Here is a 48,414-nt window from a genome sequence, read left to right as displayed (position 1 = left end):
CCGGGTTGCTGTTTAAAGACTACTCGCCTCACTTAAAATGTCTATGATGGCTCTAATTTACTTCAATTAAGGGTTTTATCAAAATAAAAAAGAAGGCGTCCTTTACTTTTTGGACACCTTCTTTTTTTTTTGCTTTATGCGAACATAATCGTCGCACATTACTATTTGTCAAAAAAAATTTAATAATGTTTTTACCAACTAACAGTTTTTTAAGAACCTCGCATAAGCAAGTAATCCAAGTATAAATTTGTCCAACAACAATAAAATGATTTCATCCGTAAAACCCACAGCCGCAGTAGTACTCGAAGACGGCACTGTATTTTTTGGTCGTTCTGTCGGAATTGAAGGTGAAACTTCAGGAGAACTCTGTTTTAATACCGGAATGACCGGCTATCAAGAAATCTTTACAGATCCCTCTTATTACGGTCAGCTCATGGTAATGGCCTCAGTTCATATAGGAAACTACGGGGTAAGGGAAGAAGAAAGTGAGTCGGATAGTTTGAAGATCAACGGACTAATCTGTCGAAATTTCACAAATCGAGGATCACGCCCGGCGATGGATCAAGAGCTAAAAGAGTTCTTTAAGAAGCACAAAACTATTGCAATAGCTGGCGTCGATACACGCGCATTAGTACAGCACATTCGCGACTTTGGAGCTCAAAATGCAGTGGTTTCTACTGACATTTCCAATCTCGAAGAATTAAAAAAGAAGGCTATGTCAGTGCCATCGATGGCCGGCTTAGAACTTTCTTCAAAGGTAACCTGTTCAGATCCCTATTATTACGGTAATCCGGCAGCAACTTACAAAGTAGCTGCCTTAGATATGGGAATAAAGCAAAACATTCTCAGATGCTTGGCAGAAAGAGATGTGTATGTAAAAGTCTATCCACTTAATACCTCTTTTGAAGAATTTGCTTCTTGGCCTTGTGACGGGTACTTCTTCTCCAACGGTCCTGGAGATCCAGCTGCCATGCCACATACAGCGGAGTTGGTAAAAAAAGTCATTGACTTAGGCAAACCTGTCTTTGGCATTTGCTTAGGTCATCAAATCATCGGATTATCACAGGGCCTTGAGACTTTTAAAATGCATCACGGGCATCGAGGCATCAATCATCCAGTGATAAACAATTCAACGGGTAAGGGTGAAATTACATCACAAAACCATGGATTTGCTGTAAAAAGTCAGTCTTTACCCACTGATGGCTCGATACTTTTGACACATAATCACCTCAATGATAACACGGTGGCAGGCATCAAATTCAAAGACAAACCTGTTTTTTCGGTGCAATATCACCCAGAATCGGCGCCTGGTCCGCATGACAGCCGCTATCTTTTTGATGAATTTGTTAATCTTTTAAAACAATACAAATCATGAGTATCATCACCGCAATTAATGGGCGTCAAATACTCGACTCCAGAGGTAATCCGACCGTAGAGGCCGAAGTTTGGCTAGAGACGGGTGAAATGGGAAGAGCAGCTGTTCCTTCTGGCGCATCTACTGGAATACACGAAGCTGTAGAACTACGCGATGGAGATAAAAAATACTACCTTGGTAAAGGGGTTACGAAAGCAGTAGAAAACATTGAAAAAATCGCAGAGGCTTTAGTAGGGATGGATGTACTTGATCAAACAGCCCTCGACCAGGCCATGATCGACCTCGATGGTACGGAAAATAAAAGCAATCTGGGAGCTAACTCTATTTTGGCAGTTTCGTTGGCTGCTGCTAAGGCAGCTGCTGAGTTTACTGGATTGCCTTTACATCAATACATCGGTGGAGTATCAGCTCGCACTCTGCCCGTACCGATGATGAATATTCTGAATGGAGGAGCACATGCGGACAATTCCATTGATTTTCAAGAGTTTATGATTATGCCGGTTGGGGCTCCCACATTCTCTGAAGGATTGAGAATGGGTGTAGAAGTGTTTCATCACCTCAAATCCGTTTTAAAGAAAAAGGGATACTCCACCAATGTGGGCGACGAGGGAGGCTTCGCCCCCAACATACAAAGCAACGAAGAAGCCATCGAAACTGTACTGCAAGCCATAGAAGTTGCCGGATATCGCCCCGGAGAGGACATATTTATCGCTATGGACGCAGCGGCCTCAGAGCTCTACGACGAATCCACAGGAATGTATGTATTCAAAAAATCGTCAAAACAGAAAATGACGGCAGCAGAAATGGTCGAATATTGGAAAAAATGGATTCAAAAATATCCTATAATCTCTCTTGAAGATGCTTTGGCTGAAGACGATTGGGATGGATGGAAGCTACTCACTCAAGAACTTGGGCACCAAGTTCAGCTAGTAGGCGACGACCTTTTCGTTACCAACGTAAAAAGATTGTCGAAAGGCATCGAACAAAACATCGCCAATTCCATTTTAATAAAAGTCAATCAAATAGGAACACTTACCGAAACCATTGCAGCTGTCGATATGGCACACAGAGCCGGATATACCAGCGTAATCAGCCACCGCAGTGGTGAAACCGAAGATTCCACTATAGCCGATTTGGCAGTTGCCCTAAACTCTGGTCAAATAAAAACCGGCTCAGCATCGAGAAGTGATCGCATCGCCAAGTACAACCAACTTCTTCGCATCGAAGAATATTTGGGCGATACAGCATATTATCCTGGCAAAAAGGCTTTTAAATTTTAATAACCCCCTTAATTCACTAACCAAATGATTACTGATAAACTCAAAGAGCACTTTCGAAGCAAAATCGAGCCATACAACAAGAAGGTAAAAGATTTTGTGGCTCAATATGGCGACCAAAAAATGGGTGAATACACCATAGCTCAGGTATACCAAGGCATGAGGGGTATCACCGGATTGATATACGAAACTTCAAAGCTCGATCCAGAGGAGGGAATTCGATTCAGAGGGTACTCCATCCCCGAAATTCAAGAAAAATTGCCAAAGTATCCGGGTGGCAAGCAGCCACTGCCTGAAGGACTTTTCTACCTGCTGTTGATGGACGAGCTACCTGATGATGACGCTGTGCGCCGAATGAGCAACAACTGGGTTCGTCGGGCTCAGGTGCCTCCACATGTCTTTAAGGTAATTGACTCTTTGCCTCAGCATGCGCACCCAATGACGCAATTTATTGCTGGTATTACGGCTCTTCGCACTGAGTCAGAATTTCAAAAAGCCTATCGCCAAGGCATCAGCAAAAAGGACTACTGGGATCCCGTGTATGAGGATGCAATGAACCTCATCGCTCGCTTGCCACGCGTAGCTGCTTACATCTACCGCCGTACCTATCGCAATGGCGATCATATCGAACCAGATCCGCGCTTAGACTACTCAGCCAACTTCGCGCACATGCTGGGTTTTGACAATCCTGAATTCTACGAGCTGATGCGCTTGTACCTCACCATTCACGCTGATCACGAAGGTGGTAATGTGTCAGCACACGCTATTCGCCTGGTGGGTTCAGCTCTGAGCGATCCCTATCTTGCCTTTGCTGCAGGTATGGCTGGTTTAGCAGGTCCCCTGCACGGCTTAGCAAATCAGGAAGTGATCCGCTGGGTGCTCGATATGAAGAAGGAATTAGGTGGTGGCCTCCCATCAAAAGAGGAAATCGCCGAATACGTTAAGAAGACGCTTACCGAAGGCAAGGTAGTTCCGGGCTTTGGCCACGCAGTACTGCGCAAAACTGACCCACGCTACATGGCTCAGCGTGAATTCGCTTTGGAACATATGCCACACGACCCAATGTTCTTGTTGATTTCTCGCATTTATGAGGTAGTACCTGAAATCCTCGAGGCTACTGGCAAGGTTAAAAACCCATGGCCTAATGTAGATGCACACTCAGGACAGCTGCTCATGTATTACGGCCTGGTAGAATATGATTTCTACACAGTACTCTTCGGTGTATCAAGAGCACTCGGCACTATGGCAAGCCTCATTTGGGACAGAGCTCTCGGCTTTCCCATTGAGCGCCCAGGCTCCACCACTACTGACATTCTCATGCAGAAATATGCCAAATAATCGAATTGTAATTGTTAAAATCCCACAGCGCGCTGTGGGATTTTTTTTGTCTAAATTTTTAGAATTTTAGAATAATTATTTGGTTTATATGCGAATTGCCTAACTTGCAGCCAAAAGAATTTAAGAAAACTATGAGTACCTCGTCTCACCAAAGCAAAATACTGGTTCCCATCGGATTTTCAGAGCAAAGCCTGTTAGCCCTTCAGCAGGCCATCATTTTTGGTAAGGCAATGAATGCCAGACTTTATTTACTCAGCGTTATTGAAGAGTCAAGCCTGTTGAGCCGACTTTTGGGCGATGGCAGCGAATCAGATGAAAAAGTTCGCGCCACAGTAGAGGAAAAACTTCAGCAGCTCGCTATCGAAACGCGCAACAATTCAGGCCTCGAAGTTGAGTACTTGATTGCCAAAGGCACAGTATATGAAGAAATAGCCAAAACCACTGAACTGATCGATGCTGATCTCGTGGTGATGGGAACCAATGGGCGACCTTCCAATTTTAAAAAGAAATTTATTGGTTCAAATGCCTATCGCACGGTAACAGCTGTTAAACCACCAGTATTAGTAGTAAAAGGGGTTAACAACCCAGAAACGGTAAAAAAAATCATCTTTCCCGTTTATACCGATATCAAGTCAAGAGAAAAAACGCCGACAGTCATTCACTTTGCACGCTTATTTGATGCCACCGTGGCTCTTATCGGATTTTTTGTAAACGATGAAGAAAAAGCGCGTCTGCTCGCTATTCTCAAACAGCTCGATCAGGTATTTACTGACGCAGGCATCAAGCACGAAATCCACTTTAAAGCGGTGGATTCTGAAAGTAAAAAAATCGATGAGCTTTTTGAATTTACCTACAAAAACGGAGGAGATATTCTCGCCATAACGGAGGAGGGAGAAGAACCCGACATTGCCACTGTATTACTCGGCACTGAAGTTCAAAAAGTACTTTATTATTCTGAAATACCCGTATTGGCTATTACGCCCAGAAGAGACATTTACGGCGGCATAATAGGTTCTTAATTGCTGTAAACTGCTATCAGATTTGAAACATCTGATCGTAATCGGTGGGCCAACTGCCTCAGGCAAAACTAAATTTGCCATACAGCTGGCCCAGTTTTTTCAAACCGAAATCCTTTCTTACGATTCAAGACAGTTTTACAAAGAAATTCCCATAGCCACAGCCCAGCCAACCGAGCAAGAATTAGCTCAAGCACAACATCATTTTATAGGCTTCAGAAGTATTCATCAGCCACTTAATGCTTCTGATTTTTCAGACCTGGCTGAAGTTAGGCTTCACGATATTTTTCAAAAATCTGATTTTTGCATAGCAGTGGGCGGTAGCGGATTATATGCAAAAGCTTGGCTTGAAGGCTTTGATGATGTACCACATGTACCCGTTGAGGTTAGAAATCAGATTAATAGCATTTACGAAAAAGGTGGTATTGAGGCATTACAATCGCTGCTAAAAGAAGTTGATCCCTTGTATTACGAAAAAGTTGACTTATCAAACCCAAGGAGGCTTACAAGGGCATTAGAAGTATATTATCACACTGGTATGCCCTTTTCGTTTTATTTAAATAAGAAAGTTAAGACCCAGAAAAACTATAGAATATTCTATCTGGGCCTCAATCCAGATAGAGCAGAATTACACAAAGCCATCGAATGGCGCGTGGGTGAAATGGTTAAAAACGGCCTATTTGAAGAGGTTGAACCTCTACATCCTTACAAGAACTTGCAAGCGCTGCAAACTGTTGGCTGCCGGGAAGTTTTTGATATGCTCGACGGCAAATACACTCGCGACCAGTGCATTGAGCAAATTATCATTCACACCCGGCAATATGCCCGCAGGCAAATCACCTGGTACAACAGGGTGCATGGAATGCATTGGTTTTCAAAAATTCCCCGAGAAAATGAGGTGCTTGAGGCGTTAGACTTAGATGCTACTGGAGGGCAGCGATCTTTTTGAGTAATGATTAGTAAAGTTTTTTAATGATATCGTCAGTGCTGAGACCTTCGGCTTCGGCTTGGTAGTTGCGTACTATGCGATGACGAAGCACCGGCAAGGCCATTTTCTGCACATCATCTACATCAGGGGTGAATTTTCCATGAATGAACGCGTAAGCCTTTGCAGCCATCACCAGATACTGCGAGGCTCTTGGACCGGCACCCCAATTGAGAAATTTTCGTGTGATTTCGGGAGCCTTGCTATCGCTAGGTCGCGTTCTGCGCACTAAGTCGATGGCGTATTCGTAAATCACATCCGTTACGGGTAATTGACGAATGATGCTTGAGGCCTTCCAGATATTGTCTTCCGTAAAAACCACATTCACTTCGGGCGATACATCTGACGTTGTGCGTTTTACGATTTCGATTTCTTCCTTTCTACTCGGGTAGTCAAGCACGATGTTAAACATAAAGCGGTCTAATTGCGCTTCTGGCAGAGGATAGGTTCCTTCTTGTTCAATCGGATTTTGTGTGGCCAACACAAAAAATGGCAAAGGCAACTTATATCGATGTCCTGCTGCGGTTACAGCCTTCTCTTGCATAGCTTCGAGTAGGGCAGCTTGTGTTTTGGGAGGGGTACGGTTGATTTCGTCGGCCAAAATCACATTGGCGAATATCGGCCCAGGAATGAATTTAAACTTTCTGTTTTCATCAAGTATTTCTGCGCCAATGATGTCAGAGGGCATCAGGTCGGGAGTAAATTGTATTCTGTTGAATTGAAGGCCGAGGCTCTTAGCCAGTGTATTGATGAGTAAGGTCTTAGCCAAACCAGGAACGCCTACCAGCAGAGAGTGGCCTTGACTCATGATGCTGATGAGCAGCTGTTCGACCACCTCATCTTGACCTATTATAATTTTTGAAATTTCTTTCTTGAGATCTTTAAATTTTTCGATTAGAGCTTTTGCTTCTTGAATTTCCCTGGGTTCACTCATTCTGGGCCAAGTTTTTAATCCAACTATTCGTAAAAGTGCAATTGTAGTAATTGTGATTTAGCCTTACGTAAGTACTTTGGAGTTTTTTCTCAATCCAATTTCTCAACACTTTGTTTTGCTTGTCCATTAGCGCAAGCTGCTTAATCTTGTTATAATCGTCTTGAAGGTTGATTTTATGAGCCTCTGTGCGCTTATTCAAGCGAATGATGCGAAATCCCTCCTTTCCATCGGGCTTGCGAAAGAATACAGGTTCAGAAATCTGACCAGGTTTTAAATTTTGAATTACAGTGAATACGTCGCGTTCAAGGTTTCCAATTTCCCAAGCGGGGTCAAGGGTATAAGGATTTACCACCAGGCCGCGGTTGTAGCGTGTGTTATCATCCATACTAAAGCGCTCGGCGGCTGTTTCAAAGTTGATAACCCCTTCGACGATGAGGGTTCGGATGGAGTCCAATTTCCTACTTGTTTCTTCCAGATCTTCATCGTCGATTTTAGGTTTTATCAAGATGTGGCGCAAGTCGAGTTCTTCACCTCTACGGGCTAGAAGTTGAACGATGTGAAAGCCGTATTCTGTTTCAAACGGATCGGAGATTTCGCCCTTGCGAAGATTAAATGCTACTGCTTCGAATTCCTTTACAAATTGTCCTCTTTTAATACCTCTGTATTCACCGCCATTTTTAGCTGAGCCGGGGTCTTCGGAATAGAGAACAGCCATAGAGGCAAATGAAGAGCCCCGTTCGATACGCTCTTTCAGGCGTTTGAGCTTGTCGATGGCTTCTTGTTTTGCTTCTTTTCTGATTTTAGGATAGAGCACGATCTGCGAAAATTCCACCTCAGCATTCACGATGGGCAGGCTATCGGGGGGTATGGAATTAAAGTATTCAAGAATTTCTGAGGGAGTTACTTCAATTTTTTCAGTGATTTTGCGCTGCATCTTTTCAGCAGTCATTTGGTCTTTGATCAATTCGCTCATCTCTTCTTTAATCTCGATGATCGACTTTTTGTAAAACTCTTCTAGCTTTTGAACTGAGCCGATTTGCTGCACGATCATCTGTATGCGACGTTCGATGTTGGCATCTACCTCTTCATCTGTCACCACTACAGAGTCGATTTCAGCTTGATGGACGAGTAGTTTTTCTAGCAACAGATCTTCAAATACTTTGCACATGTCTTTCAAAGTATTTTCCATTTGACCTTGTCGTACGAGATTTTCGAGGCTTGCCTCAATTTCACTTTTTAAGATGATGCGACTGCCTACAACTGCAGCTACACCATCGATTACCTTCTTATTCTCTTGTGCATACAAGGGCTGTATTAGGCTCAATGCATAAGCGATCGACAGAAATATCTTGATATCCCGTAATTTTTTTAGAAAAATTCTCATTTTTATTCTTTTTGTTTCGATTTTTCTTTAACGTAAATTTCTATATTTTTCTGATCTAATGCTTGTTTCATAAGATTTTCTTCAAGCTGACGGAGTAATTCCAATTTTCTCGTATTCAAAATGGTATTTCTGATGTATTCAGATACGTATTCGAGCGGTGCAGGTGAGTCTTTTGAGCGTATCTGTTTTATATTGAGCAGGTAAAGAAATTTCTCGTCTTCGAATGTGAGTTGTTTTGGGCCTGAGGTTGACAAAAGAGCTTCGGAGGCAAAGGGAATAATTTTCATAATTTCAGAAAAATTATACCAATTTGTATCGCCTCTTGAATATGCTCTTGCATATTTCAATGCCGCCTCTTCTAGAGCTGCTGTCTCTTTTTTTGATTTAGCTTGAAAAAAATTCTTTTTAATTTCTAAAATTTTGGGTGTTGACAAAGGAAAGATGGCGTAATCACATACTACTATATTCTCCCGCAATTGGTAATTGTTCTTGTTGTTTAGATAATATTCTGAAATTTCTGCTGTTGATACATTTGTATCTAGATTTTGGGTGATGTATGCCTGCTCATACGCGTAGATTATTAAATCTCTTCTGTAGTCCTCAATTTGTTTCTCAAACTTTTTGATTTCATCCCCCAGGTTTAATAATGCCTTGTCGATGAGCACCTTGTTTCTTAGCCAATTTTGCGCCATTCGCTGGATGATTTCCAGACTATCGTTTTTATTCTCGGCATTGGCAAGTGATTCTGAAATGTCGCTTAGATACAAATATTGGTCCTTGTAACGAGCTATTGCCTTTTGATTGTTAGTTGACTCATCCTTACTTTCTGGTTTATTAAAATAGGAACAGGCTGTGATGGTTAAGAACATCACAGCCTGTAGAATTCGAATAATAATTTGGTGCCTTTTGTTATACATTAAAGTTCTTTGACGATAGAATCAAAAACCTCTTGATTAAGGGTTACATTGTATTTTTTTCTCAAAAATTCAAGCCACACTTTTTCTAAATGATTTTGGTAATCTGTTATAACTATTCCACGTGTTTCTTCAAAGGTTTTAGGGCCAGCTGGAAGATATTCTTGGACGATAACAAATACGGTACGGTCATCTTCTTTGTTAGCAAGTTTATTCAACCCTTTTTTACCCCAAACATTGTCAATAAGCTGATTAGTTCCTTTTTCGAAAAGTCCTCTTTCGAAGCTTATTTCAAGTGGATTTACTTTATTAAATCGTGCTGCAATTGTGTCCACAGAAATGTTGCGCTTTAGATCCCTTTCTACTTGTTTTGCTACAGCATCGGTAGTTACTTTCACAATGGTGGCACGCATGCGCTCTTTCCACTGATATTTCGATTGATTATTTTTAAAGAATTCATGTAACCCTAAGCTGTCTTTTATAGCTTTTCCCCATACCTCTTTTTCCATAATTTCAAACAGCAGAATTCCATCGCGATATTCATTTACCAGATATCTAAACTCCGGATATTTTTCTTCTAAACGGCTGTCTTCGTAAGAGAATATGTAGGTTTCAACAAATCGGTGAAAATTTTTCCAAACTTCTCTTTCAAGGGTCTCGCTTTTAGCATCTTGTGCCTGGTTTAAAAGCATGAAATCAATGAGGTCTGATTGCTTAAATGTTTTGCCCGCAAAAGTGAAAATTGGCTTTTTCATTTTGCGGTCGTAATTCTCAGGATTCCATTCGTTTTTCAAATAGGCGGGCTTAAGAAACTTGGCAATAGCATTTATGTTTTTGGGATATTCTTGGTAATTGTTTTCCCTTTTCAGCCGCTCGAGTACAGCTTCACGGCTTAGGTTACCTCTTCCATCGCGTTGGATTTTTACTTCTAATTCTTTTCTTGCCTCTTCGAAAGAGGGAATGGGGTACTTTTTAATTAACTGAACAATGTGAAATCCGTACTGCGTTCGGAAGGGCTCGGTATATGACGAAGGTACGTTGAGGCTGAAGGCTTTGTCTTCAAACTCTTTTACCATAACATTGATACCAAAGGGGGGCAATTTTCCTCCGTTTCTGCCTGAAGCTTTGTCGTCGGAATATTGACGAGCCAGCGCTTCAAAAGACTCAAAACTCTTGATTCGCTCGAAAATTTCATAGATTTTCTTCTCGGCCTCGGCTACTTTGGCAGAGTCAGCATTTTGTGGCACACTGATCATAATGTGAGCGACTTCTACTTGACCTCGGGCCGGGCGTTCCTCGTATTTTTTTACGAGGTGGTAGCCAAACTGCGTGCGAATGGGCATAGATATTTGACCAATGGGGGTGTTGTAGGCAGCTGATTCGAAGGGATAGACCATGTTAAACACGGTAAAAAAACCCAAATCGCCCCCTTGGCGTGCGCTGTAGGTGTCTTTAGAATACTTTTGAGCAGCTTCTTCAAAAGAGATTTTACCTGCTAATATATCCTGGCGAAGCTTCATGATTTCGTTGTACACCTTCAGTGTATCAGAAGGTCCGGCGTTTTGGGGGAGTTCGAGCATGATGTGACCAGCTCGCACGTCCTTTTGCATTCGTTGATAGGCCTCTTGTACCAGAGCTTCGTTTACGGTATTATCTACAAAGTACGGCTTGGCCAGAGAAGCTCTGTAGCTGTTGAACTCGTTTCGGTAGTTTTCTGAGGTATCAAGCCCTTGAGCGCGTGCTTCTTTTACTTTGAGTTTGAAGTCGATGTACATCCTGAGGTATTCCTCAGGGCTCTTTGGGTCGAGTTGCTGACCTATATCCCTGTTTTTGCGATAGATGGCTAAAAATTCATCCGCATAAACCGGCTTATTGTCTATTGTAAAGAGAACGTTTGAAGTATTTTTTTGTGAAAGTGCAGAAAATGTGAAACTTACAAACAAGAGTACTGTTGTAAGGTGCTTTTTTGTCATCTTTTTGCTTTTAAGTTTTAGTTTTGGCAAATATAGAACGATGGCTTTCTTATCGGCTGTAGTTGGGAGCTTCGCGGGTAATGATCACATTGTGCGGATGACTCTCTGTGACGCCGGCTTGAGTAATTCGCACAAAGCGGGCGGTTTTTTTCAGAGTGTCGATGTTTTTGGCTCCACAATAGCCCATTCCTGCACGCAGGCCGCCTATAAATTGATAGACTACTTCTGAAACTTCTCCCTTGTAGGGTACTTGACCGACGATGCCTTCAGGTACTAATTTTTTTACGTCGTCTTCTACGTCTTGAAAGTAGCGGTCTTTAGAGCCGGATTGCATGGCTTCGATGGATCCCATGCCCCGGTAGGTTTTATACTTTCTGCCTTCGTAAATGATGGTTTCGCCAGGGGCCTCTTTGGTACCGGCCAGCATGGAGCCAAGCATCACAGAATCAGCCCCTGCTGCCAGAGCTTTTACTATATCGCCTGTATATCGGATGCCACCGTCGGCTATTACGGGCACATCTGTATCAGCAATGCTTTCAGCCACGTACATCACAGCGCTTAGCTGTGGAAATCCCACACCTGCCACGACGCGTGTAGTACAGATTGAACCTGGACCAATGCCCACTTTCACTGCATCAGCGCCTGCATTTACCAAATAGCGGGCCGCTTCAGGGGTTGCAATGTTGCCGACTACCACATCCAGTTCAGGATATTTTGATTTAACTTTTTTCAACGCTTCAACTACGCCTTTCGAATGTCCATGGGCTGTATCGATCACGATGGCATCGACAAAAGAGGCAACTAGCGCGTCTACGCGCTCGAGTATATCGGGAGTAACACCTACAGCTGCGGCTACGCGCAGACGGCCGAGCTTGTCTTTACAAGAGTTGGGTTTAACCTTCAGTTTGTTTACATCGCGGTAGGTGATGAGTCCTACCAACACTCCCTCCTGATTTACAATCGGAAGTTTTTCGATTTTATGGTATTGCAAGATTGATTCGGCTTCTTGCAGGCTAGTGTTTTCGCCGGCGGTTACAAGCCTATCGCGGGTCATCACTTCGCCTACCGTCTTCGAATCGTCGTTTTCAAAGCGAAGATCCCTGTTGGTTAAAATACCAATCAAGTGCTTGTTTTCATCTACGATGGGTATGCCGCCAATTTTGTACTCGCTCATGATTTTTTTAGCCTCGAGCACAGTAGCATCAGGGCGCAGCGTAACCGGATCTACGATCATACCACTCTCGGCTCGCTTCACTTTGCGCACTTCGATGGCTTGCTGCTCTATGGTCATGTTTTTATGCAGCACACCTATACCACCTTCTTGTGCAATTGCAATGGCCATTGATGATTCGGTCACAGTGTCCATAGCGGCACTGATGATCGGTATTTTTAGCTCTATGTTTCGTGTGAATCGCGTTGTGATGTCAACTTCTCTAGGAAGTACTTCTGAATAGGCTGGTACGAGGAGAACGTCGTCGTATGTATAGCCCTCGTACAAGATTTTACCTAAGTCCATAAACTGCAACTGATAAAGTTGCGCACAAATGTACTGTTTTTAAGGCGTTCTTATGGGCACTTGTCTTCGATTAACTTTGTTTTAAATCGTTTGAGACGATTGGTTTTTTAATCTCTTCTAATCAAGAAGTATTCAGGTAAATAACCTACGGATTGGAATGTCCCTTTGAAATATTAAATATGTGAAAATCAGTGTTAAAAAATCTTAATAAACAATTAAGATTGGCCTTCTTCTTTTATCTTATTGTTAATTAATTCAAGTATCTGCCTTTTTATGATGTACTTTGTGGAAAATTTTTTAATATGAAAAAAATTCTGCTTGCGTTCTCTTCACTGGTCACCCTCGGGCTAATAGCTCAGCAACCCACTCCCTTTAACCTAAGTACCGGTAGTTATACCTTCAATCAATGGGCTGCTTCAGCTCCAGTAGGTACCTTTCCAAACAACATGTTGTTCTACTTCAGTACCGATCCTACATCGGCCTCATACGACAGTACGGCTCCAGGAACTGGTGTGTGGAATTGTGCCTACAACCTGACATCTCGTAACCGCATCAATGGCGGTGGCGACAGTGGAATTTTCTTCCAGGCTACTAGCTCACCTCTTTGGGACAATTGCGCAAGTGGCACTGCTTCTAATACACGTTATGTAGGCAGTGCTGTGGCTGCTCTGAATGCTCTGGGCAGAGAAAACATCACCATTACCTTCAAAGCACAAACAGCCACACCTGGTGATGGAAACGGCAATGCCAGCAATCCACGCGTATTCAGATTGAGATTGCAGTATCGCCTCGATACTACTTCTAACTTCATCAATGTACCAGGCAATGCCTTTTATACCACTTCTACTGTAGCAGGCGACTCTGCCATCATCACGGCTACTTTGCCAGCAGCCTGCAACAATCAACCCCTCGTACAGGTGCGCTGGGTGTACTACCAATCAGCTGCAGGAGCAGGTGGTTCTCGTCCGCGCGTCAGATTAGATGACATTACCATCACCAGCACTCCGCAGGCCAGTTCAGGATTGCCTATCTATCCCATTTCAGCCCTCAAAGGTGTAAATGCCAACGGCGTGGCAGATTCACTGAATGTTGCTTGCCGCATCGAAGGCCTCGTTTCAGGTGGCAATTTGAGAACACCTTCACAAGGTGGGGTAGAATTCTGGTTGATAAGCCCAAATAACGATGCAGGTTTACTTGTACGCCAGATTAACTATAACTCCTATACGGTGACAGAAGGCGATTTTCTAAGAATTACTGGTGCTGTAAGTCAATTTAATGGACTGATACAGTTTTCAGTTGATACCATAATCGTATTGTCACAAAACAATCCTCTTCCCAATCCCGCCACGGTAACCAAACCAAACGAAGCTACCGAAGGTCGTTTGATTCGCATCGATAGCCTTCGTCTCGTAACAGGTACTACTTGGAACTCTTCGGGCTCCTTCAACGCCAGCGTGTACAATACCGTAAACGATACATTCATCTTGCGCATCAACGGAAATACTACTGCCTCAGGTACACCACAGCCCACAGGATTTTTCAATGTTATAGGCCACGGCAATCAGTTTGACAATTCCTCTCCCTTTACCGCAGGCTATCAAATTCAACCGCGAAGAGCATCTGATATTACCACCTCTACACCCCCGCCCCCTCCTCCCGCGGTTATTCCTACTTATAATATCGCACAGCTTCGGAGTGTCAACGCGCAAGGTGTACTCGATTCGCTGAACGTGTACTGCCGAATCGAAGGAATCGTTTCAGGTGGAAACCTCCTTAGTCCCACCCAGCAAGGTGCCCAGTTTTGGCTGGTAAACGACAGCAATACTGCAGGCTGCATGGTGCGTAGGGTCGGTCCGACTTTAGGTTCTTTTGTGCCCATTGAAGGTCAGCGGCTTCGTCTCGTCGGTAAGGTTACACAGTTCAGAGGCCTTTTCCAGTTTGAGCCCGACTCACTGACCATCCTATCTACAGGCAATTCACTCCCATCCCCGGCAATTGTCACTCAAGTGGGTGAAAACGAAGAAGGTAGAATCATTGAACTCCAAAACCTAACCCTCGTAGACCCTACCCAGTGGCAAACACCAAGTACTACAGGCCTTAACGTTTTGGTAACCAATGGTACCGACACCTTCCTCCTCCGCATTAACCAGTGGACTACTCTCAACAACGAACCTGCTCCAGTGGGCACCTTCCACCTAAGAGGTCATGGAAGCCAGTTTACAACTTCAACCAATCCACCCTTCGTAGGCGGCTATCAGATTCAGCCCCGCTACAAGGAAGACCTCATTCCGGTTATTAACATTCCACTGCCAAAACTCACCATCAGCGAAGTGATGTTTAACTCCATCAGTACCAACTCTGACCTTAACGCTGACTGGTTCGAAATCAAAAATTACGGCAGCACTCCAGTGTCTCTCGACGGATTCTCTTGGGACGACGACAAGCAGCGCGTAGGTGTCAACGTGTTCCCCAACGGTATCACCATTGCACCCAATGAAGCCATTGTAGTATGGGGAGGTTTGCAAGCAAATAGAAACGCATTTGCCCAAATGTGGAAAATGCCGGCTAATGCTGTGCAGATCCTCTGCCGCGATCAGTTTACAGGCAATGGTGGTTTCCCTGGCCTAGGCACAGCTGCTGATATGGTAGTGCTCTACGACAGCCTCGGCCGCGAAGTCAAAAAAGTAAGCTGGACCAACGGTACCCCCGGTTTCACTTTCAACTTCGATACAGCTGGCGTTAATACTGGTCTTTCCATTAACGGCGTAAACGGTGCTTACACTTCACTCGACGGCGATGTGGGCAGCCCAGGCAACTATCCAGTATCTGTAAAAGAGCTCACCCTCGAAATCGGCCGCATTTATCCTAACCCCGCCTCATCGCTCCTGAACATCGAATTTACTCAGCCCGCTCAGGTAGAGGTAATCAATCTTCAAGGACAGAAGATCACCACCTTATCTGTCAGCGAAAGAGCCTCCCTCAATGTTCAAAGTTGGCCTGCAGGAGTGTATGTCTTCAGAATTACCACAGCATCAGGCACATACACTACACGTGTAGTTAAAAAGTAACTTATACCAAATCTTTCAGAAGCCGTCTTCCCTTTGGGGGCGGCTTTTTTTATTTTTTTGGGCGTGCCCCTCACTTCCTTCGCTTCGCTCAGTCGTTCGGGTCGGGCTCTCCGCTCTTATTCGCTTTGCGAGTGGGCACGGCACTACAGCTTTTCACCACCAGCTCTACTCACTTCCGTCACCGCTTACCACACCGTGCTTTCTATAGCCCACTTCATCTGGGCTGCGTTGTCTGCCCAAAGGGGCAGCCAGCCTCACCCAGGTGCCGATTGCCCACTCGCTTCAGCTCATATCCGCTTCGATCCCTCACGCAGCTGCGGCCTCCAAACGCATCCGATCTCCATCAATCTCTCAAGCATCATCTCACATCATATCAATCAAAGCTCCTCAGCCACACATCTCTGAAAATCGCGAAAAACGCTAAGCTCTACAAAAAAATACATGCGCTTATCCCATTTGCCACTTTTTACAGAAGTACATATACTTTCCTTTGCATGGTAAAGCAGTCATGAGATTCAGTAGTGCAATTGTAATAACCCACTTAGCCACCTCTGCAATGCGGAGGCACACGTCAGCAGCGCTACTTTTGGTAATCACTTGGCTTACGGTTAAAGCTCAAGACCCCATTCTCTCGCAGTTTTACATCAATCGTCTTTATCTCAATCCCGCTTATGCCGGCGTAAATCGCGACCTTACCATCGGCGTGGTCAATCGTCAGCAATGGACCAATTTGCCCGGCCCACATAGCATCACACTTGCTACAGCTGACATTGGTTGCCCTACTACGGGCGTAGGCTTCGGTCTTAGGCTCTTCGACCACATTGTCGGAACGGCAGGTTATCATAAAACCGACTTTGCCACAGCAGTATCTGTAAATATCCCTGGTTTTTTTGGTCGCAACTGGCCCTTTCGACAAATGCGTAAAGCCAAATACCTCATAGGCGCCGGCCTTCAGTACGGCCTAGCCCAGAAGCGCATCGACTGGTCAAAGCTAGTCTTCTCTGATCAAATCGATCCCTTTCAAGGCATTGTATCGCCCAACACTGCGCTCAACATCGGAAACGACGTCTCTAATCTCACCCATGACCTCTCCGCGGGCATCCTCTTTCGTGGTGAAATCACACGCGAGGGTTCTTTTTTCTCACTAGGTTTCTCAGGTTTCCATCTGAATAGACCCCGTGAAACCAAGATAGGCCTCGACCATAGAATCCCTACTCGCTACACTGCCCACTTTTTTACTCATTTTTTGCTCAGTTCACCCTATCGCAATCGAAACCAACATTACCTCTCGTTCGGCTATGTGCGCCATTGGCAAAGCACACTTACCAGCAATGCCGTTCATGTAAGTACCAATTTCGGTGATCACGTGCTTGTGGGCTTAGGCTTACGCTCTGAGCTGTATCCACTCGTCGATCGACGTATCGAGTCCTTAATCTTCAATATTGGATATCAGTTTACAGGCTTTACCCTATCCTACAGCTACGACATTGTGCTCTCAGCGCTCGGCCCGCAGAATACCGCCGGAACACATGAATTTGGACTGGTTTATCGGTTTGAAAATGTGTACTTCTGTCGCGAGCGCAGCATCCGAAAAAGAGCACAAGCCCGTTGCTTGCTCATCGACCGACAAACAAGAGGGGCTTTTGATCTGTTTAATTTTTAAAAAAAGTTTGTTCTTTTTTCACGAAATTTCTGCTTTGTAGTTTTTTACTTTTGTCATGAGGCAATTTTAAATAAAGTAATAAAATGCTTACAGAATCAACCTTTTCATCAGCCGAAGCCATTGAACTCGAAAAAAAATATGGAGCTTACAACTATCATCCCATCCCGGTAGTGCTTGATAGAGGACAAGGTGTGTTTGTATGGGATGTGGAAGGTAAGCGCTACTTTGACTTTTTATCTGCTTATTCTGCTGTAAATCAAGGACATTGTCATCCAAAAATAATTGATGCGCTCATGGCACAAGCCCAAAAACTCACCCTTACCTCTCGTGCTTTTTACAACAGTGTTTTGGGCAGATATGAAAAATACATGTGCGAGCTCTTCGGTTATCAACGTGTGTTGCCGATGAACACTGGCGTCGAAGGTGGTGAAACGGCCATTAAACTCGCCCGAAAGTGGGCATATGAGATAAAAAAAATTCCAGAAAATCAAGCCGTAATTCTCTTTGCCGAAAACAATTTCTGGGGCAGAACCCTTGCAGCCATTAGCTCTTCGACCGATCCGGAGAGCTACACCAACTTTGGTCCATACATGCCTGGTTTTAAAATTATTCCTTACAACGATTTAGAAGCGCTTGAAAAGGAACTGAGCAGCAATCCAAACATCGCTGCTTTTATGGTTGAACCCATTCAAGGCGAGGCTGGGGTAGTGGTACCCGATGAAGGCTATCTGGCAGGCGTTCGCAAGTTATGCACGCATTACAAAGTGCTCTTTATAGCCGATGAAGTGCAAACCGGCATTGGCCGCACGGGTCGAATGCTTGCTACCGATTATGAAAGGGCTAGACCCGACATCTTAGTGCTAGGAAAAGCACTCTCTGGGGGTGTTATGCCTGTTTCTGCGATCCTGGCCGACGATGAGGTGATGCTCACCATACGCCCCGGACAGCATGGCAGCACTTTTGGGGGCAATCCCCTGGCATGTGCCGTCGCTATGGCAGCGCTCAATGTAGTAATCGAAGAAAACTTGCCAGAAAATGCCTATCGAATGGGCCTCATCTTTAGAGAAGAAATGCAAAAGATACAAAACCTCCGTCCTGATCTAATCTCAACTGTACGCGGTAAAGGCCTACTGAATGCAGTCGTTATAAACGATACCCCTCAGAGCAAAACAGCCTGGAATATCTGTTTGGCTCTAAAAGACCACGGACTACTTGCCAAACCTACCCACGGTAATATCATCCGCTTTGCTCCACCCCTTGTTATCACCGAAGAACAAATGAGAGAAGCCTGTGGTATTTTGAGTAAAGTTTTCACCGAATTTCAAAAATGATTCAACTCGAAACCGACAGAAAGCAGTGGATGGCTGCCAAGTTGAAGGCATCCATGTCTTTCGAAGACTACCTCAAGGAAGTGGAACAGCAGGTTAAAGCATCAAAAACTTCGGGATTAAATCAATCAGCCGAGTACGTCGAATACACCAAGATGGGCTACCAACGGATGACCCGATGGCTGAAAACGCTGAATCCTGAACAATTCGCCTTCGACTTTTCGGTTGATAAAAAAATCACTATGCTCACCCTCACCGAGAGCTGGTGTGGCGATGCCGCTCATGTTTCACCAGTACTCCATTACATCTCGTTACAAAATGGCCTGTCTCTTCGCTTTCTCTATCGAGATCAGCACCTTGACTTAATGGACGAATACCTTACAAATGGAGGCCGAAGCATTCCAAAGGTAATTTTTATCGACGAACAGCTCAACGAATTAGCCTCCTGGGGTCCGAGACCGGCACATGCACAGGAACTGTACATTCGCTTAAAAGCGACCGGCGATGTTCAAAAAATCATTCACGGCCTACAGATGTGGTACAATAAAGACAAAGGTGCCTGTACGAAATTGGAAATTGAAACCATTATCAGAAATCTTTTGAAAGCCTAGCGAGATATTGTTCAGGTTTTTCTAATTGTTTCAGATATTCAAAACCTTCTTTTTTCAACACTTTTTGCTTCATTATGCTAGCAACCATCGGTAGTGCTCTGATTAAGAGAAGCCTATGGGCTTTTCCTAAAAAAGGATTTTCAAAAATGCTGAGCCACAAGTTTTTGTAAAACTTTTTAAAGTCTCTCACATACAAAAAATGGATGCGTGCTAAGCTGTAGTGGTAGTTGGCCATGCGAATCTTATCAGAAGTTGTTTTTCTTTTTTGTCCGTAACCCGTAGTAACCGAATAGGGTACGATGCGGTATTTTACCAGTGCTACCGGTATGTTAGCAGCTTTGCCTTTTCGACACAACGCCTTCATTAGTTCATAGTCAGCCAAATATTGGTGCACTTCAGTGCGATAACCTCCTAATTCCACAGCAGCATTTCTACTATAAATCACTGAGCTGTGAGTAAAGAGATTTTTCTGCTCAATCAACTTAGAAATTGTTTGCCAGTCGGTCATTTTGGGTTCGATGTGAAGAAGATTTCCATCCTTGTCGATTATCTGAGCAAACGAACCTACAAGGATATACTCCGGATGCTTTTCAAGAAATTTGAGCTGAATTTCTAACTTCAATGGATGCCATACATCATCAGCATCAATGACAGCAATCCAGCGACCACGAGCTCTTTCAAGTAAGTAATTTTTAGCCTTTGCTACCCCGGAGTTTTGAATTTGAAATGCCCGAATTCGCTTATCAGAAAAGCCCTCGATAACTTCCCAAGAGCCGTCAGTCGAACCATCATCTACGATTAACAACTCAAAATTTTCATAGCTCTGCGCAAGTACACTTTCAATACATTCAGCTAGATACAGCTGAGCATTGTAAACGCTTAGAATTACAGATACTTCAGGATTCACGCTTTAGTCAAATATTGTTTGAAAGCTCGTAAAAGCCACCACCAAGAAAGTAACACATAAAGCATATCCATGATTGATCGGAAACCAGCTCCTCCGATGGCTCCAAAGTGTTTAATTGCGATGTAATTACCTGTAATCGATATAACCATCAATACCACTAGCACTTTAAAGTGCAAATCATCGCGCTTCAGATGTATAAAGGCTTGATAAACAATAAGATTTATAAAAACACCTGCAATCAATGAAGGAATAAAAAGATCAAATAGAGTATGCGCGTGCAAAAAATCTTTGCCAAAAAGTACCTTGAAGACAAATGGCGACATCAGATACAGTAAAACAGATACTAGTGAAGTAGAAAGCAGAATCCATTTTAAATACCGGAAAAATGTCTTTTTGTAAACTTCAAAACCTTCCATCATTTTCTTTGACAGATGGGGTAGAAGTGTCATTTGTACCGGATAAAACATCATGCTTTGTACTACCATGTACAGTTTGTGAGCTGCACTGAAATGGCCGAGTTGAGCAGTCCCCAGCAATGTTCCAGCCCAATACATCCCTGAAAGTGCATAAAATTTATTGGCCATACCTGCTGAGAAAATGTAAAATCCATTTTTAATGTTCCTAATGATCAGCTTGAAGCCCGGAAAATACACTCTAAGCTCGGGTATGAGTCGAAAGGCATACCAGAATGTGACCATGGAAACCAATAAATAGCCGACTGTAGTACTTACAGCTACCAGATAATAATCTGATTCTGCTTTGACGAAAAGGAAAAGAAGTATAGCAAAGATGAGCTTTAATCCCACATTTGCAAGAGCTACAACTCCCAATTTCTGAAGTCCCTGAAAAAACCAATTTTGACTCAAAACAAAAGAAAATGTGATGAAATAGTAGCCTAATAAGGGCCATGCGTATGCTCTAAAAATAGTATTTGTAGCCAGAAGAAGCCCAAAGATTACAGTGCTAAGTGCCCATAAAATCATCTTGCTCCAGAAAACTGTGCTAAAAAGCCTGGAAACCAAAATGGGATTATGGCTGATTACTGCCATTCTACGCGTAGCGGTGATGTCAAAACTGTATTCGACCAGCTGAATGAAATACAATACTACGGAATACGAGAATTCGAGCCAGCCAAATTTTTCTACCCCTACCACTCGGCTGATATAAGGAATGGTAATAAGCGGAATCAAATAATTAGCCGCTTGAGATAGGGTGATATATGAAAAATTGCGAAATAATACGCCCGACATGGGGCCAAAGATACCATGTCGGGCGAGGGAGATTGAGGTTGTTTTAAAAAGCTCAGATCTTGATCAACTTCTGTCTGAGGGTATTGCTTTCAATGTCATGAACTTCAATAAAATATAATCCATTTTTGAGGCTCGAAATATTCAACACATTATCAAAAAATTCTTGAACTTCTATAACAATTTTACCTGAAGCATCTAACAGTCGAAGTGATTGTATTGGACGATTGTGTTGTAAGAAAATTTCAGAATTAGCGGGATTTGGAAAGATGCGCAAGGCTTTCAAGCCGTTTTCATCTAAGGAAAGTCCCGACACAATCCAAGCGTTTTTGTTGTAGGTAAATTGACAATTGCTTTTGTAAAGAATCACCGAGATCTGAATGCTACCTAAAGTATTGGGTATGCTGTAGTTAAAATTGTTCGTTACGGTTGTTTGGGTCAGTATTCCACTTGTGGCATGCGTAATCGTAATACGCATAGAATCAGCTGTGCCAATGGGTATTGCCAGATTTGTAGCAGGTACAAAAGTGTCTTGAACTGAGGTCAAAGGATTCGGCAAAGGCAAGATTTGATTGACCACGATAGAGTCGGTAATCGTACAACTGCCACTCGAGTAAGTCACGGTGTACACTCCCGGTTGAAAGACTGAGATATTTGGTTGATTGGAATAAGGATTTCCATTTAATAACCATTGAACAGCTATACCTGCTGATGGAGATAGATTCACTTGAATGGTATCGTTGCCACACAGGGTAAAGGATGCCCCATTTGTACCTGGTGATGAGGTTAAAAAATTGTATTTAAAGTATTTTGAATTGTTTGAAAGGGATGAGTCAGTAGAAATAATTGATACAAAGAGACTGTCGCCATTTGAAATGTTTATTGGTGCATTAACGAGCGAAAATATATAATGTGATTCTGGGGCCACTGTTTCATACACCGTGCGATGAATAACTCCAGTAGGCGTTTGCAATCGCGATAAAATCGGGTAGTGGTCCACTTTAGTGCTGTTAAAAATTACGCCTTCTGGACTATCTGTAGTAATTGGCAGGCATGTTGAATCATAGTTGATAGATTCAAGACGCACATCGTAAGGGGCATTGATTACTCGTATGTCATCAATCAGCCAGAGTCCATTCACAGCATTTACACCTGAAATGATAAATCGCAATTGAATTCCAGTTTGATTGGGCAGCGGAAGTCTGGCGCTACGCCTGGCTGTGTTTTTTAGTTTTGGTGAAGCTGCTAATGAAACAAATGCATTTCCGTCCATCGGACCATTCGATTGATAAATCGTATTCCATTGGCCGTTTGAAAAAGCTTGGATGTACATGGTCATTGTGCCAGAAAGAGGGGGCTGTACATATTCATTCCATTGCACAAGTGGAAAAATGGCTCCTACTGTGCTTAATGAAGGCGTTGTAAGTATGGCACTATCAGCTCCCGATCCGAAAAAGCCGCTTTGATATGCGGCAAATGGTGGGATAAACTGGCTTGCTACACTTTGGCTAACTGGGAAAGGATTGTCGAATCGCCATACCCTATTTGTAAAAGGCGAAGAGTTAGACCAACCGACTGGTGGTTGAACGCTATCCGTAAATGCACAAAAATTTTCTTGAAAGAGCGTGGGATAATCACCATCATAAGGAATAGTATACACCAAACCCTGGTTACCAGCAATGTAAATCCGATCGCGATATTGATGCACTACCCGCATGGCTTGCGAAGTGTTGAGGTTTATTGCTGTTCCATTTCCGGCTGAATCTGCCTGCAGTGCCGCACCACCGTTTCCTACCATTAAGTAGCGCCAGGGTTTTAAAACCTTGCCGCCATTGTAAAATGTGGTTTGATTTACGTTAATAGTGGTCCAACTTATGCCGCCGTCTGTGGTCTTATAAACGGCACCGTTTTGTCCGCAAATCATGCCATTTAAATTGTCAAAAAAGTCAACGGAAGAGAGCGTGCCAGCAAATGGGCCGGTTACGGCGGTCCAGGTGAGCCCCTTGTCAGTCGAGCGATATACTATGCCCTGAACTCCACATAGCACATACGTATTGTCAGTCACTTTAGCAATGCTAAAAGGTGCTGCCGGTAGATTATTCACTACGGTTGTCCAGGTAAGTCCATAGTTATTAGACCGAATGACCACATTGCCACTGGTGGCACCGCCACCCACTACGATTACGACCGAATCGTCGGCAACAACGTCAAGTAAGCCTGCCGTAGTGCCTGATGTAATGGAGGTCCAGGTATTTCCGTGGTTGGTGCTTCGCAGCATTGTACCACTAACTCCAACGATGATCCCTATACTATCTCCTGTAAATGCGATGGCACGCAGTCCAGAGGTAGTTGGCGAAGTTACCGAGTTCCATTGCGGAGTACAACCCGCATTTCGCTTGATAATGGTCCCGTTGTTCCCAACCATAAAGAGCTCCCCAAAGCTATTTTCTGCAGCTCCCCATAGTCCTTGTGTTGTTGGAGTTGGTTCATTCTGAACTTGTGCTCTGAGTAGTCCTGTGAAAATCAGCAAAAGAGGTAATAGAATCTTTCTCATTTTTATTTAGATTAATTCTAAACAAAGGAAGGTTTTCTTTGTATTTTTAAGGTTAAGCAAATATTAAAAGGGTTTCTTTCTTAATTTATGAGATTTGGAAAATATTTGATATTACACCTTCAGCAGTTCTTCTACTTGGCAGGTTTGGGAGTTGAAGTTGATGCCGATTTTGTGGAAGTGTTTGCCGGAGTTTTTCCAGCGGTCGAGGTAGCCATTTTGTTCAATTTGTCGGAGGACTTCTTCGGCTGAGCCATCGAGCCTAAACTCCTGGCAATACACGCTATCGCCCAGCACTACGATGCTATCGGCTTTGCCTCGACTGGTGTGTACTTCGCTGAAGATGTGCATGCCGGCAAGGGTAAAGATCAAATACACCAGAGCATGAAAAAACTTCTCATTGTTCTTTATCCACAGGTCGTAAGGAATATCGGCAAATACTTGATTTATGGCATCTTTTAGGACTTCTTCTCTTTTGTGTTTCAAAGCTTCGAGCAGTTTGCTCAGTACGGACGTGGCTGATCCTGGTTTACGACCGTAGGTGAAGGCATCGGCTAGCATCTCCACATAGGCTTGTTTTATTTCTAAGTTGGGGAAAGTCAGAATGTTATGGTCTAGTACAGGTTTTTAATAGATGAAACAGTTTAGAATAGTGATGAAGACCAGCTTCAGGTTGGGGTCGGCATTTTTCAACACGGAGTAGAAGCTCTTGAGCACACTGCGGTTTTGGCGTGCACAGGGTAGGCTATCCTTGTCGAGGTAATCGATCAAGGGTTTGTCGTACTCATCGATGAGGACGACCACCTTTTGGCCACTGGCAGTGTGGAGCACTTTTATCAATTCGCCGAACTTTACCGATAGGCTCTGACCAGCAAGTGAGTGACCGTAACTATAGGCGATGCGGTCGAGTTCGTCGTTGAGGGCCGTAGAAAGCGAAATCTCGCGATAGCTAATGCTGGCAAAGGGTATTTTGATGACCGGGATACTCCTGAAAGTCCGATTTGTCGTAGATGAAGAGGCCTTCGAAGAGGTCTCTTCTGCCCCTGAAGAGGTACTCCATGGCACTGACCAGCAACGACTAGCCAAACCTGCACGGACGGGAGAGGAAGTTGTACCCTCCTCAGCTAGCAAGCTGATGAAGAAATTCCGTTTAATCCATATAAACGAAACCTTGCTCCCGGATTTTGGCAAAGTCTTGATGACCGATAGGATAACGGGCGGGGTTCATTTCAGGCGGGTTTTTGGCATAGGTAGATTTATTGATTGCTTAAAGATGTCCCTTACCAAAGTCGTAGTATAAAATTCGTTTAAGAATTTGATTCAAATACATGAATCTTGTTTTGCGAACGATATTTTATGCATGCATAATATTTTTTTGTCTATTTTTGACCAAGACTTAATTGATACTTTTCACAGCATATGAATACTCCAAAAAACCGTTGGATTCGCAAAGTTGCCGTACTTGGTTCAGGTATAATGGGTTCGCGCATTGCCTTGCACCTCGCTAATGCTGGCATTCCATCGCTGTTGCTCGATATAGTACCGAAAGAGCTCACGCCCGACGAAGAGAAAAAAGGATTGACTCTACAAAGCCCAGAAGTTAGAAATCGAATTGTAAATCAAGCGTTAGCCATAGCAGTTAAAAGCAATCCTTCACCAGTGTATTCTCAGCGCTACGTATCAAGAATCACTACGGGCAATTTTGAAGACGATTTTCCAAAAATCAAGGAGTGCGATTGGATTATTGAGGCTGTTGTAGAAAGACTTGACATAAAAAAGAGCATATTTGACCAAGTAGAAAAATACCGTAAACCCGGAAGCATCGTAAGTTCCAATACATCGGGCATTCCCATTCATCTGATGGCCGAAGGAAGAAGTGACGATTTTAAGCGAAATTTTCTCGGAACACATTTTTTCAATCCTCCGCGCTATTTACCTCTTTTAGAAATCATTCCAACTCCTTACACTGACCCTACTATTACAGATTTTTTCCTTTACTGGGGCGATCGTTTTTTAGGTAAAACCACAGTATTGTGCAAGGATACACCTGCTTTTATAGCCAATAGAGTGGGAGTGTTTGGAATTATGGCTATTTTCCATGCCATTCGCGATATGGGCTTAACTGTTGAAGAGGTTGACAAACTTACCGGTCCTGTACTTGGTCGTCCGAAATCAGCTACTTTCCGCACGGCTGATGTAGTGGGCCTCGATACCCTTGTGCATGTTGCCAATGGACTTTATCAGGCTCTGCCTCACGACGAACAGCGCGAGCTCTTCCGCTTGCCCGACTTCATTCAGAAAATGATGGAAAACAACTGGTTAGGCGATAAAACTGGTCAAGGCTTTTATAAAAAAGTAAAGAATGCCGATGGTTCTTCAACAATTCTAAGCCTCGATCTCAATACTTTAGAATACCGCCAACAGAAAAAAGCAAAATTTCCGACGCTGGAGCAAACTAAGACGATTGATAACCTCTCTGATCGCTACAAGGTGCTCATAGCCGGTCAAGACAAAGCTGGTGAGTTTTACCGCAAGTCGTTTGCAGCCTTGTTTTCATATGTAGCTCATCGAATTCCTGAAATATCTGACGAACTTTATCGCATAGATGCTGCCATGCGCGCAGGATTTGGCTGGGAGCATGGACCGTTTGAGATTTGGGATGCCCTTGGCATACGAAAGGGTATTGAGCTCACTGAATCGCAAGGTTACAAAGTGCCTCAGTGGGTAAAAGATCTATCGGAAAAAGGCATTGACAAGTTTTACCAAACCTCAGATGGAACACAGCAGTACTTTGACATACCATCTGCTTCTTTCAAGGTCAGACCTGATCTCTCAGGAATCATCATACTCGACCATCGTCGCCATACATCCACTGTGTGGAGCAATTCCGAATGCTCAGTGATCGACCTCGGCGATGGAATTTTGAACATAGAGTTTCGCTCGAAAATGAATACCCTGGGCTCAGGGGTCTTATCTGGAATTAACAAAGGAATTGAATTGGCTGAGCGCGACTTTAGAGGAGTAGTTATCTCTAACCAAGGTGCAAATTTTTCAGTAGGGGCAAACTTGATGATGGTGTACATGATGGCCATAGAGCAAGAATACGATGAGCTGAATTTTGCCATTAAGTACTTCCAGGATACGGTAATGCGCGTGCGCTATAGTCATGTGCCAGTAGTGGTGGCACCACATGGTATGACGCTCGGCGGAGGCTGTGAACTGGTATTGCATGCCGATGCTGTACAGGCTGCAGCTGAAACCTACATGGGTCTCGTTGAATTCGGAGTTGGGGTTATTCCGGGTGGTGGTGGTACCAAGGAGCTTACTCGAAGAAGTGCCTTGAGATATGTAAAAGACGACATCGAATTGAATGTACTACGCGAATATTTCTACAAGATCGCCACCGCTAAAGTTGCCACTTCAGCTACTGAGGCTTTTGAATTTGGCTTTTTGGTAGAGGGCCGCGATCGAATTTCATTAAACAAAAACAGACTGATTTCTGACGCGAAAAATTTAGCCATCTCATTGGCAGAGAGTGGATATGTGATGCCTACACGCGATAAGTTTAAGGTGTTAGGACGCACAGCTTTGGGAATGTTTGCCGTAGGAATACATCAGATGGTAGAGGGTGGCTATGCCACAGAATACGAAGCGCATATGGCGAATAAACTCGCCTGGGTAATGGCTGGAGGCGACCTCTCTGAACCTGCTCAAGTAAGTGAACAATATCTGCTGGACCTCGAGCGCGAAGCCTTCCTTCACTTGTGTACACAGCGCAAGACCCTTGAGCGCATTCAGCACATGCTCACTACCGGAAAGCCGCTAAGAAATTGATATTTAACAAAATATCATATTTTAGGCCGCAGATTTACTGCGGCTTTTTTATTTGTGTTGACAAGCGTTTTTTAATCGATACACAATATTGTTTAAAGCGAAATTTGTCAAATAATTAGACGCCGAGTTGAATAAATTTCCATTAGATCTTTATCAGAAAATTAAATTCTTCCTGTCATATCACAGCACTTTTTTTATCATTCTAGGTGCTGTAGTAATCTTAGTGATTTTTAATCAATTAAACCAACAGGATCTACCAGGAACAACAACCTACATTGAGGTAAAACAGCTTCCTAAAATATACTTGGCCGATTCGTCTAAACTAAAAGTGGAGATTTTTCACCTAAATACGAAAAACAAAAAAAGTATTCCTCGCATTTTAGCTGTTAATTTTCATTCGTTTAATTTTCATACCCCTTCGAATCGCTGGTATTTGACTAAAAACGATTTTCAAGAATTGCTTCGCGAGCATACCATTGTGCGTATTGTACCTGATACTGTATGGTTTAGCCCGTGGTTTTCAACCGTTAAAAAATTGCCAGTGCGAATTAACTTCGAAGTACCTCAGCCTTTTGAATTGGTGAATGCGCGCATTTATCCGGAATACATTCCCCTTTTACATCGCGAAGCTAATGACTTGCAAGTTAAGGAAATACAGCTGGGAACTCTTAAACTCAGGAGGGATCGAAGACTTCAAGAAGTGGAAATAAAGCTAAAACCTCACTTGCCTGAGGGTACCGTTTCAAATGTGCAGATTATCAAAGTTTTAGCTGAAATCGGACAATGGAAACCTGAAAAAATAACTTTAAAGCGCCGAATCAATGGAACATTCTATGATTTTACATTATCGTTTGAAATTCCTGTTACCGATCAATTAGATCAATTGGACAAATGCATTCAGATTCGCCGAGTTGAAAACGTGGGATTTAAAGCAGAAATTCGCTCTAGCGTGAATTGCCAAAGAATTCGAAATCTGAAAATTGCATCGGTGCATGAAGTCAATTGAGCGACTTCCCTACTGTGTAGGCCTGACCGGCGGAATTGGCAGCGGAAAAACTACTGCTGCCAACTTATTTCGGCACCTGGGGGTACCCGTTTACATAGCCGATGATGAGGCTAAAAAACTCATAGATACAGATCCTAACATCCGCGAAAACATTCTTTTGCACTTTGGGTCGGAGTCATACACATCTCAAGGCCTCAACAGACCCTTTATGGCTCGAGAGGTTTTTTCAAATCCTGAAAAGCTGAAAGTACTGAATTCTCTCACACATCCGGCAGTAAAAGAGCATTTTAAAAATTGGATTACCGCTCAAAAAGCGCTCTTTGTCATCAAAGAAGCTGCAATACTCTTTGAAGCAGGTACGTACAACGATTGTGATTTTGTCATCAGCATTGTAGCACCTGAAAACATACGCATCGAACGCGTGCAAAAGCGCTCAGATTTAAGTGTAGAGGAAATAAAAAGTCGTATTGCACGCCAATGGGCTGACAAGCAACGCATTCAACTATCTGATTATGTGGTTTTGAACGATGGAAAACATTCACTGATAAAACAAATTTTACACATTTATGAAGATATTATCCGCCGAACAAATCCGGGAAGCAGACCAATATACCATTGAAAATGAACCTATTGCTTCTATTGATTTAATGGAAAGGGCTGTACATGAATGGGTAATGGAGTATGTACAATCACCATATTTCGATTACCACAAACCAGTGGTGATACTCTGTGGTCCAGGAAATAATGGTGGAGACGGACTTGGAATCGCTCGGTCGCTGAAAAATTTTCACAAGGTCGCGGTGTATCTGCTTCCTTCAGAAAAATATTCTGAAGATAACCTAATCAATCAACACAGAGCTCGAGAAAAAGGTATTGAAATTATACCCATTCAGAAACCGGAAGACATACGTGTAACTAGCGATACAATAATCGTTGATGCGCTGTATGGCAGCGGTTTGAGTCGCCCGCTTGAGGGATTAGCTGCAGATGTGGTGCGATTTATAAATCATTTGTCAAACAAAAAAATTTCCGTAGATATACCCTCAGGCATGTTTGCTGACGATAATGATCACAACAATATAGAAACGATCGTAGCGGCCGATTTAACCATTACCTTTCAATTCCCAAAACTGTCCTTTTTGATGATGCCCACAGGGCCTCTCGCAGGAGAGCTGAGAATTGCAGATATTAAACTCCATCACGAATTTTTAAGAAGTGTTCAGACAAATCACTATCTACTTGAAAAAAAAGAAGTAGCTAAGGTTTACCAACCCCGAAATACATGGATACATAAGGGGCAAGCCGGTAGAGCACTATTGGTCGGGGGCATTGGCCATACTTCTGGTGCTGCAATTCTATCGGCCACAGCTGCACTAAGGGCAGGAGTAGGGTTGCTCTACGTGGCCTGCGGTTCGCGGGCCACACAGGCATTGCCCTTTGCACGGCCTGAGGCCATTTCTTTTGATTTAAATGAAGTAAATATCAACGACTTAATATCCGCTGTAGAGCCCGATGCTATAGCCATAGGCCCGGGATTAGGTACCAGTTCAGCGGCTGCTGAGTTGCTCGATCAGATGCTGGAATTCGAAATTCCTACTGTACTCGATGCTGATGCACTCAATTTAATCGCCCAACACCACTGGCAAAAACGGCTTGGAAAACAACATCTCATTACACCACATCCAGGTGAAGCCGCTCGATTGTTTGGAAATAGCAAACAGATGGAGTTTCATCGAACCTTGAGGGCTTTTGTGCAATCATCGGGCTGTACAGTTGTTTACAAAGGAAAGTATTCGCGCATATATACTCCTGAAGGTAACGTGTACTTTAACCCCACCGGAAACGCTGGAATGGCTACTGCGGGTTCGGGTGATGTACTCACCGGAATTTTATTGGCGCTCATAGCCGGTGGATATTCATTAGAAAAGGCTGCTAAGCTTGGTGTGTACCTTCATGGGCTATCAGGCGATATAGCGCTAAAGTCGAGAGGTAGTGAAGAGGCTGTGCTCGCCAGTGATCTGTGCGAAAAGCTTGGAAATGCTTTCGAAGAGTTGAAAAAAGATGTTGAATAGTTGCAGTTACATTAACTACTTACATTTTTTCTAGAGATCTATCGCTCCTGGCAAATGCAAGTAACAGGTCCTTTAAATCCTCATAGAAAAATTAATTTTCAATCTAACCTTGTAGATTACAAGGCTTAGCCTATCTTTGCAGCCCGATTGAAAAAGGGTATTTGGCTTCGATAATTGTTAAAAGACACCGATAAATATCTGTACATAAATGAAAAGAACATTTCAACCATCGAACCGCAAGCGTGTAAACAAGCACGGATTTCGCAAGCGCATGAGTACAGCCAACGGTCGTAGAGTATTGGCTGCTCGCAGGGCACGTGGCAGAAAGAAACTCACCGTATCTGACGAACCATATTACAAGGGTTAATGCATAGCATTGATGAAATAACAAAAGGTGTTGCCACACGGTAACACCTTTTTTTTTATCCTTTTCTTTAAAATGATATTATCACCATGCCTAAAGACACCAGCATTAAATCGGTACTCATTATAGGATCGGGACCTATTGTGATCGGACAGGCCTGTGAATTTGATTATAGTGGGTCGCAAGCTGCCCGATCTCTACGCGAAGAGGGCATTGAAGTCACACTGATCAACAGCAATCCGGCCACCATCATGACCGATCCGGTAACGGCCGACCATGTATACCTTTTGCCTCTAACTGTTGAGAGTCTGGAAAAAATTCTGCAAGAGCGAAAAATCGACGCTGTATTGCCCACCATGGGAGGCCAAACTGCCTTAAATCTATGTATTGAAGCTGATAAACAAGGGCTTTGGCAGGAATATGGTGTCAGAATTATCGGTGTAGATATTGAAGCCATTCACATTACAGAAGATCGGGAGCGCTTCCGGCAGTTTCTCGATCAGCAGGGCATACCCTACGCACCTTCGAAGATTGCCACATCCTATCTGAAAGGAAAAGAAATTGCCCAAGAATTTGGATTCCCCCTATGTATCAGGCCTTCGTTTACGCTTGGAGGTTCAGGAGCATCTATCGTGTACCACAAAGAGGACTTTGACAGCTTGCTGAAGCGCGGTTTGGAAGAGAGTCCGATACACGAGGTGCTGATCGACAAGGCTTTGATGGGTTGGAAAGAATTTGAGCTCGAACTGCTGCGCGACAGCAACGACAATGTGGTGATCATCTGCTCGATTGAGAATTTCGACCCGATGGGTATTCACACAGGCGACTCGATCACCGTAGCTCCAGCCATGACGCTGAGTGATCGCACCTATCAGCGCATGCGCGACATGGCCATTAAGATGATGCGAAATCTGGGCAAGTTTGCCGGGGGATGTAATGTGCAGTTTGCAGTAAGTCCGGATGAAAAAGAAGATATTGTAGCTATCGAGATCAACCCGAGGGTGTCGCGCTCATCAGCTTTAGCAAGTAAAGCTACTGGGTATCCAATTGCCAAAATTGCCGCTAAATTGGCCCTTGGATATCATCTGACAGAGCTGCCCAACCCCATAACCGGTGAAACATCGGCGTACTTCGAACCTACGCTCGATTACGTAATCGTAAAAATACCTCGTTGGAACTTCGACAAATTTGAAGGGGCTGATCGCCGACTTGGATTGCAGATGAAGTCTGTAGGCGAGGTAATGGGTATAGGTCGCAGTTTTCAAGAAGCCTTGCACAAGGCGGCTCAATCGCTCGAAATCAAGCGCAATGGATTGGGAGCTGATGGCAAAGGGCTGACCAATCAAGACCTAGTGCTCGAGAAGCTGGCAAATCCGAGCTGGGACAGAATTTTTGTGATTTACGACGCCATACAGTTGGGCATACCGCTTCGCAAAATCCATGAAATCACGAAGATCGATATGTGGTTTTTGCGTGAAATCGAGGATCTGGCCAATACCCAGCGTCGTATTGAAGAGCATACCCTCGAGTCTTTACCACCGGAGTTGTTCTTTGAGGCAAAGCAAAAGGGTTTTGCCGACAGGCAAATTGCCCACATGCTGCGTAGGCTCGAAAGTGAGGTGTTTAACAAACGGATGGAGTATGGCTTCAAACGAGTGTACAAACTCGTTGATACTTGTGCTGCCGAGTTTCCAGCAAAGACTCCGTATTACTATTCCACCTTTGAGATGCCTGTAATGCGACCCGATGGCTCGCTGGAAGTAAAAAACGACAGTAAGGTTTCGGATCGCAAAAAAGTAGTGGTGCTCGGCAGCGGCCCAAACCGCATCGGGCAGGGAATCGAGTTTGACTACTGCTGTGTGCATGGTGTATTGGCTGCTCGCGAGTGTGGCTACGAGACCATTATGATCAATTGCAACCCTGAAACTGTCTCGACCGATTTCAACATATCGGACAAGCTGTACTTCGAACCAGTATTTTGGGAACACATATATGAGATCATTTTGCATGAAAAGCCTATTGGGGTAATCGTGCAGCTGGGCGGGCAGACGGCTCTGAAGTTGGCTGAGAAACTGCATCGCTACGGCATACCTATCATTGGTACCAGCTTCGAGTCGCTTGACTTGGCAGAAGACCGCGGAAAGTTTTCGAATTTACTCAGAGAGCACAACATACCGTATCCGAAATTTGATGTGATCACTGATCCAGATCAGATCTACGAAGTGGCTGAAGAGCTGGGCTTTCCGCTACTTGTGCGTCCGAGTTATGTACTAGGCGGACAGGGCATGAAGATCGTCATCAACATGGAAGAGCTCGAACACCACGTGGTGGAGTTGTTCAAAGACTTTCCGGGCAATAGAGTACTACTTGATCACTATCTGGATGGGGCAATTGAGGCTGAAGCCGATGCCATAGCAGATGGAGAAGATGTGTACATCATTGGCATTATGGAACACATTGAGCCCTGTGGCATTCATTCGGGTGATAGCCATGCTGTACTACCACCCTTTAATCTGGGGCCACTAATTATTGAGCAAATTCGAGAGCATACTATCACCATAGCAAAGGCCTTGAAAGTGAAAGGGCTCATCAATGTGCAGTTTGCCATCAAAAACGATGTGGTGTATGTGATCGAGGCCAATCCGAGGGCAAGCCGTACAGTGCCCTTTATCGCAAAGGCATACGGGGAGCCCTATGTGAACTACGCAACGCGCTTTATGTTGGGTGAAAACAAGGTGAAAGATTTTGAATACAAGCCTCAACTTGACGGATATGCTATTAAAATACCGGTATTTTCATTCAACAAGTTTCCGAACGTAAACAAAGAGCTCGGTCCGCAGATGCGATCGACAGGCGAGGCCATTCACTTTATTAAAAACCTTCGCGATCCAGTATTTAAGAAGGTGTATAGCGAACGAAACTTATATTTGAGCAGATAATTAATTTGCAGATCAATGCGTTTTTTTCTGTCCTTACTTGTTTTAACCTACTTAATCATAGTGGTGTACAAATATTTTGTGGGGCCCTTTATGGAGGGCTACAACAAAAAGTCGTCTTCGAGCTCTACGAATTCATCCTCAGAGAGAATTAAGATCATATACGACCCCAATCAGTTGAGGCAGTCGAATAAAAATGTGGGGGATTATGTGGACTATGAAGAGGTGAAGGATTGAAGGTCGGTGTAAAAACATTTAGAATTCATTGGAAACAATAGCAGCCGAAGGCTGCTGTTGCGTGAGGGATAGTGGCGGATATGAGCCGCAGCAGGTGGGGCTTGTGGTACAAAGGGAGAGGCTGGCTGGCCCGCCAGGGCAGACAACGCAGCCCTTGAGAAGCCGGCTGTAGCTGGGACTAGACAAATAAAATGTACCACCCCCACCTGCAAGGCGAGTATGAGCCACTAGCCCGACCTGAGCAGCTGCCCGCCAGGGCGTGCTGCGAAGGGCACGCCCTAAAAAAAAAAAAAAAAAAAACAGATTCATCGAAAAAATTAAAGGGGGCACTGCAGCCCCCTTTTGATTGCAATGAAGAAGCGCTTTACTGGATTTGAAAACGTACACCGGCCAGTACGCTGAAGGGCATGCCGGTACGCACCCCTTGGGGCAGGTTAGAGACGATGGCTAAGTTATTGAATAAGTTGTTGATCAATGCTGTAAGGGCCACCTTGGGTGTTAGATGGTAGTTGCCTGAGAGGTCGAAAAACCAGTTGCTGCGCACAGCATTCATCTGGCTGAGATCGGTGACCTGATCGGGGAAGATGAGCGCGCCCTGGCCCGGACGTACACGCATGGCAGAGGTATAGCGGGCAATGAGGGTAAAATTCCAGCGATCAAGGCGGTCGAGCCCTAGTGTAGCGGTGAGGATATGGGGATTGATGAAGGGGATCAGATCGCCAGCGTTGATCTGTCCTGTGCCCCAGTCTCCTCCGGCGTTGATGAAAGTCTCGCGGAAGCGCGAGTCGCTGTATGTGTAGGCAATTCGAAGAGGCAGCTGGAAGGATGAATTATATTGGAGGAGATGAAGAAGATCAGACTCAGCGGTAAATTCAAAGCCAAGGGTGGTAGCACGGCCTGCGTTGTACATGTTGCCTGTACCCATACCTCCGGTAGAGGCTGCATCGGATCCCAGAATATTGATGTAGTCGTTGTAAAAAACGGTAGCTACAAACTGAAACTGATCTTTGGAGATGCGGTATCCCAGTTCATAGTTAAAGGCTGTTTCGGCTTCGGCCTGGCGAATGGAGTCTAATCTGGGTGGGCCAGGAGGTGAGAAGCCTTTGTAAATGCCGCCAAAGAGGTGGCTTCCGGAGTGTGTCTGGTAATTAAAGCCCACTCCGGGCAGAAGGACAGTAAGGGAATTGGAGGCAGTTTTGAGATTTGCTCCAGTGCGGGCATTGTCTTGTGTACCGTAGTCGAGTACTTGGAGTGTTACATCTTCAATGCGGACACCTGCAGATAGGAGTAGTCGGCCAAATTCGGCATCGTAGTTTACAAAACCGGAGAGTGCTTCTGCTTTGCGAATTTGATTTTCTGCATTGCCCGAGATGCCAGCCTGGGTGAGGATGAGTTTTCCTTCGGTCATTTGATAGATTGAGCGGGTGTTTCGTCTATCTGATTCATCGATATGATAGCGAATAGCTGCGGAGAAGGTGTTTTTTACTTGTCCGAAATTAAAGAAATACTTGGCCTGTGATTGAATGCCATTGGAAAGGTAGGTGCGGGGAGCACTCTGATACTGAATTTGGCCGTCGGCCAGGCCGGTGAGAATTTGGTAAGGGGTTGTGAAGTTTGATTGATTATTGATGATGTTCAATACCGACTGGCCTCCGGCACTGGCTGCTCTGTTCCAGATACGAAAGGTGTTATTTTGGTAGATTTGAGTTGTGATTATCAGATCTTTATGGGGTTGAATGGCGTAATGCAGTGAGATGTGTTGATGGTTCATATCGAGCTTGTCGAGTTGCGACGATGCATAACGGCGTAAGGGATTTGACTGCCAATCCTGAAAAGTGAGGCCTTGATAGGTTTCATTGCTGTTTTCAGTCATAGCCATAAATTTCAGCATGATCGACTGTTTGATTTTTGCATTTGAAGGAGTTTCATAGCGAATTTTTCCCATGAAATCGCGACGTTCGAAACCGGTGTTGCCACCATTGTCAAGCTGGCGAAACCCATCAGTAGCCCAGCGACCTGCGTCGAAGACATAGGAAAAATTTCCTTTGGTATCACCGGCTGTTATCCGAAGCTGACTAGTATTAAAAGTACCATAAGCTGCTGACAGGCTGGCTTTAAACCGGTCAGGAATGGAGGTTGACAAGAGATTGATAGCACCGCCAATGGTGTAGGGCCCGTATTTGATTTGGCTGCTGCCTTTGAGTACTTCTACTCCTTCCATGCGCATAAAGGTGGGAAAGTAATAAGCTGGTGGATCAGCATATGGAGCAGGAGCTATAAGAATGCCATCTTCCATTAAGGTAATTTTTCGGCTGCGGTCGACGCTGGTGCCTCTCATTCCAATGTTTGGCCTAAGGCCAAATCCTTCTTCATCGCGGATGTTTACTCCAGGTACCAGTCGCAAAACCTTTGTGAAGTCAGGTTGATTGAGCCGTAGCAATCTCTCGGCCGAAATTTGCTCGCCTGATCCAGTAATGCGTTCCATTCGGCTACCGATGATGGTTACTTCGTTGAGGAGGGTGGTATCTGGATCGGCAATCAGATTTAGGCTACAAACCAAAATTCCAAACAAGTAGGTATTTTTCATTCTTATTTTTATTTAGAATAAATTTAGATAAGGCAAATGTATTTAGAGAAATTCTAAATAAGATTGCTAAATGTTATTTTTTGGTTTAATTAAGTATTGTCTTTGAAGTGAAAGTAGCTCCCTAGATCACAGACCTTTTGAAAAGCAGTTCGTATAAGGCGTTCTCTTCAGATGACTTTTGTAAAGCGCTGAATTACTACAGATGATGGGGATGTTTAGCTATCAGGAGGCCAAAAGCAAAAATTTAAGATCGAAGTACCTACGAAAGAGCTTCTATCTGGTCTACATCAGGTATATCGATGTATTCTGTCTGAAATAATGCAGTTTTGCAACTGACAATGACAAAAAAGCCGCGGCATCGTGCCACGGCTTTTTTACTCGTTGCTCCCCCTCCAGGGCTTGAACCTGGGACCCCCTGATTAACAGTCAGGTGCTCTAACCAACTGAGCTAAGGAGGATTGTTTTTTGAATTTTGGGCTGCAAATGTATAGGCGCTGTTTTCAATTAAGCAAGTCTTTTTTGAAAAAAATTTGTTCAAAAAAAATAAAAAGCAGTTTTGATAAAAAGGATATTTCTTTTGAAACTTTAACAACCACATTTGTTCAAAATACTCGAATGGACGTCACTTTGCGGGAGATAACGTTTGGATACAATGCCAGGCAAAAGATTTTTGAAAACTTATCAGCCCATTTTGAAAGCAAGAAGACTCATGTAGTGTTGGGAAAAAGCGGTAGCGGAAAGTCAACCCTCCTGAAGCTGATTGCAGGCGAACTTCTGCCCGAGCAAGGTGCCATTGAAAGCAATGGAGAGGTGTGGAAACAGCTGGAAGAGTCACCTATACCCGGCTTTAGGCATGTGGCATTTTTGAATCAAGAGTTTGACTTGTTGCCTTACAGTACAGTAAAAGAAAACATCCGCCGGCGTTTGCACGGATACGGTCCGCAGGAAGAAGAGGACATCATTCGCGATGTGGCTTTAAAGCTGGACATCTCAGAAATACTCGAGCGCAGAGCGGTTGATATATCAGGCGGACAAAAACAGCGGGTGGCTTTTGCTGCTGCACTGGCCAAGCGACCTCAAGTGCTTTTAATGGATGAGCCGCTGAGCAACCAGGACTTTAAAAATGCTGAAAACATTAAAGACATCATTCAATGGCTTCGCGGGTATAAGACTTTAATCATCTCTACGCACGAGGGTAGTGAGGCACTTCAATTAGCTGATTCCATCAGTGTACTTTACAATGGAAAAATCGTTCAGATAGGCTCGCCGAGAGAAGTGTATGAGTCACCTGCTAATGAATATGTGGCCGGCTTGCTCGGGCATTACAATCTGGTGCCGGTACAGTGGTTAACTAAGAATTTTGGCTATCGAATAGATGCACAAGATTCTGAAAACGTGGTATTAAGACCACATAAACTCATCCTTAGTCGCACACATGGAATACCTTGCAGAGTGATGCGGGCTGAATATTTAGGAATGTATTACATGGTGCTTATCGAGGCTGACGGGTATTTGCTTTATGTCTATTATCCTCACAACCACTTTGCGCCCAAAGAGCGCTGGAAGGTGGCTCTACAGAATCACTGAGTGGATATGCGCTGCGATTTTCGGTAGATGAGCTGCCAACCTTTGCGAGATTTCAGGTAGTTTTCTTCGTAGCTGAGTGGTATAGAAAGGTCTTTTCCGTCTAAGGTTACGTGAAAGGTGCCCTCACCTTTGACTATTGCATTTTTACCTCTCTGATGCACAGAAGTCGATTTAATATCTACTTGTCTGTAAATCAGCTTTCCGGATCGAATATTGTCGAGCACTTCGTCGCGCGATTCTATCCAACCGTTGGAGTGGATATATTGAAGCTTGGGATGCAGAAGCAGGGACAGAGAGTCGAGATTGCGCTCGATCATCCAACGGAATTTAACCGTATGCAGGGCCTGCACCTCGCCTTTAATCTGAGCATAAGAAGAAACGCTCAAAACGCATCCCAGCAGTAAACCAATAATTTTAGCGCAATTTCTCATTAGAATGGTGGCGATCATGGTCTCTTTTAGTCTTTTTGTCCATTCGACGATCAAAGGCAGCCTGTAAATCGGTACCGGTCTGATTGGCTAGACAAAGTACCACAAAAAGTACATCGGCTAGCTCTTCGCCAAGGTCTTTTTGTTTGTCCGATTCTTTTTCGCTCTGCTCACCATATCGACGGGCTATAATACGAGCCACTTCACCCACTTCTTCTGTGAGTTGCGCCATATTGGTCAACTCGTTGAAGTAGCGCACACCGTGATTTTTAATCCAATGATCTACAATTTCTTGTAATTGAGAAATGGGTTTTTTTACACTCATTTGTTGGGTAGCTTTTCAGTGGGTGAAAGATACTTTCTCTTCATGCAAAACACTTGTACGTTCCCTTCCATACATGAGATTTAGTATATTACAACATTGGGTTTAACTGCGAAAAGTTCATTTTCATGTGCGCATTTCAATAAAAATACAGGCCGATTAAACCGCTGAATCTCAAAATTCAAAGGATTGCTTCATGTATTAAAGGACTATTGCACTTCAAAACCTGCTAAATGTTTCCTTTCTTTCAGTTGGCTAAGTGTATTTTTGACACCCATTATATTACTTAAAATTCTCTTAATCCATGATTTATTTGGCTGAAAGCGGTTCTACAAAGTGTGATGCCGTTTTGCTCAACGATGACGGCTCTGTGTATGAAGGGATCAGACACATGGGTTTCAATCCCTTTTTTCATTCAGCCGATGTAGTGTACACCGAAATGTTAAAACTCGAAACTATTCAAAAACAAAGAGATAAAGTCACAAAGGTGTATTTCTATGGAGCCGGATGCTCTTCTGATTATTACAAAGAAATCATTGCTACTGGGTTGAGACGTGTATTTCCAAATGCACGCGTACATGTAGACCACGACCTGGTAGCTGCTGCTTATGCCACTTTTACAGGAAAACCTGAAATCGCCTGCATCATAGGCACAGGGTCAAACAGTTGCTACTTCGACGGCCAAAAGATATATGAAGAAGTACCTGCTTTAGCCTACATTCTCGGCGATGAGGGCAGTGCTAGCTGGCTCGGCAAAAAATTACTGGCCATGTATTTGTACAAGCAGTTGCCAAAGGAGGTAGCCGACGACTTCTACAATACCTATCACATGACTAAAGACGACATCTTTCGTCGGGTGTACAACGAGCCTCACGCCAATGTGTTTTTGGCAAGTTTCAGCGTATTTGTGCACAAGCATATTCATCAACCGATCTTTCAGCAAATTGTTAGGGAAGGCTTCGAACTCTTTCTTAAGACCCATGTGCTTTGTTTCAAAGACGCTCGATCGCTTGAAATCAACTTTGTAGGCTCCGTTGCTTATCACTTCCGACAATATTTGCAAGAGGTAGCTAATGCTCTTGATCTGAAAATCAACAACATCATTCAAAAACCTCTTGAGGGTCTTATTCACTATCACATTCATTACTTAAATATTTTGGAAAAATCAGCCGTATGAAAAAAATTGCTGTAATAGCGCATGACAAGCTCAAGCCTGTACTTATTGAATTTTTAAAAGAGCGCAAAGACTGGCTCTGGGGGAAGTCGCTGGTAGCCACCGGCCGCACTGCCGATGCTCTTGAAGCCAGCCAGCCGGGCCTCGATATCCTTCACGTAAACAAGGGTGAAAGCGGTGGCTACATTGAAATCACCCGAATGATTGAGAAGGGTGAAATTTCTTTTGTCATCTTTCTTCGCGATCCGTCCATTAAACAATCCTACCACCAAGACATTCAGAACCTGCTCGATGCCTGCGACTACCACAATGTACCTATCGCCACCAATACGCAGGCTGCTGAGCTCATCATTCTTGGCTTGATCAAAAAAGAAACTGCCCGTCGCGCATGACACATGAAATTAAGGCCTTCATCTTCGACCTCGACGGCGTAATCACCGACACGGCCAAATACCACTACAAAGCATGGAGGCGCCTTGCCAACGAGCTCGGCTTCGACTTCAGCGAAGAGGAAAACGAACAGCTGAAAGGCGTAGGCCGCATGGAAAGCTTGGAAAAAATCCTTCATTGGGGTGGAATTACTCTGCCCGACGAGGAAAAAAAGCGCCTGGCTGAACAGAAAAACCTATGGTATCTCGAATACATTCAAGACATATCGCCTAACGACTTGCTGCCAGGGGCCCGCGAATTTTTACTCGCTACCCGCGATGCCGGCATCAAATCAGCCCTAGGCTCAGCCAGCAAAAATGCCATACCCATCGTCGAAAAGCTCGGCGTGCTTCACCTCTTCGATGCCCTCATCGACGGAAATAAAGCCCCCAAGTCAAAGCCCGATCCTCAGGTCTTTTTGCTCGGGGCCGAAGCGCTCAACGCAAAACCCGAAGAGTGCATCGTATTCGAAGATTCGCTGGCGGGCATACAAGCTGCCAAAAATGGCGGTATGCACACTGTAGGCATTGGCTACATGCTGCCACCGGATGTGGCTGACTTTCACGCGGGCTCACTTGAGTTTCTCACTCCGTCTATTGTTATCACCGAAGTTTTAAAACACACTTTTTAAAAAACTCACGCATACTATGCACAGAAAATATCTCATCACCGATGAATGGAAGATCATCGAACGCGGATTCGACCCCGCCTTGCATCCCTGTTCCGAAAGCCTTTTTGCCCTTGGAAATGGCCGTATGGGCCAACGCGCTAACTTCGAGGAGCAGTACTCAGGACGCTCTATGCAGGGCAGCTACATCGCCGGGGTCTATTACCCCGACAAGACGCGCGTGGGCTGGTGGAAAAACGGCTACCCTGAATACTTTGCCAAAGTAATTAACTCCGTTAATTGGATTGGAATCGATATCCTCATAGATGGTCAGCCCCTCGATCTAGCCAGGGTAAAAGTCACCGACTTCTACCGGGAACTCAATATGAAAGAGGGCTACCTGCTGCGTCGGTTTACAGCGCACTTCAGCGATATGCAGCGCATTGAAGTGGAAGCCATCCGTTTCCTCTCCATAAAACGCGACGAAATTGGCGCCATTCGCTATTCTATCACCCCGAAAGGCTTTTCGCCAGTCATTACATACACGCCATACCTCGATTTCGACGTTCATAACGAAGACTCCAATTACGGCGAAAAATTCTGGGACGAAGTTTTTACCTCGGTCGCTTCTCAAAAAGCTATCAACGTGGCTTCTACCAAAAAGACCAATTTTCATGTGGCTGCGGCCATGCGTTATGAACTTGAAGCCAACGGGCGTCACATCACCCTCTATCCCGAAAACATCCGTCGTGAAAAATATGTAGCCAACCGATTTGAAATCAAAACCGATGAAGGCACTACTTACACCCTCTACAAGTATGCAGCCATCACTTCATCGCTCAACTACCCTAAAGATAAAGTAGCCGAAGAGGCCGATCAAAAAGCCTCAGAAGCTATGCGTACCGGCTTTGATACCTTGCTGCACGAGCAAGCCGAGGCCTGGGCACGCATCTGGGAAACTTCCGACATCATTATTGAGGGCGATCCTGAGGCCCAACAAGGCATACGATTCAACATCTTCCAGCTCAACCAGACCTATACCGGTGAAGATCCCCGCCTCAACATTGGCCCAAAAGGCTTTACCGGTGAGAAGTATGGTGGTGTCACCTATTGGGATACTGAAGCATACTGTTTCCCCTTCTACCTCAGTACCCGTAAGCCCGACGTAGCGCGCAACCTCCTGCTCTACCGCTATCGCCACCTCCCCAAAGCCATCGAAAATGCCCAAAAACTCGGCTTTACCGGTGGAGCAGCCCTCTATCCTATGGTCACCATCAACGGAGAAGAGTGTCACAACGAATGGGAAATCACCTTTGAAGAAATCCACCGCAACGGTGCAATGGTCATAGCCATCAAGCGCTACGTAGAGTACACTGGTGACATTCGGTATTTGGCCGACTACGGCCTAGAAGTCATGATCGCTATATCACGCTTCTGGGCACAGCGATTCAACTGGAGCGAAGACAAGCAACAGTATGTAATGCTCGGTGTCACAGGCCCGAATGAGTACGAAAACAACATCAACAACAACTTTTACACCTCGTACATCGCCCGCTGGTGCATGCAGTACACCCTGAATACCATTGACCTGCTCCGCACCCATTTTCCTGACCAGCTTCAGCTAGTACTCCAAAAGACCAATTTCGACTCCGATAAGGAACCTGCCTTTTGGCAACAAATCATTCAAAATATTTACTTCCCATATTCTGAGAAGTACCAAATCTTCCTTCAGCAGGAAGGTTACCTCGACAAGGAGCAGCGCTTAGCATCAGAGCTGCCTATGAGCGAGCGCCCTATCAATCAGCATTGGTCGTGGGACCGCATCCTGCGATCCTGCTTCATCAAACAGGCAGATACCCTACAGACCTTCTACTTTTTTGAAGACGACTTTACCCATGAGCAGCACCAGCGCCACTTCGACTTTTACGAGCCACGCACCGTACACGAGTCGTCGCTCAGCCCATGTGTACACGTAGTGCTCGCTGCCAAGCTACACAAGATCGACAAGGCCTACGAGCTTTACCTCCGCACTTCTCGCCTCGATCTCGACGACTACAACAAAGAAGTGCACGAAGGCCTTCACATTACCTCTATGGCAGGCACTTGGATGAGCGTAGTCGAAGGCTTCGGAGGCATGCGCGTGCGCCAGCAACGCCTGTATTTCGACCCAGTGCTGCCTCGTCATTGGAAGCGCCTGAGCTTCAAGATCATCTTCGACGGTCGCATTCTCGAAGTCAATACCACCCCCGAAGGTACACACATTGTGCGCCATACTGGCGAGCCTATCACACTCATTCTCAAGGGCCAAGAGATAACTGTCTGATCGTTTTATCTATTGGGTGGGCCCCTCTTTTCCTTCACTTTGCTCAAGTGTCCGGGTAGGGTTGTTCCAGGCGAAACAGCAACAGCTGATTTCGTCTGGACCGGCCATCCAGGCCCACATCACTCAAGGTCTAGCCGCTGTGGCTTGTATTCGCTTTTCTTGCTTACGGGGCTGATTTTAAATAGCTTCATGATTATTTATTAGAGACTCTTATTTAACCCAAATCGCCTTCAAGAAGAGGTCGTTCACCAAATGATTCTTGAAGCTAAAAAAAATAGAGTTTTAAGAATGCGATGATTCCCCTTCCAGTATTTGAAAATTAAGGAAAATACATTTTAGGCTTGTCAGCGGTTTTTATTTCTACAACTAATTTAACTAGTGTTTTCAAAACCATCAAAGTAGGTTATCGAAATCCATGTCAGTAAATTGGACCTGCACACTTGGTATCCTAATGGCAAATAGCCTATTTTCAACGGCTGAAATTTTTCTTTCTGTTTAAAAGTAAGTATCACTATTTCAAATATATAGAAGTATGAGTATCGATAAAGAGGCCAAACTCAAAGCCCTGAAGCTGACGCTTGAGAAGATGGACAAGACCTATGGAAAGGGAGCCGTGATGCGCATGGGCGATGCTCCAGTAGAACAGATGGAGGTAATCTCAACAGGCTCGATCGGACTGGATGTGGCTCTGGGTGTAGGTGGATACCCGAAAGGTAGAATCATCGAGATTTTCGGTCCCGAATCTTCGGGTAAGACCACACTGACGTTGCACGCCATAGCCGAGGTACAAAAGCAGGGCGGCATTGCGGCCTTTATCGATGCTGAGCACGCTTTTGACCGATTTTATGCGGAAAAGTTGGGTGTAAATACTGATGACCTGATCATATCTCAACCTGACAATGGAGAGCAGGCATTGGAAATAGCAGATAACCTCATCCGATCAGGTGCTATTGATCTGATTGTGATCGACTCTGTAGCAGCCCTTACACCTAAGAGCGAAATCGAGGGCGAAATGGGCGATTCGAAAGTGGGGTTGCAAGCGCGCCTGATGTCGCAAGCCCTGCGCAAGCTCACAGCTACCATCAGCAAGACGAACTGCTGCTGCATCTTCATCAATCAGCTTCGGGAGAAAATCGGCGTAATGTTTGGCAATCCCGAAACGACCACTGGAGGAAATGCACTGAAGTTTTACGCTTCGGTGCGTATTGACATACGCCGTAGTACACAAATCAAAGACGGAGAGAACATCACCGGTAACCGAGTGAAAGTAAAAGTGGTGAAAAACAAGGTAGCTCCACCTTTCCGCTTTGCTGAATTTGACATAATGTACGGCGAGGGTATTTCGAAGGTAGGCGAAATCATCGATTTAGGGACTGAATTCGGCATCATCAAAAAGAGTGCGAGCTGGTACTCTTACGGCGATACGCGATTGGCCCAAGGTCGTGATGCTGTAAAACAATTGCTCTTGGACAATCCTGAGCTGTGTGATGAACTGGAAACCAAAGTACGCCAGAAACTCAAAGAAATACAGGAAGGCAAAGCTGAATAACGGTAATCGAAAAAAATCCTCTTTTCATGCTTGTACTGCAAGACATACGCGATCACAAGGAGCGCATAATTGAGGCGCTTAAAAAACGAAATCTGGATGCAGATGCTCTAATAAATCAAGTAATAGAGGCTGATGCCCGACGTAGAGCTATTCAAACTGAGCTCGATCAAAACCGCAACGAGGCCAATTCTATAGGAAAACAAGTGGGCCAGCTGCAGCGCGAAGGTCGAAAAGATGAAGCACAGATATTGATGCAAAAAAGCGCAGCCCTCAAGGAATCGATCAAACAATTGACAGATCAGCTTCGTGAGACCGAAGAGCAGCTTCGTGAGCTCCTGCTTACCATACCCAATGCACCTGCAGCGCTCGTAAAGCCTGGTAAATCAGCCGACGACAATGAGATTGTAGCTACCTGGGGCGATCCAGCCACCTTACCCGACGATGCTCTTCCTCATTGGGAAATTGCTAAAAAACTCGACATCATCGACTTTGAGCTTGGCGTGAAAGTGACGGGCAGCGGATTTCCGGTGTACAAGGGCAAGGGTGCACGCCTTCAAAGAGCGCTGATCAACTATTTTCTCGACTACAACACCCGGGCGGGTTATCAGGAGGTTCAGCCACCGCATTTTGTAAACGAGGCTTCGGGATTTGGTACCGGTCAGTTGCCCGACAAAGAAGGCCAGATGTACTACATCGAGAAGGATCAGCTCTACGCTATCCCCACGGCTGAGGTACCGGTGACTAACTTCTACAGAGATGTCATACTGATGGAGGGCGAGCTCCCCCACAAGCTTACGGCTTATACACCCTGTTTCCGTCGGGAGGCAGGTTCGTATGGTGCCCATGTGCGTGGGCTGAACAGATTGCACCAGTTTGACAAAGTCGAAATCGTGGTTATCAGCCATCCGGAGCGTTCGTATGCGCTGCTCGACGAGATGGTGGAGCACGTGGCCGGATTGCTGCGCTCTCTTGGGCTTACGTACAGAATCTTGCGCTTGTGCGGAGGTGATATGGGCTTTGCCAGCGCTATGACATATGACTTCGAAGTGTGGTCGGCCGCGCAAAAGCGCTGGTTGGAGGTGAGTTCGGTTTCGAATTTTGAATCCTTCCAGGCCAATAGACTTCAGCTTCGCTTTAAAGACGGTGATGGCCGGAACCGCCTTTGTCACACGCTCAATGGCTCATCACTCGCACTGCCTCGGGTAGTAGCGGCTTTACTGGAGAATAACTTCGACGGCCAGCGCGTGCATTTGCCCGAGGTGTTGCACAGCTACACGGGCTTTACGGCCATCGATTAATTGAGCTATGCACCTGCTACTGGTTGGTCAGGGCATAGCTGGAAGCGCAGTTGCGCTGCTTGCCGAAAAGGCTGGAATTCACATCACCAACATATCACTGCCGCTGCTGAGCAATTCGTCGCTGGTAGCCTCGGGACTTTGGAATCCGGTGGTGCTTAAGCGCATGACCTTGGTATGGCGTGCCGGCGAAATGCTCGAGGCCCTGGAGCAATTTTATCCATGGGCTGAGAAGCTGACGGGGGCTACATTTTATCATCCGAAACCCATCTTTCGACTCTTTCACAGTGCAGCTGAGGTAAACGATTGGCAAGCAAAATCCACACAACCCCTCTGGGATACCATTCTGGAGCCAGAAATCGCTGAACTTCCCAATTTCGTAAAAGCCCCCTTCGGTGCTGGTCGAATGAAGCGCACCGGCTGGGTAAATACTTGGGCCTTTATCGAGGCCGTGCACCGCAGGTTGCAATTTCAGGAGAAGGTTTTTTTCGAAGAATTTCATTACGACCGACTTAAAATACTCGATTCAGGCGTGGAATACGCTGGTATCAGCTACGACGGAGTCATTTTTGCCGACGGCATTCACGCCTGGCAGCGCAATCCCTGGTTTCCGCGTACGTTTATGCGCCCTACCAGAGGCGATGTGCTCACGCTGAGCGGTTTACCCGACAACTGGGATTTTGTCTTGCACTTCAGCCATTTTTTACTGCCTATCGAGGGTAATCGATGGAAGCTCGGGGCTACATACGACTTCCGTCACCTATCGCCACATCCTAATCTCATGATGGCCAATGAGATGCTTGATGAACTGCGGAAAATTGCAAATGTTTCCTTCAAAGTTGAAGAGACCAACGCCGGCATTAGGCCTAATACCAAAGACCGACGGCCGCTGATAGGGGCCCACCCTCAGCTTCCACAGCTGTATTTCATCAATGGATTGGGCAGTCGGGGTGTACTTATGGCGCCAAAACTGGCGGAGTGGTTGCTTGACTTTGTAAAAAAAGGCTCAAAGGTACCGGCTGAAATAGATGTAGCTCGAGCCTTTGAAAAGAAAAAATAACAAGCTCTTTAGATCAGTCAGTCGAAAGAGAAATTCATTCAGTTTGCTTAAGCCTTGAAAAAATTCAGCTTTATATGAATTTCCAATTGGAATAGTGAACTTATCGATGTAAATGATTTCGTGCTCAACGCTGTTTAAATTTTTAAGGGAGACGATGTAACCCTTTTGGACTTATAAAAAGGTTTTTGAAGGGTACTGTTTTTCTTGCCTAACGGATGATTAGTGCAGGTAGCTTTGGAGATTTACGGCTATATCAACGACGAAGTACTCGAAGGTAAAGGTTATACACCTGAGGTGATTCTTCCGCTTAATGTGCAGCAGCTCGTGAATACAGGTAAAGACAATCAGTTGGATAAGGCGATAGATTTATTGAAATAATCTTTAGAGCGCAAAAATTAAAGAAGGTGTCCAAAAAGTAAAGGACGCCTTCTTTTTTATTTTGATAAAACCCTTAATTGAAGTAAATTAGAGCCATCATAGACATTTTAAGTGAGGCGAGTAGTCTTTAAACAGCAAC

Annotated in this window: 39 protein-coding genes and 1 tRNA gene; 26 read left to right on the top strand and 14 right to left on the bottom strand. The window is 44.7% G+C overall.

From position 1 onward, the window contains the following. Window positions 1-265 precede the first annotated feature (265 nt). From carA to miaA, 5 genes are all read left to right on the top strand, one after another. Window positions 266-1,375, top strand: coding sequence for a glutamine-hydrolyzing carbamoyl-phosphate synthase small subunit (gene carA, locus EIP89_RS09605; RefSeq protein ID WP_124398466.1), 1,110 nt, complete (start codon window positions 266-268; stop codon window positions 1,373-1,375). Next, window positions 1,372-2,655, top strand: a complete 1,284-nt coding sequence (gene eno / locus EIP89_RS09600; RefSeq protein ID WP_124398465.1) for a phosphopyruvate hydratase — start codon at window positions 1,372-1,374, stop codon at window positions 2,653-2,655. Before carA ends, eno begins: the two co-directional genes overlap by 4 nt. A gap of 24 nt (window positions 2,656-2,679) precedes the next feature. After that, window positions 2,680-3,990: a citrate (Si)-synthase, eukaryotic gene (locus EIP89_RS09595; protein ID WP_124398464.1), complete on the top strand. Its 1,311-nt coding sequence runs from the start codon at window positions 2,680-2,682 to the stop codon at window positions 3,988-3,990. A gap of 131 nt (window positions 3,991-4,121) precedes the next feature. Further along, window positions 4,122-5,009 (top strand): universal stress protein, encoded by an 888-nt coding sequence (locus EIP89_RS09590; RefSeq protein WP_124398463.1) that lies wholly within the window; start codon window positions 4,122-4,124, stop codon window positions 5,007-5,009. Between the two features lie 22 nt (window positions 5,010-5,031). Then, window positions 5,032-5,955 (top strand): tRNA (adenosine(37)-N6)-dimethylallyltransferase MiaA, encoded by a 924-nt coding sequence (miaA, locus tag EIP89_RS09585; protein ID WP_160160581.1) that lies wholly within the window; start codon window positions 5,032-5,034, stop codon window positions 5,953-5,955. Window positions 5,956-5,962: 7 nt separating this feature from the next. Here the strand turns inward: miaA and EIP89_RS09580 are convergent, their stop codons facing one another. The 5 genes from EIP89_RS09580 to guaB are packed head-to-tail and all read right to left on the bottom strand — an operon-like array spanning window position 5,963 to window position 12,712. Next, on the bottom strand, window positions 5,963-6,925 hold the full coding sequence (locus EIP89_RS09580; RefSeq protein ID WP_124398461.1) for an AAA family ATPase: 963 nt from the start codon (window positions 6,923-6,925) through the stop codon (window positions 5,963-5,965). Next, complete coding sequence (locus EIP89_RS09575; RefSeq protein ID WP_124398460.1) at window positions 6,918-8,309, bottom strand: peptidylprolyl isomerase; 1,392 nt, start codon at window positions 8,307-8,309, stop codon at window positions 6,918-6,920. Before EIP89_RS09575 ends, EIP89_RS09580 begins: the two co-directional genes overlap by 8 nt. Before the next feature lie 2 nt (window positions 8,310-8,311). After that, complete coding sequence (locus tag EIP89_RS09570) at window positions 8,312-9,226, bottom strand: hypothetical protein (protein WP_124398459.1); 915 nt, start codon at window positions 9,224-9,226, stop codon at window positions 8,312-8,314. Continuing rightward, window positions 9,226-11,196 carry a peptidylprolyl isomerase gene (locus EIP89_RS09565; RefSeq protein ID WP_124398458.1) on the bottom strand — a complete coding sequence of 657 codons (1,971 nt, stop codon included), beginning with the start codon at window positions 11,194-11,196 and terminating at the stop codon, window positions 9,226-9,228. The genes EIP89_RS09570 and EIP89_RS09565 overlap by 1 nt, the downstream gene beginning before the upstream one ends. A gap of 49 nt (window positions 11,197-11,245) precedes the next feature. Further along, window positions 11,246-12,712 (bottom strand): IMP dehydrogenase, encoded by a 1,467-nt coding sequence (guaB, locus tag EIP89_RS09560; RefSeq protein ID WP_124398457.1) that lies wholly within the window; start codon window positions 12,710-12,712, stop codon window positions 11,246-11,248. A 302-nt stretch (window positions 12,713-13,014) separates the two neighbouring features. Here guaB and EIP89_RS09555 point away from each other — a divergent pair, with 302 nt between their 5' ends. The 5 genes from EIP89_RS09555 (at window position 13,015) to EIP89_RS09535 (ending at window position 19,382) form a co-directional block, all read left to right on the top strand. After that, window positions 13,015-15,780: a T9SS type A sorting domain-containing protein gene (locus EIP89_RS09555; RefSeq protein WP_124398456.1), complete on the top strand. Its 2,766-nt coding sequence runs from the start codon at window positions 13,015-13,017 to the stop codon at window positions 15,778-15,780. Between the two features lie 57 nt (window positions 15,781-15,837). Next, window positions 15,838-16,185 carry a hypothetical protein gene (locus EIP89_RS09550; RefSeq protein WP_124398455.1) on the top strand — a complete coding sequence of 116 codons (348 nt, stop codon included), beginning with the start codon at window positions 15,838-15,840 and terminating at the stop codon, window positions 16,183-16,185. Between the two features lie 103 nt (window positions 16,186-16,288). Continuing rightward, window positions 16,289-17,443 carry a PorP/SprF family type IX secretion system membrane protein gene (locus EIP89_RS09545; RefSeq protein ID WP_124398454.1) on the top strand — a complete coding sequence of 385 codons (1,155 nt, stop codon included), beginning with the start codon at window positions 16,289-16,291 and terminating at the stop codon, window positions 17,441-17,443. An 83-nt stretch (window positions 17,444-17,526) separates the two neighbouring features. Beyond that, window positions 17,527-18,774, top strand: coding sequence for an ornithine--oxo-acid transaminase (rocD, locus tag EIP89_RS09540; RefSeq protein ID WP_124398453.1), 1,248 nt, complete (start codon window positions 17,527-17,529; stop codon window positions 18,772-18,774). Further along, complete coding sequence (locus EIP89_RS09535; protein WP_124398452.1) at window positions 18,771-19,382, top strand: thioredoxin family protein; 612 nt, start codon at window positions 18,771-18,773, stop codon at window positions 19,380-19,382. Before rocD ends, EIP89_RS09535 begins: the two co-directional genes overlap by 4 nt. Here EIP89_RS09535 and EIP89_RS09530 read toward each other — a convergent pair. The 5 genes from EIP89_RS09530 to EIP89_RS09510 form a co-directional block, all read right to left on the bottom strand. Continuing rightward, entirely contained in the window at window positions 19,360-20,289 is a 930-nt protein-coding gene (locus EIP89_RS09530) for a glycosyltransferase family 2 protein (RefSeq protein WP_124398451.1), read from the bottom strand. The genes EIP89_RS09535 and EIP89_RS09530 overlap by 23 nt on opposite strands. Then, a complete protein-coding gene (locus EIP89_RS09525) occupies window positions 20,286-21,539 on the bottom strand; it encodes an oligosaccharide flippase family protein (RefSeq protein WP_124398450.1) in 1,254 nt (417 codons plus the stop codon). Before EIP89_RS09525 ends, EIP89_RS09530 begins: the two co-directional genes overlap by 4 nt. 52 nt (window positions 21,540-21,591) lie before the next feature. Then, a complete protein-coding gene (locus EIP89_RS09520) occupies window positions 21,592-24,090 on the bottom strand; it encodes a YCF48-related protein (RefSeq protein ID WP_124398449.1) in 2,499 nt (832 codons plus the stop codon). Between the two features lie 111 nt (window positions 24,091-24,201). Further along, entirely contained in the window at window positions 24,202-24,648 is a 447-nt protein-coding gene (locus EIP89_RS09515) for a PD-(D/E)XK nuclease domain-containing protein (protein WP_245966137.1), read from the bottom strand. A gap of 66 nt (window positions 24,649-24,714) precedes the next feature. Continuing rightward, window positions 24,715-25,218, bottom strand: coding sequence for an AAA family ATPase (locus EIP89_RS09510; RefSeq protein WP_160160580.1), 504 nt, complete (start codon window positions 25,216-25,218; stop codon window positions 24,715-24,717). A gap of 288 nt (window positions 25,219-25,506) precedes the next feature. Between EIP89_RS09510 and EIP89_RS09505 the strand changes: the two genes are divergently transcribed. The 7 genes from EIP89_RS09505 to EIP89_RS09475 all read left to right on the top strand — a co-directional run bounded on the left by EIP89_RS09505 (window position 25,507) and on the right by EIP89_RS09475 (window position 34,536). Next, window positions 25,507-27,921 carry a 3-hydroxyacyl-CoA dehydrogenase/enoyl-CoA hydratase family protein gene (locus tag EIP89_RS09505; protein ID WP_124398446.1) on the top strand — a complete coding sequence of 805 codons (2,415 nt, stop codon included), beginning with the start codon at window positions 25,507-25,509 and terminating at the stop codon, window positions 27,919-27,921. Between the two features lie 127 nt (window positions 27,922-28,048). Beyond that, window positions 28,049-28,927: a hypothetical protein gene (locus EIP89_RS09500; protein ID WP_124398445.1), complete on the top strand. Its 879-nt coding sequence runs from the start codon at window positions 28,049-28,051 to the stop codon at window positions 28,925-28,927. Continuing rightward, complete coding sequence (gene coaE / locus EIP89_RS09495) at window positions 28,914-29,546, top strand: dephospho-CoA kinase (RefSeq protein ID WP_124398444.1); 633 nt, start codon at window positions 28,914-28,916, stop codon at window positions 29,544-29,546. The genes EIP89_RS09500 and coaE overlap by 14 nt, the downstream gene beginning before the upstream one ends. Continuing rightward, complete coding sequence (locus EIP89_RS09490) at window positions 29,494-30,999, top strand: NAD(P)H-hydrate dehydratase (RefSeq protein ID WP_124398443.1); 1,506 nt, start codon at window positions 29,494-29,496, stop codon at window positions 30,997-30,999. The genes coaE and EIP89_RS09490 overlap by 53 nt, the downstream gene beginning before the upstream one ends. 208 nt (window positions 31,000-31,207) lie before the next feature. Beyond that, entirely contained in the window at window positions 31,208-31,366 is a 159-nt protein-coding gene (rpmH, locus tag EIP89_RS09485) for a 50S ribosomal protein L34 (protein ID WP_084180220.1), read from the top strand. A gap of 86 nt (window positions 31,367-31,452) precedes the next feature. Beyond that, window positions 31,453-34,302, top strand: coding sequence for a carbamoyl-phosphate synthase large subunit (carB, locus tag EIP89_RS09480; protein ID WP_124398442.1), 2,850 nt, complete (start codon window positions 31,453-31,455; stop codon window positions 34,300-34,302). 15 nt (window positions 34,303-34,317) lie between these two features. Next, the gene (locus EIP89_RS09475; protein WP_124398441.1) at window positions 34,318-34,536 is read left to right on the top strand and encodes a hypothetical protein; all 219 of its coding nucleotides are present in this window, start codon (window positions 34,318-34,320) and stop codon (window positions 34,534-34,536) included. Window positions 34,537-34,900: 364 nt separating this feature from the next. Here EIP89_RS09475 and EIP89_RS09470 read toward each other — a convergent pair whose 3' ends face one another. Beyond that, window positions 34,901-37,123: a TonB-dependent receptor family protein gene (locus EIP89_RS09470; protein ID WP_124398440.1), complete on the bottom strand. Its 2,223-nt coding sequence runs from the start codon at window positions 37,121-37,123 to the stop codon at window positions 34,901-34,903. Window positions 37,124-37,507: 384 nt separating this feature from the next. Then, a tRNA-Asn gene (locus EIP89_RS09465) sits at window positions 37,508-37,581 on the bottom strand. Between the two features lie 157 nt (window positions 37,582-37,738). Here EIP89_RS09465 and EIP89_RS09460 point away from each other — a divergent pair. After that, complete coding sequence (locus EIP89_RS09460; RefSeq protein WP_160160579.1) at window positions 37,739-38,710, top strand: ABC transporter ATP-binding protein; 972 nt, start codon at window positions 37,739-37,741, stop codon at window positions 38,708-38,710. Here EIP89_RS09460 and EIP89_RS09455 read toward each other — a convergent pair. Further along, the gene (locus EIP89_RS09455) at window positions 38,704-39,159 is read right to left on the bottom strand and encodes a nuclear transport factor 2 family protein (protein ID WP_124398438.1); all 456 of its coding nucleotides are present in this window, start codon (window positions 39,157-39,159) and stop codon (window positions 38,704-38,706) included. The genes EIP89_RS09460 and EIP89_RS09455 overlap by 7 nt on opposite strands. Then, window positions 39,125-39,463: a nucleotide pyrophosphohydrolase gene (locus EIP89_RS09450; RefSeq protein ID WP_124398437.1), complete on the bottom strand. Its 339-nt coding sequence runs from the start codon at window positions 39,461-39,463 to the stop codon at window positions 39,125-39,127. Before EIP89_RS09450 ends, EIP89_RS09455 begins: the two co-directional genes overlap by 35 nt. A gap of 301 nt (window positions 39,464-39,764) precedes the next feature. On the opposite strand from EIP89_RS09450, the gene EIP89_RS09445 reads away from it, so the two are divergent. The 8 genes from EIP89_RS09445 to EIP89_RS11510 all read left to right on the top strand — a co-directional run bounded on the left by EIP89_RS09445 (window position 39,765) and on the right by EIP89_RS11510 (window position 48,275). Beyond that, the gene (locus tag EIP89_RS09445; RefSeq protein WP_124398436.1) at window positions 39,765-40,637 is read left to right on the top strand and encodes a BadF/BadG/BcrA/BcrD ATPase family protein; all 873 of its coding nucleotides are present in this window, start codon (window positions 39,765-39,767) and stop codon (window positions 40,635-40,637) included. Further along, window positions 40,634-41,026, top strand: a complete 393-nt coding sequence (locus tag EIP89_RS09440; RefSeq protein ID WP_124398435.1) for a methylglyoxal synthase — start codon at window positions 40,634-40,636, stop codon at window positions 41,024-41,026. The genes EIP89_RS09445 and EIP89_RS09440 overlap by 4 nt, the downstream gene beginning before the upstream one ends. Next, entirely contained in the window at window positions 41,023-41,694 is a 672-nt protein-coding gene (gene pgmB, locus EIP89_RS09435; protein ID WP_124398434.1) for a beta-phosphoglucomutase, read from the top strand. Before EIP89_RS09440 ends, pgmB begins: the two co-directional genes overlap by 4 nt. A gap of 16 nt (window positions 41,695-41,710) precedes the next feature. Next, window positions 41,711-43,993 carry a family 65 glycosyl hydrolase domain-containing protein gene (locus tag EIP89_RS09430; RefSeq protein ID WP_124398433.1) on the top strand — a complete coding sequence of 761 codons (2,283 nt, stop codon included), beginning with the start codon at window positions 41,711-41,713 and terminating at the stop codon, window positions 43,991-43,993. 532 nt (window positions 43,994-44,525) lie between these two features. Further along, window positions 44,526-45,542, top strand: a complete 1,017-nt coding sequence (recA, locus tag EIP89_RS09425; RefSeq protein WP_124398432.1) for a recombinase RecA — start codon at window positions 44,526-44,528, stop codon at window positions 45,540-45,542. A 26-nt stretch (window positions 45,543-45,568) separates the two neighbouring features. Next, window positions 45,569-46,840: a serine--tRNA ligase gene (gene serS, locus EIP89_RS09420; protein ID WP_124398431.1), complete on the top strand. Its 1,272-nt coding sequence runs from the start codon at window positions 45,569-45,571 to the stop codon at window positions 46,838-46,840. A gap of 7 nt (window positions 46,841-46,847) precedes the next feature. Beyond that, window positions 46,848-47,897: an NAD(P)/FAD-dependent oxidoreductase gene (locus EIP89_RS09415; protein WP_124398430.1), complete on the top strand. Its 1,050-nt coding sequence runs from the start codon at window positions 46,848-46,850 to the stop codon at window positions 47,895-47,897. A gap of 222 nt (window positions 47,898-48,119) precedes the next feature. Next, window positions 48,120-48,275, top strand: a complete 156-nt coding sequence (locus tag EIP89_RS11510; RefSeq protein ID WP_160160578.1) for a hypothetical protein — start codon at window positions 48,120-48,122, stop codon at window positions 48,273-48,275. The last annotated feature ends 139 nt before the right edge of the window (window positions 48,276-48,414 follow it).

Origin of the sequence: Thermaurantimonas aggregans, assembly GCF_003851885.1 — a bacterium.
GTDB classification, from domain to species: Bacteria; Bacteroidota; Bacteroidia; order Flavobacteriales; family Schleiferiaceae; genus Thermaurantimonas; species Thermaurantimonas aggregans.
Note: the sequence above shows the minus strand (reverse complement) of the source record. Positions and strands in the feature narration are given on the sequence as shown.

What these genes read in the sequence shown, in the direction of transcription:
- carA (WP_124398466.1), top strand. Translation starts at nt 266, where the DNA reads ATGATTTCATCCGTAAAACCCACAGCCGCAGTAGTACTCGAAGACGGC.
- eno (WP_124398465.1), top strand. Translation starts at nt 1,372, where the DNA reads ATGAGTATCATCACCGCAATTAATGGGCGTCAAATACTCGACTCCAGA.
- EIP89_RS09595 (WP_124398464.1), top strand. Translation starts at nt 2,680, where the DNA reads ATGATTACTGATAAACTCAAAGAGCACTTTCGAAGCAAAATCGAGCCA.
- EIP89_RS09590 (WP_124398463.1), top strand. Translation starts at nt 4,122, where the DNA reads ATGAGTACCTCGTCTCACCAAAGCAAAATACTGGTTCCCATCGGATTT.
- EIP89_RS09580 (WP_124398461.1), bottom strand. Translation starts at nt 6,925, where the DNA reads ATGAGTGAACCCAGGGAAATTCAAGAAGCAAAAGCTCTAATCGAAAAA.
- EIP89_RS09575 (WP_124398460.1), bottom strand. Translation starts at nt 8,309, where the DNA reads ATGAGAATTTTTCTAAAAAAATTACGGGATATCAAGATATTTCTGTCG.
- EIP89_RS09570 (WP_124398459.1), bottom strand. Translation starts at nt 9,226, where the DNA reads ATGTATAACAAAAGGCACCAAATTATTATTCGAATTCTACAGGCTGTG.
- EIP89_RS09565 (WP_124398458.1), bottom strand. Translation starts at nt 11,196, where the DNA reads ATGACAAAAAAGCACCTTACAACAGTACTCTTGTTTGTAAGTTTCACA.
- guaB (WP_124398457.1), bottom strand. Translation starts at nt 12,712, where the DNA reads ATGGACTTAGGTAAAATCTTGTACGAGGGCTATACATACGACGACGTT.
- EIP89_RS09555 (WP_124398456.1), top strand. Translation starts at nt 13,015, where the DNA reads ATGAAAAAAATTCTGCTTGCGTTCTCTTCACTGGTCACCCTCGGGCTA.
- EIP89_RS09545 (WP_124398454.1), top strand. Translation starts at nt 16,289, where the DNA reads ATGAGATTCAGTAGTGCAATTGTAATAACCCACTTAGCCACCTCTGCA.
- rocD (WP_124398453.1), top strand. Translation starts at nt 17,527, where the DNA reads ATGCTTACAGAATCAACCTTTTCATCAGCCGAAGCCATTGAACTCGAA.
- EIP89_RS09535 (WP_124398452.1), top strand. Translation starts at nt 18,771, where the DNA reads ATGATTCAACTCGAAACCGACAGAAAGCAGTGGATGGCTGCCAAGTTG.
- EIP89_RS09525 (WP_124398450.1), bottom strand. Translation starts at nt 21,539, where the DNA reads ATGTCGGGCGTATTATTTCGCAATTTTTCATATATCACCCTATCTCAA.
- EIP89_RS09520 (WP_124398449.1), bottom strand. Translation starts at nt 24,090, where the DNA reads ATGAGAAAGATTCTATTACCTCTTTTGCTGATTTTCACAGGACTACTC.
- EIP89_RS09515 (WP_245966137.1), bottom strand. Translation starts at nt 24,648, where the DNA reads ATGCTAGCCGATGCCTTCACCTACGGTCGTAAACCAGGATCAGCCACG.
- EIP89_RS09505 (WP_124398446.1), top strand. Translation starts at nt 25,507, where the DNA reads ATGAATACTCCAAAAAACCGTTGGATTCGCAAAGTTGCCGTACTTGGT.
- coaE (WP_124398444.1), top strand. Translation starts at nt 28,914, where the DNA reads ATGAAGTCAATTGAGCGACTTCCCTACTGTGTAGGCCTGACCGGCGGA.
- EIP89_RS09490 (WP_124398443.1), top strand. Translation starts at nt 29,494, where the DNA reads ATGAAGATATTATCCGCCGAACAAATCCGGGAAGCAGACCAATATACC.
- rpmH (WP_084180220.1), top strand. Translation starts at nt 31,208, where the DNA reads ATGAAAAGAACATTTCAACCATCGAACCGCAAGCGTGTAAACAAGCAC.
- carB (WP_124398442.1), top strand. Translation starts at nt 31,453, where the DNA reads ATGCCTAAAGACACCAGCATTAAATCGGTACTCATTATAGGATCGGGA.
- EIP89_RS09475 (WP_124398441.1), top strand. Translation starts at nt 34,318, where the DNA reads ATGCGTTTTTTTCTGTCCTTACTTGTTTTAACCTACTTAATCATAGTG.
- EIP89_RS09470 (WP_124398440.1), bottom strand. Translation starts at nt 37,123, where the DNA reads ATGAAAAATACCTACTTGTTTGGAATTTTGGTTTGTAGCCTAAATCTG.
- EIP89_RS09460 (WP_160160579.1), top strand. Translation starts at nt 37,739, where the DNA reads ATGGACGTCACTTTGCGGGAGATAACGTTTGGATACAATGCCAGGCAA.
- EIP89_RS09455 (WP_124398438.1), bottom strand. Translation starts at nt 39,159, where the DNA reads ATGATCGCCACCATTCTAATGAGAAATTGCGCTAAAATTATTGGTTTA.
- EIP89_RS09450 (WP_124398437.1), bottom strand. Translation starts at nt 39,463, where the DNA reads ATGAGTGTAAAAAAACCCATTTCTCAATTACAAGAAATTGTAGATCAT.
- EIP89_RS09445 (WP_124398436.1), top strand. Translation starts at nt 39,765, where the DNA reads ATGATTTATTTGGCTGAAAGCGGTTCTACAAAGTGTGATGCCGTTTTG.
- EIP89_RS09440 (WP_124398435.1), top strand. Translation starts at nt 40,634, where the DNA reads ATGAAAAAAATTGCTGTAATAGCGCATGACAAGCTCAAGCCTGTACTT.
- pgmB (WP_124398434.1), top strand. Translation starts at nt 41,023, where the DNA reads ATGACACATGAAATTAAGGCCTTCATCTTCGACCTCGACGGCGTAATC.
- EIP89_RS09430 (WP_124398433.1), top strand. Translation starts at nt 41,711, where the DNA reads ATGCACAGAAAATATCTCATCACCGATGAATGGAAGATCATCGAACGC.
- recA (WP_124398432.1), top strand. Translation starts at nt 44,526, where the DNA reads ATGAGTATCGATAAAGAGGCCAAACTCAAAGCCCTGAAGCTGACGCTT.
- serS (WP_124398431.1), top strand. Translation starts at nt 45,569, where the DNA reads ATGCTTGTACTGCAAGACATACGCGATCACAAGGAGCGCATAATTGAG.
- EIP89_RS09415 (WP_124398430.1), top strand. Translation starts at nt 46,848, where the DNA reads ATGCACCTGCTACTGGTTGGTCAGGGCATAGCTGGAAGCGCAGTTGCG.